The sequence below is a fragment of the Rhodovulum kholense genome (genome assembly GCF_003053725.1).
Classification (GTDB): domain Bacteria; phylum Pseudomonadota; class Alphaproteobacteria; order Rhodobacterales; family Rhodobacteraceae; genus Rhodovulum; species Rhodovulum kholense.
The window spans coordinates 1-57,158 of record NZ_QAYC01000019.1; the positions used below are offsets into that span (position 1 = coordinate 1).

49 protein-coding genes and 1 pseudogene (1 of these 50 running past the window's edge) are annotated in these 57,158 nt (G+C 67.2%); 23 read left to right on the plus strand and 27 right to left on the minus strand.

The annotated features are described in order from the left end of the window. Positions 1-258: 258 nt before the first annotated feature. Entirely contained in the window at positions 259-1,203 is a 945-nt protein-coding gene (locus C8N38_RS18005) for an acyltransferase family protein (protein WP_108028528.1), read from the plus strand. Positions 1,204-1,308: 105 nt separating this feature from the next. Here the strand turns inward: C8N38_RS18005 and C8N38_RS18010 are convergent, their stop codons facing one another. From C8N38_RS18010 to C8N38_RS18020, 3 genes are all read right to left on the minus strand, one after another. Continuing rightward, a complete protein-coding gene (locus tag C8N38_RS18010) occupies positions 1,309-1,980 on the minus strand; it encodes a VPLPA-CTERM sorting domain-containing protein (RefSeq protein ID WP_108028529.1) in 672 nt (223 codons plus the stop codon). Positions 1,981-2,275: 295 nt separating this feature from the next. Next, positions 2,276-3,790: a glycosyltransferase family 39 protein gene (locus C8N38_RS18015; RefSeq protein WP_108028530.1), complete on the minus strand. Its 1,515-nt coding sequence runs from the start codon at positions 3,788-3,790 to the stop codon at positions 2,276-2,278. A 2-nt stretch (positions 3,791-3,792) separates the two neighbouring features. Further along, the gene (locus C8N38_RS18020; protein WP_108028531.1) at positions 3,793-5,229 is read right to left on the minus strand and encodes a UbiA family prenyltransferase; all 1,437 of its coding nucleotides are present in this window, start codon (positions 5,227-5,229) and stop codon (positions 3,793-3,795) included. A 217-nt stretch (positions 5,230-5,446) separates the two neighbouring features. Between C8N38_RS18020 and rfbC the strand changes: the two genes are divergently transcribed. From rfbC to rfbA, 4 genes are read left to right on the plus strand one after another with little or no spacing between them, the layout of a single operon-like run. After that, on the plus strand, positions 5,447-6,004 hold the full coding sequence (gene rfbC / locus C8N38_RS18025) for a dTDP-4-dehydrorhamnose 3,5-epimerase (RefSeq protein WP_108028532.1): 558 nt from the start codon (positions 5,447-5,449) through the stop codon (positions 6,002-6,004). After that, the gene (rfbB, locus tag C8N38_RS18030) at positions 6,001-7,035 is read left to right on the plus strand and encodes a dTDP-glucose 4,6-dehydratase (protein WP_108028533.1); all 1,035 of its coding nucleotides are present in this window, start codon (positions 6,001-6,003) and stop codon (positions 7,033-7,035) included. The genes rfbC and rfbB overlap by 4 nt, the downstream gene beginning before the upstream one ends. Continuing rightward, the gene (rfbD, locus tag C8N38_RS18035; protein WP_108028534.1) at positions 7,032-7,889 is read left to right on the plus strand and encodes a dTDP-4-dehydrorhamnose reductase; all 858 of its coding nucleotides are present in this window, start codon (positions 7,032-7,034) and stop codon (positions 7,887-7,889) included. Before rfbB ends, rfbD begins: the two co-directional genes overlap by 4 nt. Next, positions 7,886-8,767, plus strand: a complete 882-nt coding sequence (gene rfbA, locus C8N38_RS18040) for a glucose-1-phosphate thymidylyltransferase RfbA (protein ID WP_108028535.1) — start codon at positions 7,886-7,888, stop codon at positions 8,765-8,767. The genes rfbD and rfbA overlap by 4 nt, the downstream gene beginning before the upstream one ends. Here the strand turns inward: rfbA and epsE are convergent. Then, on the minus strand, positions 8,764-9,960 hold the full coding sequence (gene epsE / locus C8N38_RS18045) for an exopolysaccharide biosynthesis GT4 family glycosyltransferase EpsE (RefSeq protein ID WP_158272381.1): 1,197 nt from the start codon (positions 9,958-9,960) through the stop codon (positions 8,764-8,766). The two genes, rfbA and epsE, sit on opposite strands and share 4 nt — an antisense overlap. Before the next feature lie 281 nt (positions 9,961-10,241). On the opposite strand from epsE, the gene C8N38_RS18050 reads away from it, so the two are divergent. The 3 genes from C8N38_RS18050 to C8N38_RS18060 all read left to right on the plus strand — a co-directional run bounded on the left by C8N38_RS18050 (position 10,242) and on the right by C8N38_RS18060 (position 12,291). Beyond that, positions 10,242-11,267 (plus strand): acyltransferase family protein, encoded by a 1,026-nt coding sequence (locus C8N38_RS18050; RefSeq protein ID WP_108028537.1) that lies wholly within the window; start codon positions 10,242-10,244, stop codon positions 11,265-11,267. A 274-nt stretch (positions 11,268-11,541) separates the two neighbouring features. After that, on the plus strand, positions 11,542-11,733 hold the full coding sequence (locus C8N38_RS18055; protein WP_108028538.1) for a hypothetical protein: 192 nt from the start codon (positions 11,542-11,544) through the stop codon (positions 11,731-11,733). An 81-nt stretch (positions 11,734-11,814) separates the two neighbouring features. Beyond that, complete coding sequence (locus C8N38_RS18060) at positions 11,815-12,291, plus strand: hypothetical protein (RefSeq protein WP_108028539.1); 477 nt, start codon at positions 11,815-11,817, stop codon at positions 12,289-12,291. Between the two features lie 6 nt (positions 12,292-12,297). Here the strand turns inward: C8N38_RS18060 and C8N38_RS18065 are convergent, their stop codons facing one another. Both C8N38_RS18065 and C8N38_RS18070 read right to left on the minus strand, forming a co-directional pair. After that, entirely contained in the window at positions 12,298-13,542 is a 1,245-nt protein-coding gene (locus tag C8N38_RS18065) for a glycosyltransferase (RefSeq protein ID WP_108028540.1), read from the minus strand. Continuing rightward, complete coding sequence (locus C8N38_RS18070; RefSeq protein WP_146176307.1) at positions 13,539-14,087, minus strand: hypothetical protein; 549 nt, start codon at positions 14,085-14,087, stop codon at positions 13,539-13,541. Before C8N38_RS18070 ends, C8N38_RS18065 begins: the two co-directional genes overlap by 4 nt. Before the next feature lie 393 nt (positions 14,088-14,480). On the opposite strand from C8N38_RS18070, the gene C8N38_RS18075 reads away from it, so the two are divergent. Continuing rightward, a complete protein-coding gene (locus C8N38_RS18075) occupies positions 14,481-15,110 on the plus strand; it encodes a sulfotransferase family 2 domain-containing protein (RefSeq protein WP_158272382.1) in 630 nt (209 codons plus the stop codon). Positions 15,111-15,142: 32 nt separating this feature from the next. On the opposite strand, the gene C8N38_RS18080 is transcribed toward C8N38_RS18075, so the two are convergent. The 3 genes from C8N38_RS18080 to C8N38_RS18090 are packed head-to-tail and all read right to left on the minus strand — an operon-like array spanning position 15,143 to position 20,917. Beyond that, positions 15,143-18,100 (minus strand): hypothetical protein, encoded by a 2,958-nt coding sequence (locus C8N38_RS18080; RefSeq protein WP_108028543.1) that lies wholly within the window; start codon positions 18,098-18,100, stop codon positions 15,143-15,145. Continuing rightward, positions 18,100-20,655, minus strand: a complete 2,556-nt coding sequence (locus tag C8N38_RS18085; RefSeq protein WP_108028544.1) for a hypothetical protein — start codon at positions 20,653-20,655, stop codon at positions 18,100-18,102. Before C8N38_RS18085 ends, C8N38_RS18080 begins: the two co-directional genes overlap by 1 nt. Position 20,656: 1 nt before the next feature. After that, positions 20,657-20,917: a spike base protein, RCAP_Rcc01079 family gene (locus tag C8N38_RS18090; RefSeq protein WP_108028545.1), complete on the minus strand. Its 261-nt coding sequence runs from the start codon at positions 20,915-20,917 to the stop codon at positions 20,657-20,659. A 214-nt stretch (positions 20,918-21,131) separates the two neighbouring features. Between C8N38_RS18090 and C8N38_RS22045 the strand changes: the two genes are divergently transcribed. Continuing rightward, the gene (locus tag C8N38_RS22045; RefSeq protein WP_108028546.1) at positions 21,132-22,223 is read left to right on the plus strand and encodes a glycosyltransferase family 4 protein; all 1,092 of its coding nucleotides are present in this window, start codon (positions 21,132-21,134) and stop codon (positions 22,221-22,223) included. An 18-nt stretch (positions 22,224-22,241) separates the two neighbouring features. Here the strand turns inward: C8N38_RS22045 and C8N38_RS18100 are convergent, their stop codons facing one another. From C8N38_RS18100 to C8N38_RS18110, 3 genes are read right to left on the minus strand one after another with little or no spacing between them, the layout of a single operon-like run. Further along, positions 22,242-23,042: a CpsD/CapB family tyrosine-protein kinase gene (locus C8N38_RS18100; protein ID WP_108028547.1), complete on the minus strand. Its 801-nt coding sequence runs from the start codon at positions 23,040-23,042 to the stop codon at positions 22,242-22,244. Between the two features lie 29 nt (positions 23,043-23,071). Beyond that, entirely contained in the window at positions 23,072-24,565 is a 1,494-nt protein-coding gene (locus C8N38_RS18105; protein WP_108028548.1) for a GumC family protein, read from the minus strand. Beyond that, the gene (locus tag C8N38_RS18110; RefSeq protein ID WP_075787811.1) at positions 24,562-25,443 is read right to left on the minus strand and encodes an ExeA family protein; all 882 of its coding nucleotides are present in this window, start codon (positions 25,441-25,443) and stop codon (positions 24,562-24,564) included. The genes C8N38_RS18105 and C8N38_RS18110 overlap by 4 nt, the downstream gene beginning before the upstream one ends. A gap of 539 nt (positions 25,444-25,982) precedes the next feature. On the opposite strand from C8N38_RS18110, the gene C8N38_RS18115 reads away from it, so the two are divergent. From C8N38_RS18115 to C8N38_RS18150, 8 genes are all read left to right on the plus strand, one after another. Beyond that, positions 25,983-26,621, plus strand: coding sequence for a sugar transferase (locus C8N38_RS18115; RefSeq protein ID WP_245895796.1), 639 nt, complete (start codon positions 25,983-25,985; stop codon positions 26,619-26,621). A 126-nt stretch (positions 26,622-26,747) separates the two neighbouring features. Further along, entirely contained in the window at positions 26,748-29,198 is a 2,451-nt protein-coding gene (locus C8N38_RS18120; protein WP_245895797.1) for a tetratricopeptide repeat protein, read from the plus strand. A 167-nt stretch (positions 29,199-29,365) separates the two neighbouring features. Then, positions 29,366-29,974 carry a polysaccharide biosynthesis/export family protein gene (locus C8N38_RS18125; protein WP_108028577.1) on the plus strand — a complete coding sequence of 203 codons (609 nt, stop codon included), beginning with the start codon at positions 29,366-29,368 and terminating at the stop codon, positions 29,972-29,974. 4 nt (positions 29,975-29,978) lie between these two features. Next, complete coding sequence (locus C8N38_RS18130) at positions 29,979-31,313, plus strand: hypothetical protein (protein WP_108028550.1); 1,335 nt, start codon at positions 29,979-29,981, stop codon at positions 31,311-31,313. After that, positions 31,301-31,936 carry a rhomboid family intramembrane serine protease gene (locus C8N38_RS18135; protein WP_108028551.1) on the plus strand — a complete coding sequence of 212 codons (636 nt, stop codon included), beginning with the start codon at positions 31,301-31,303 and terminating at the stop codon, positions 31,934-31,936. The genes C8N38_RS18130 and C8N38_RS18135 overlap by 13 nt, the downstream gene beginning before the upstream one ends. A gap of 131 nt (positions 31,937-32,067) precedes the next feature. Continuing rightward, positions 32,068-33,315 (plus strand): glycosyltransferase family 87 protein, encoded by a 1,248-nt coding sequence (locus C8N38_RS18140; protein ID WP_108028552.1) that lies wholly within the window; start codon positions 32,068-32,070, stop codon positions 33,313-33,315. Positions 33,316-33,689: 374 nt separating this feature from the next. After that, positions 33,690-33,956 carry a type II toxin-antitoxin system ParD family antitoxin gene (locus C8N38_RS18145; protein WP_108028553.1) on the plus strand — a complete coding sequence of 89 codons (267 nt, stop codon included), beginning with the start codon at positions 33,690-33,692 and terminating at the stop codon, positions 33,954-33,956. After that, positions 33,953-34,303, plus strand: coding sequence for a type II toxin-antitoxin system RelE/ParE family toxin (locus tag C8N38_RS18150; protein WP_108028554.1), 351 nt, complete (start codon positions 33,953-33,955; stop codon positions 34,301-34,303). Before C8N38_RS18145 ends, C8N38_RS18150 begins: the two co-directional genes overlap by 4 nt. 124 nt (positions 34,304-34,427) lie before the next feature. Here C8N38_RS18150 and C8N38_RS18155 read toward each other — a convergent pair. From C8N38_RS18155 to C8N38_RS18175, 5 genes and pseudogenes are all read right to left on the minus strand, one after another. Next, positions 34,428-34,553, minus strand: a pseudogene (locus C8N38_RS18155) (IS3 family transposase); the annotation flags it as partial. A gap of 171 nt (positions 34,554-34,724) precedes the next feature. Next, the gene (locus C8N38_RS18160) at positions 34,725-36,173 is read right to left on the minus strand and encodes a phosphomannomutase (RefSeq protein WP_108028555.1); all 1,449 of its coding nucleotides are present in this window, start codon (positions 36,171-36,173) and stop codon (positions 34,725-34,727) included. 42 nt (positions 36,174-36,215) lie between these two features. Next, positions 36,216-37,514, minus strand: coding sequence for a glycosyltransferase family 4 protein (locus C8N38_RS18165; protein WP_108028556.1), 1,299 nt, complete (start codon positions 37,512-37,514; stop codon positions 36,216-36,218). A 52-nt stretch (positions 37,515-37,566) separates the two neighbouring features. Further along, positions 37,567-38,529, minus strand: coding sequence for a sulfotransferase domain-containing protein (locus C8N38_RS18170; RefSeq protein WP_158272384.1), 963 nt, complete (start codon positions 38,527-38,529; stop codon positions 37,567-37,569). A 64-nt stretch (positions 38,530-38,593) separates the two neighbouring features. Beyond that, the gene (locus C8N38_RS18175; protein ID WP_108028558.1) at positions 38,594-39,529 is read right to left on the minus strand and encodes a glycosyltransferase family 2 protein; all 936 of its coding nucleotides are present in this window, start codon (positions 39,527-39,529) and stop codon (positions 38,594-38,596) included. A gap of 367 nt (positions 39,530-39,896) precedes the next feature. Here C8N38_RS18175 and C8N38_RS18180 point away from each other — a divergent pair, with 367 nt between their 5' ends. Further along, positions 39,897-40,730: a sulfotransferase domain-containing protein gene (locus tag C8N38_RS18180; protein WP_108028559.1), complete on the plus strand. Its 834-nt coding sequence runs from the start codon at positions 39,897-39,899 to the stop codon at positions 40,728-40,730. A gap of 51 nt (positions 40,731-40,781) precedes the next feature. On the opposite strand, the gene C8N38_RS18185 is transcribed toward C8N38_RS18180, so the two are convergent. After that, on the minus strand, positions 40,782-41,906 hold the full coding sequence (locus C8N38_RS18185; RefSeq protein WP_158272385.1) for a glycosyltransferase: 1,125 nt from the start codon (positions 41,904-41,906) through the stop codon (positions 40,782-40,784). 300 nt (positions 41,907-42,206) lie between these two features. On the opposite strand from C8N38_RS18185, the gene xrtE reads away from it, so the two are divergent. Then, positions 42,207-43,823 (plus strand): exosortase E/protease, VPEID-CTERM system, encoded by a 1,617-nt coding sequence (gene xrtE / locus C8N38_RS18190; protein ID WP_108028561.1) that lies wholly within the window; start codon positions 42,207-42,209, stop codon positions 43,821-43,823. Here the strand turns inward: xrtE and C8N38_RS18195 are convergent. After that, entirely contained in the window at positions 43,816-44,796 is a 981-nt protein-coding gene (locus C8N38_RS18195) for a ParB/RepB/Spo0J family partition protein (protein WP_108028562.1), read from the minus strand. The genes xrtE and C8N38_RS18195 overlap by 8 nt on opposite strands. 43 nt (positions 44,797-44,839) lie before the next feature. Beyond that, on the minus strand, positions 44,840-46,222 hold the full coding sequence (locus C8N38_RS18200) for an AAA family ATPase (protein WP_108028563.1): 1,383 nt from the start codon (positions 46,220-46,222) through the stop codon (positions 44,840-44,842). Between the two features lie 401 nt (positions 46,223-46,623). Between C8N38_RS18200 and C8N38_RS18205 the strand changes: the two genes are divergently transcribed. Continuing rightward, positions 46,624-47,664 carry a replication initiator protein A gene (locus tag C8N38_RS18205; RefSeq protein WP_425440055.1) on the plus strand — a complete coding sequence of 347 codons (1,041 nt, stop codon included), beginning with the start codon at positions 46,624-46,626 and terminating at the stop codon, positions 47,662-47,664. A gap of 16 nt (positions 47,665-47,680) precedes the next feature. Here the strand turns inward: C8N38_RS18205 and C8N38_RS18210 are convergent, their stop codons facing one another. Continuing rightward, entirely contained in the window at positions 47,681-49,096 is a 1,416-nt protein-coding gene (locus tag C8N38_RS18210) for a mannose-1-phosphate guanylyltransferase/mannose-6-phosphate isomerase (RefSeq protein WP_108028565.1), read from the minus strand. Positions 49,097-49,231: 135 nt separating this feature from the next. Then, a complete protein-coding gene (locus C8N38_RS18215; protein ID WP_245895798.1) occupies positions 49,232-50,815 on the minus strand; it encodes a hypothetical protein in 1,584 nt (527 codons plus the stop codon). A gap of 110 nt (positions 50,816-50,925) precedes the next feature. Here C8N38_RS18215 and C8N38_RS18220 point away from each other — a divergent pair, with 110 nt between their 5' ends. After that, complete coding sequence (locus C8N38_RS18220; RefSeq protein ID WP_158272386.1) at positions 50,926-52,275, plus strand: oligosaccharide flippase family protein; 1,350 nt, start codon at positions 50,926-50,928, stop codon at positions 52,273-52,275. A gap of 44 nt (positions 52,276-52,319) precedes the next feature. Here the strand turns inward: C8N38_RS18220 and C8N38_RS18225 are convergent, their stop codons facing one another. Continuing rightward, complete coding sequence (locus tag C8N38_RS18225; protein WP_146176309.1) at positions 52,320-53,144, minus strand: hypothetical protein; 825 nt, start codon at positions 53,142-53,144, stop codon at positions 52,320-52,322. Positions 53,145-53,218: 74 nt separating this feature from the next. Here C8N38_RS18225 and C8N38_RS18230 point away from each other — a divergent pair, with 74 nt between their 5' ends. After that, entirely contained in the window at positions 53,219-54,118 is a 900-nt protein-coding gene (locus C8N38_RS18230; RefSeq protein ID WP_108028567.1) for a capsular polysaccharide synthesis protein, read from the plus strand. A gap of 10 nt (positions 54,119-54,128) precedes the next feature. Here the strand turns inward: C8N38_RS18230 and C8N38_RS18235 are convergent, their stop codons facing one another. The 4 genes in view from C8N38_RS18235 to C8N38_RS21750 are tightly spaced (each overlapping or abutting the next) and all read right to left on the minus strand, a layout consistent with a single transcriptional unit that may run on beyond the window. Continuing rightward, entirely contained in the window at positions 54,129-55,112 is a 984-nt protein-coding gene (locus tag C8N38_RS18235) for a glycosyltransferase family 2 protein (protein WP_108028568.1), read from the minus strand. After that, complete coding sequence (locus C8N38_RS18240; protein ID WP_108028569.1) at positions 55,109-55,954, minus strand: sulfotransferase family protein; 846 nt, start codon at positions 55,952-55,954, stop codon at positions 55,109-55,111. The genes C8N38_RS18235 and C8N38_RS18240 overlap by 4 nt, the downstream gene beginning before the upstream one ends. Further along, complete coding sequence (locus tag C8N38_RS18245; RefSeq protein ID WP_108028570.1) at positions 55,951-56,916, minus strand: glycosyltransferase family 2 protein; 966 nt, start codon at positions 56,914-56,916, stop codon at positions 55,951-55,953. Before C8N38_RS18245 ends, C8N38_RS18240 begins: the two co-directional genes overlap by 4 nt. Further along, a protein-coding gene (locus tag C8N38_RS21750; RefSeq protein WP_158272387.1) for a hypothetical protein crosses the window boundary here: on the minus strand, positions 56,913-57,158 show its end. The gene runs 1,305 nt beyond the window's last position; 246 of the gene's 1,551 nt are visible here — the last part of the coding sequence; its start codon lies beyond the right edge, outside the window; it ends in the stop codon at positions 56,913-56,915. Before C8N38_RS21750 ends, C8N38_RS18245 begins: the two co-directional genes overlap by 4 nt.

Consider the following 57,158-nt stretch of genomic DNA (forward strand, 5'->3'; position numbering starts at 1 on the left):
CGGGCACGGCGCATTACCAGCAGATCGTTCAGGCGCTGCAGGCCGATTACGGCACCGCGCTCAGCGACCCCATCGCCGCCCACCTCTCCGACGCCGCCACCTCCATCCTCGACTGGTAACGGCACAAAGACCCCGCGGACCTCCCGCGCGGTCACTTTCCAAAGGACAACCCCACCGGCCGCAGCATAAAACTGCGGCCGGTCTTGTCGTGAAACGGCAAACCAAAGGTCTTGGAGTTTCCGGAGGAAAGCAGCGATCATGGGGTTTGGTCACCAGGAGACCCGAGGCTCCGCCAGTCCGGGCAGGGCGCGGAAAGAGGCGACCCCGTCGCCGGCCGATCACGGGCGTCTCGTCATCTATGACGGGCTCAAGCTGCTCGCGGCGCTGGGGGTCGTTCTGTTCCATGCCGGTGTTCCGGGACGAGATGTCTGGTACGCGGGAATGTTCGTTTTCGTGTTCTTTCTCGGCTATGCGCCCGGCCGGCCACAGCCATGGGCTGTGCTTCTGCGGACGCGGGCCCAGCGGTTGCTGCTGCCCTGGCTGACCTGGTGTGGGGTTTACTATATCCTCGGCCTCTATCGCGGGACGGCCTGGATCCCCGGCACGCCGCTCGAGCCGTTCTCGCTGGCCATCGGACCGGCGATCCATCTGTGGTTCCTGCCCTTCGCATTTGTCTGCGGGCTTGTCTTTGCCGTGCTGCGCCCGATCTGGCCGTCCCGTATCGGGTTCAATCTGATCGGTCTGATCCTGCTCCTTGGTGCGGGTTTTGTGCTCAACCAGCGCCTGAGCCTGCCGGCCCCGACAGGGCAATGGCTGGTTTCCCTTCCCATGGCGACCGCAGGGTTCCTGGCCTCGATCCACCGGAGGCCAGCGGAGGTGAGCGCCATTCTTCTGATCTCGATAGCGGTTGCCGGCGCCGGAGTGACGTTCGGGTTCGTCGACGGGGCCCTGCAGACGCTGGTCTCCGCGCCTTTCTGCCTGATCGCGATCCTGTGGCGGGGACGGATCCGGCCGGGCCTGGCCTGGGCCGGGGATCTGGCATTCGGGATCTACCTGATTCACCCCGCAGTATTCTTGCTGCTCTGGAAGCTGACGCCTGCCCTGGGGAAGATGCCCTACGGGTTCGGCCTTGCGGCTTTCGCGGCATCGGCGGCTGTCGTGGCTGGGCTGCGCCTCTGGCCGCCTGCCCGGCGCGTGCTGTAATCCTGCATCCTCTTCGGCAGGGTCGCCTTCGCAGAAGAGAGGCAAAAACGAAACTGGCGGCCCAGAGGGCCGCCAGACTTCAGGATCTGTATCGCAGGATCGCGATCAGGCTTTCGCGGCCTTGCGGCGACGGGCCAGACCCAGACCGCCGAGGGCGGTCCCAAGCAGCAGGACGCCGGCCGGAAGCGGAATCGGCGCGATCTCGATCTTGACGACCATGTCGTCGAAATCGCGGTCATCGGCAGCGCCGCTATCATCGAAATAGGCGTAGACCGTGTTGCCGTTGTAGATCTTGCTGAAGGCGAGCGCGGCGGTTTGCACGAAGGTGCCGTCATTCGACGCCAGAGTACCGCCGCTGGCCAGCGAGGCGAAGGAGAAGTCCAGCGCACCGGCCTCGACGTCCACCGTGTAGCCGGTGCCGAGCGTGTCCTTGTTGGTGACCTCTTTGCCAGCCCCAAGCGAGAAGGCGTAGCTGAGGGCAGAGGCCTCCTTGCCGAGGAAGGTCACGGTCAGCCGCGCCGCCGTGTTGACCAGAAGGCCCGGACCGGGATTGGCGGCATCGAAGGCCGTCAGATCTTCGGTCAGAGTGGCAGCCGTTCCGCTCGGATTGTAGCAGCTGGTATTGCCGTCTTCGCAGGTGTTGTCGTAGTTGCCGACACCGCCGTTGAAGGCGGCAGCGTAACCGGTCCCACCGGCGAAGGACAGGGTTGCCGCGTGCAGAGCGCCCGCAGACAGCGCCAAGGCGGCCGAGGCCGCAAGTGTTTTCAGGATACGCATATTCCCCCTACTCCCCTGAAGAGATATCGGTAAAGTTAAATTAAATCCCTGGGTGAAATCATCCCAGTTGTAGTCACTCTAACAACTTTCCCCTCCGAAAGGAAGCGCTTCTGCCGCAATCCGGGCCTCAGCGCCCCGTTTCGGCCGCCTTGGCGCCACAGCCTGTCCATAATTTCGCCAAAATCCGGCAGTCGTTTCACAAGACAGAACAAAACAGGCCTGTCCGTCATATTGGCCAAATACCGGGCCGTGCACGGGAGCGCGCCGATTCTCGTAAGGCGTCCGGCGGGCCGGGTCATGGGGGATCGGTCCGCTCGTAAAGCTCGGCCGTCCACCACCGTCCTTCCGCCTGCGCGACAAGCCGACCGCGCGCGGCGATCCGGGCGAGCGCCGGGGTGACCTCGTCGCCCGGAGGGGCAGGCGGGCGGATCTGGCGCACGATCAGGAAATAGGGCCGGGTCAGCGGCAGCGCATCGGCCTCGGCCCGCAGCACCCGCACCGATCGGTTGGCCGCGTCGTAGATGATCTTCTCGTCGCCCTTGTTGAAGGCGAAGACGGGCCCGTCGAAGAGGGCGGGATAGTCCCAGCGCAGCGTGTGTTCGACATTCTGCCGGCCGAGGATCAGGTCGGTTTCGGCCGGGTCGATGCGGTCGAAGAAGGCGGCCAGCCGTTCGGGCTCGGAGGGCTGGTAATGGGCCACATAGTCGACGCGCGCGGCAAGAGCCTGGGCCAGCAGCACCAGCGCCGCGACCCCGAGCCGGAGCTGCTGTCCCGGCAGCCCGGCAAGCCCCAGTCCCAGAAGGACGCTGGACAGCATCGCGGGCCAGACCATGGCGCGGGTGATGAAGACCGGCTCGACCAGCCCCAGCAACGCCAGCGCGACCGGCTGGCCGATCACCATCGCCGGAATCAGAAGCCCCGCCGCTCCGCTGCCCCGAAGCCGCCAGAGACCGAACCCAAGCAGCCCCAGCACGACCGGCAGAAGCGGGGCAGGGTAGGGATAGGCATCGCGCATCTGCGAGACCAGTCGGCCGGGGTCGGTCGGCGGGATCCAGAAATCCTTCAGCGTCGTCTCGGCATGGTGCAGCATCGGCAGCACCGCGGGCACCGAGATCAGCGCCAGCGCCAGCCCGGCCAGCACCAGTTGCCCGACAAAGCGCCAGGAGACGAGGCCCGCCATGGCCGACCCCAGCGCCCAGAGGCCAACCAGCATCGGATACAGCACCGAAATCGAATGGGCATAGAAGGCCGAGGCTGCGCCCACCGTCACCCCCGCCCAAAGCAGCACTCGACGGCGGGTCGAAAGCGCGACCGCCCCGGCGCGCTCGGCCGCAGCCAGGGCCGAAAGCGCGGCGAGCGAGCCGAAGATCGAGAAGGTGACCAGCGGGTAATTGCGGATGTCGCGGCCATAAAAGATCGCCAGCGGCGACAGCACCGAAAAGGCCAGCGCCCAGACCGCCGCCCGCCGCCCGCCAAGCCGCCGCGCGAGGACCCAGACGAAGGGCAGGCTCGCCGCATGCAGCAGCCCGCCCAGCGAGCGCAGCGCGAAACGGCTTTCGCCGAAGACCTCGGACCAGGCTTTCAGCAGCATGTAGTAATAGGGCCGGTGGGTATCGGCCCCCCAGAGCCGGCCCCAAAGCTCGGACCAGTCGGCGCGCAGGAACAGCAGCGTCACCTGCTCGTCGCCGGTGAAGCTGTTATTGCCGATCAGGGCCAGCTGGGCCGCCGCCGCGGCAAGGGTGAACAGGACGACCGTCAGGACCTCGGCGGCCCGATCCTTGGCGGGGGAGGCGGCGAACCCTGGCGCCATGCTCAGACCACGGTCGCGACCAGCGCGAGCGCGAAGATCAGCAGCCCGCAGATCTGGCTGACCCGGTCCTTCGCGGCATAGACCACCGGATCGTCATGCATGTTCCCGCGATGGGTGGTCATGATCATCCGGCTGATCCAGTACAGCAATATGAGGCAGATCCCCCAGAGCGCAGCGGGAAAGGAGTAGAGCTTGCTGACCGCGGGCGAGTTCACATAAAGCGCCATGACCAGTACCGAGACATAGCCCGAGGCCACGGCCATCTGCGACACCACCGCGAGATCGCCGACCTGATAGTCCCGCCCCGAGGCGCCAAGCGCGCCGCGGGCGGCGATGTCGACCAGTTCCGCCTGCCGCTTCACCGCTGCCAGCGCGAAGAAGAAGAAGATCGCGAAGGCCAGCAGCCAGACCGACAGCACGATCCCGGTCGCGGCGGCTCCGGCGACGATGCGCAGGGTATAAAGGCAGGCCAGCGCGCAGATATCGACGATCAGGCGGCGCTTGAGATCGAAGGAATAGACCGTGGTCAGCAGGTAATAGACCGCCATGACCCCCAGGAAGGCCGGCCCCAGCGCCGCCGCGATCAGAAAGCCCAGCCCCAGCAGCAGCGGCGCCATCGCCGTGCCATGGGAGATCGGCAGCGCACCGCTGGCCAGCGGACGGTTGCGTTTGCGCGGATGGGCGCGGTCGGCGGCAAGGTCGAGCAGGTCGTTGACGACATAGACGCTCGAGGCCACCAGGCTGAAGGCGACGAAGGCCATCAGGCTTTGCAGCAGCACGCCCGCGTGCAACTGATGGCCGGCCACCATCGGCAGGAAGACCAAGATGTTCTTCAGCCATTGATGCGGACGCAGCGCCCGCAGATAGGGGCGAAGCGGCCGCGTCGCGCCGCCCAGATGCTCGGTCTCGACCCCGAGCGCCTCGACCTGCCACCGCAGCGCCTCGGGCGCGTTGACGGTGATCGCGCGGGCGGCCTCGCGCCAGACCGCCAGATCGGCCGGGCTGTCGCCGATATAGGCGTAGCGGCCCGCCCCGAAGCGCCGGGTCAGGAAGGCGGCCTTTTCGGGACCCTTGAGATTTGTCGTGCCGTCCGAGCCATGCACCTCGTCGAACAGCCCCAGATGGGCGGCGATCCTCTCGGCCGGCCCCTGATCGGTGGCGGTGACCAGCACGGTGCGCCCGCCCGCCGCGCGCCAGGCCCGTACCCGGTCGAGCACGGCCTCGTCATAGGGCAGCGAGGCCGGATCGGGCATGGCGCGCCCGGCCAGCAGGCGCTTGACCGCAGCCCGGCCGCGGGGCAGGGCGGCCGCAACGGCCAGCCCGGCCGTCCAGTCCGCCCGGCAGGCGGCCCAGAGGCTTTCATACAGCATGTCGGAGCGGATCAGAGTTCCATCCAGATCGACCACCAGAACGGTCTGCTCCCGTAAGGTCTGCTGCATGTACCCCTTCCCCCCTCAAATACCTCAAAGACGCCAAAGACCGTGCATGCCGCACTGCGGAAAAACGTCTCTTTCCTAGCAGTACCGGCGCGTTTTGGCCAGCGGTTCGGCCTCTGACAGGACCCTGACGGACGTTCCGGCAGGCCCGGTCAAACCGGTTGCAATCCGGGCAGGGCTGGCCGATACCGGGGCAGACGTTCGAGGACGGAATTCGCCCATGCAGATCGAGCAGACGGCCCTGCCCGGTGTCCTGATCCTGACGCCCGCCCGCCACGGAGATGCGCGCGGCTTCTTTTGCGAAACCTGGAACCGGACGCGTCTGGCCGAGCACGGGATCGAGACCGATTTCGTCCAGGACAATCATTCCTTCTCGCTGACGCGGAACACCCTGCGCGGGCTGCATTTCCAGGCCCCGCCCGATGCCCAGGCCAAGCTGGTGCGCTGCGGGCGCGGCGCGCTCTTCGATGTGGCGGTCGACATCCGCAAGGGCTCGCCCAGCTACGGCCGCTGGGTCGGGGTCGAGCTCAGCTTCGAGAACGGCCGGCAGCTGCTGATCCCCGAAGGGTTCCTGCACGGCTTTGTCACCCTGACCGACGAGACCGAGATCGTCTACAAATGCTCGGACTATTACGCGCCCCAATCGGACGGGGCGGTGCGCTGGGACAGTTGCGGCATCGACTGGCCGCTGTCGGATGCGCCGGTGCTCAGCGCCAAGGACAGTGCCGCTCCGCCGCTGGCGGCGTTCGACAGCCCCTTTACCTGGACCCGATCATGAAGCTTCTCGTCACCGGCGGGGCCGGATTCATCGGCTCGGCCGTCGTGCGCCAGGCGCTGGCCGAAGGGCACGAGGTCGTCAATCTCGATGCGCTGACCTATGCCGCCTGCCTCGAGAACCTGGCCCCGGTCGCAGGCCATCCCGGCTATGCCTTCGTCAAGGCCGACATCCGCGATCAGGCCGTGTTAGAGACTGTTTTCGCCGAACATGCCCCCGATGCGGTGATGCATCTGGCGGCGGAATCCCATGTCGACCGCTCGATCGACGGCCCCGGAGCCTTCATCGAGACCAACGTTCTGGGCACCTATGCGCTGCTGCAGGCGGCGCGCGGCTACTGGGAGGGCAGGGGCCGTCCCGAGAGCTTCCGCTTTCATCACATCTCGACCGACGAGGTCTTCGGGTCGCTGGGGCCCGAGGGCAAGTTCACCGAAACCACGCCCTATGACCCGCGCAGCCCCTATTCGGCCTCGAAAGCCTCGTCCGACCATCTGGTCCGGGCCTGGCACGAGACCTACGGGCTGCCGGTTCTGCTGACCAATTGCTCGAACAATTACGGCCCCTACCACTTCCCCGAAAAGCTGATCCCGGTGGTGATCCTGAACGCGCTGGCGGGCAAGCCGATCCCGGTCTATGGCGCCGGCGAGAACGTGCGCGACTGGCTGTATGTCGAGGATCACGCGGCGGCGCTGCTGCTGGTGGTGCAGAAGGGACAGGTCGGGCGGTCCTATAATATCGGCGGCGAGAACGAGGCCCGCAACATCGACCTGGTGCGCATGATCTGCGCCCTTCTCGACGAGATGAAGCCCGCAAACAGACCCTATTCCAGCCTGATTTCCTTTGTCACCGACCGGCCCGGCCACGATCTGCGCTATGCGATCGACCCGTCCCGGATCCGCGAGGAACTGGGCTGGCGGCCCTCGGTCACGCTGGAGGAGGGGCTGCGCCGCACCGTGCGCTGGTATCTCGACAACGAGACCTGGTGGCGGCCGCTGCTGGACCGCGACGGGGTCGGACGGAGGTTGGGCGCATGAGCCTTCTGGTTTTCGGATCGACCGGGCAGGTGGCCCGCGAATTGCGCGTCCGGGCGCCCGGGGCACGGTTTCTCTCGCGCGCCGAGGCGGATCTGACCGATCCCCGGGCCTGTGCCGCGGCGATCGCCGCCAGCGGCGCCGAGGCGGTGATCAACGCCGCCGCCTATACCGCCGTCGACCGCGCGGAAGAGGAAGCGGACCTGGCCACCACGATCAACGCGGCCGCCCCCGCGGCGATGGCCTGGGCCTGTGCCAAGGCGGGCATCCCCTTCGTCCATCTGTCCTCCGACTATGTCTTCGACGGCTCGGGCGATGCGCCCCGCGAAATCGATGCCGCGACCGGCCCCCTGGGGGCCTATGGCCGCAGCAAGCTGCTGGGCGAGGAGGCCGTGCGCGAGGCGGGGCGGGCGTTCGTCATCCTGCGCACCTCCTGGGTGTTCTCGGCGCATGGATCGAATTTCGTCAAGACCATGCTGCGTCTGGGGGCCGAGCGCGCGCAGCTGAAGATCGTGGCCGATCAGGTGGGCGGGCCGACCGCGGCGGGCGATATCGCCGAGGCCTGCCTGAGGATCGCGGCGCATCTGCAGGAGACGCCCGAACATCGCGGCACCTTTCATTTCGCGGGCGCCCCGGATGTCTCCTGGGCCGATTTCGCCCGCGAGATCTTCCGGCAGGCGGGACTGTCGACAGAGGTCGAGGACATCCCCTCCAGCGCCTATCCGACACCGGCCAGACGGCCTGCCAATTCCCGGCTCGACTGCACCGGCACCGAGGTCGTCTTCGGCATTCCCCGACCCGACTGGCGCCAGAGCCTGGCCCGGGTCCTTTCCGAGCTGAAGGCAGCGAAGGCATGAGCAACCGCAAGGGCATCATTCTGGCGGGGGGCTCGGGCACCCGGCTTTACCCGATCACCATGGGCGTCTCGAAGCAGCTGCTGCCGCTTTATGACAAGCCGATGATCTATTATCCGCTCAGCGTCCTGATGCTGGCGGGCATCCGCGAGATCGCGGTGATCACCACCCCCGAGGATCAGGCCCAGTTCCAGCGGCTGATGGGCGATGGGGCGAAATGGGGATTGACGCTCACCTGGATCACCCAGCCCTCGCCCGACGGGCTGGCCCAGGCCTACCTGCTGGCCGAGGATTTTCTTGATGGCGCGCCCTCTGCGATGGTGCTGGGCGACAACATCTTCTTCGGTCATGGCCTGCCCGAGATCCTGGCCCGGGCCGATGCCCGCCCCGAGGGCGGCACGGTTTTCGGCTATCAGGTGGCCGACCCCGAACGCTATGGCGTGGTCAGCTTCGACGCCAGCGGCACGAAGGCCGTCGAGATCGTGGAAAAGCCCGAGCATCCGGCCTCGGACTATGCGGTGACGGGGCTTTACTTCCTTGACGGCAGTGCGCCCCAGCGTGCCCGCCGGATCGCGCCCTCGGCCCGGGGCGAGCTGGAAATCACCTCGCTTCTGGAAACCTATCTCGCCGAAGGCAACCTCACGGTCGAGAAGATGGGCCGGGGCTATGCCTGGCTCGACACCGGCACCCATGCGAGCCTGCTCGATGCGGGCAATTTCGTACGCACCCTGCAGGACCGGCAGGGGCTGCAGATCAGCGCGCCCGAAGAGATTGCCTATCGTCAGGGCTGGATCGACCGCGCGGCGCTGCTGGCCCATGCCGCCTTCTTCGGCAAGACCCGCTACGGCGCCTTCCTCGCCCGGCTGGCCGAAGAGGGCTAGCGCGCCGCCCTCAACGCCTCCAGCAACGCCCTTGCCTGGGCGCGATAGTCGAACCGGGCCAGGGCCGTCTTCCGGGCCGCCGCCCCGATCCGGGCGCGCAGGTCCGGGTCGGCGGCGAGGCGGCCAAGGGCCGCGGCAATTGCGGTTTCGTCGCGTTGTGGCACCAGAAACCCGTCGACCCCGTCCTCGATCATGTCGGGCGTGCCGCCGATCGCCGAGACCACGGTGGGCAGGCCGGCCGCCATCGCCTCCATCACCGTGACCGGCGCGGCCTCGCCCGCCCCGAACGAGGTCAGCGCCAGCACATCGGCCGAATGCAGAAGCCCGATCACCTCGGCTTCGGAAAGCGGGCCAAGGAACCGGGCCTCGTCCTGCAGCCCGAGGCGCGCGACATGGGCCTCGAGCGCCGCGCGCTCGGGCCCGTCCCCGGCCATGCGATAGCGGATCGCCACGCCCTCGGTCTTGAGCCGGGCCATCGCATTCAGCAGATGGACATGGCCCTTGGTATGGTTGAGCCGGGCCACCGTCACCACCTCGAGGGGGGCGCCTTCCGGGCGCGGGGCGGGCTTTGCGGCCGGGCGGAAGCGGTCGGCATCGACCCCCATCCAGATCACCGGGGCCGGAGTGCCGGGGCTGACCGCCGCGATCTGCGCGGCCAGCGGCCGGGTCACTGCCGCGACGAAACGGGCGCGGGCCATCTTGGCGGCGTGATCGGTGCCATAGACCGGCAGGTCGCCATGCAGGGTCAGGCTGTAGGACAGATCGTCGAGAATGGCGGCCAGGGCGCCCAGATGCGCGGCGGTGGCGCAGGAATGGATATGGACATGGTCTAGCCGCTCGCGCCGACAGATCCGACCAAGCGCCGAGGCCGATCCGAGCAGCCCCAGAAGCGGCAACCGCCGGTGCCAGGGCGTTTCCGACAGGCCGAGCACATAGGCCAGCGCGCGCAGCGTCCGGACCGGCCGTCTTGCCAGCCGCACCACCGCCCCGAGCGGGGGCGGAAACAGATAGACGGTGCGCGCGGCCGCGGCGGCCGCGAAATCATGCGGGCAGGCACCGGGTACCGGGCGCCGGGTCGAGACCGTTTGCACCCGCAGCCCGGCCTCTTCGAGGGCCTGGATCTCGCGCCAGAAGAAGGCATGGGTCTGGCCCGGAAATTCGGGCACCAGATAGGCGATTGCCGTCGGGGTCATCCTGCGCACCTGCATTGCACCGGATCCGTCTTAGCCGCCCCCGCCCTGAAAGGCGAGCCGGTGGCTTGGGCAGGGCCTGTTTGGCCGCTGCGTTTTCGGGCAAAGACCGCGGGTCCGGCCGGGCTTTTGACCCGCTCCGGCTTTGCGCTGGACAAGAGGACGGCCTTTGCCGAATAACATGCCTCTTGGCGAACCGCGGCCCCGATCCGGCGGAAATCGGAAGATGCCCCGTGACTGCGACAGTGACTGCGAATTCGACGTCAAGGACGACTGCCGCCGGAATGCCGATCGAATCCCTGCGTGTCGTGGCTGTGCTGCTTCTGGTGGCCTATCACGTGATCGGAGCCGGACCCGAAGCCGGGCTCAATGTCGAATATCCTCATCCGCTGCGGCTTTTCGCAGAATTCCTGGTCGATGCGAGGATGCCGCTTTTCGCTTTCGTGGCGGGCTTCGTCTATGCCTTCCGGCCGCCGACGCTGGCCGATTACGGCGGGTTTCTCACCGGCAAGGTCCGGCGGCTGATCATCCCGGGCTGGATCGCGGCGCTGCTGTTCTCGCTGGCGGGGATGGCAGTCGACAATGTCTACAGCCTGACCACCCAGGGCCCGATCCGGGTGATGTTCTACCATTACGCCCATTACTGGTTCCTGCAGTCGATCATGGTGATCTTCGTGGTCTTCGGTCTGGTCGATGCCCTGCTGCGCCACCGCCATACCGCGCTGCTGTTTCTCGGCGCCGTGGCGATGACGCTTGAGGGGATCAGTCTGCGCACCAGTTTCCTGTCGATCGGCGGAGCCTTCTATCTGCTGCCCTATTTCCTGTTCGGAACGCTCTGTCACCGCCACGCCGATCAGTTGCTGCAATACCGGGTCTGGCTGGCGGCGCTGGCCCTGGCCGCGGTTCTTGCGGCGGGCTGGTGGAACATCGATCTCTATCTCGAAACCGGGCGGCTTTCAGGCTATCGCGGCGATCTGCAAAGCCTCGGCTTCGGGCTCGGCATCGCGCTGGCGATGCTGCTGATGATGCCCCGGGTCGCCTGGCTCGACGCGCTCAGGCCGTTTTCCTTCACGATCTATCTTTATCACGTGCTGGCCACCTCGGCGACGCGCCGGGCGCTGCAGGCGCTTGACGTCACCGATGTCTGGGTGCTGTTCGCCTGCGGCCTGACCACCGGGCTGCTGGTGCCGGTGCTGCTGCATCTCGCGATCGACCGCATCCCGCCGCTGCGCCAGCCGGTCCTGGGAATTCGGCGCCGCCGCCGGCCGAAGCCGACGGCGGCCCGGACCGGGATCGAACCGCAGGCCTGACCGGATCCGGGCCGCGGTCCGATATTCACAAAGTCATTTTCATATGATTTCGAGCCGGAAATCTGGCACGATCCCCAACACGAATTTTAAAAGACCTTTTTTCAAGGAGGAATGAAGTGCCGTCATGGCCACCACACGCGTTCAATGGCTCGATGCCGCCAAGGGTATCGCGATCATGCTTGTCGTCTGTCACCATACCCTGTTGTATCTCGGGTTTCTCGATATCCGCTTCCTGCCCTATTAGGAGGCCAACGGCGTCATCGCACTGATCCGGATGCCGCTGTTCTTCTTCTGCGCCGGGATCACCGCCTCTTTCGCCGTGCATCGCGCGCCGCGAACCTTCTGGCACAAGCGGTTGCTGCCGATGGTCTGGGTCCTGGCGATCGTCACCGCGCTTGCCCCGCTGCTGATCCGGCTGAACGGTTTCGCCGTGATCGCCGTCTTTCCGGGATTGGCCGTGCTTTGACATGGCGGCCTGCTGCGCCACGAGAGAACGCTGATTTACCCCAAGGACATCCAGGCGATCCTGAACAACGCGCCGTTCTACATGGCGGGGCGTTATTTCGCGCCGCGGGTCATCGCGCTGCTCGCCCACCCGCGCCGGTTGCGGCTGGTTCTGGCCGGGGCGGTCTTTGCCGGGCTGGTTCTGGCCGCCGCGCTGATGCCCGCGACTGGTGAAATCCTCGGCAAAGCGGCGCGCTTTGTCGGCGTGGCCCTGGCCGCCGAGATCGCACGGATGGGCGCGCCCAGCCGGATCTTTTCAGCTATCGGGGCCCGGTCGCTCGAGATCTTCCTCGGCCATCAGTTCTTCATTGCGGGTGCTGGGGTGATGATCGTCGCGCTTGGCGGACCCGGCGTCGCCACCGGGATCGTGCTGACCCCCGCCATCTCGCTTGTCGCGGTTGCCGGATCGGTCGCGCTGAGGGAGGTGCTCGGTGCTGCGCGGATGGATTTCATCTATGCGCCGCCGCCGCCGCTCGCCCACCATCCGTCCCGGGGCGCGGTCGGGGCGGCGCAGGGGTAGGGAGTCTCAGCGGCCGTCTTCGGCCGCAGGCCCATCCCGGAAAAGCGCTGCCAGCCGAAGCGCTTCAGCCCGGATGTCGAACCCGGCGCGCACCCGGTCCCGGCCGGCCGCGCCCATGCGCGCCGCGCCGTCCGGATCGGCCAGGACCGCCCCGATCGCCGCGGTCAGGGCGGCCGCGCTGCCCGGGTCGACGACACGGCCCGAGACCCCGTCCTCGACCAGTTCGGGGATCCCGGCGATCCGGGTCGCGATCACCGGAAGGCCCGCGGCCATCGCCTCCATCAGCACCACCGGCACCCCCTCGGCAAAGCTCGGCAGCACGAAAAGATCGGCCCGGGCCAGCGCCCCGGCCACCTCATCCTGCGACCGGTATCCGGCGAAGACAACGCGATCCCCCAGCCCGAGCCGCGCCGCCTCGGCCTCGATCCGGGCGCGTTCCGGCCCGTCGCCGATGAGGGTCAGCCGCGCTTCGGGATGCGCCGCGCCGAGCCGTGCCATCGCCTCGAGCAGAAGCGGTACGCCCTTCACCGCGGCAAGCCGCCCCACGAACAGCAATTCGCGTGCCGTGGCGGGGCCGGTCGCGGGCGCCGGATCGCGGCGATAGCGTTCGGGCTCGACCCCGCAATGCACGATGACCAGTTTCGGCCAGTCGGCGGGCCGGGCATGGATCATCCCCTGGCTGCGGCAGAAATGGCTGATGCAGGCGACAAAGCGGGCGCGGCGGATCTTTTCATCGAGCCGCCAGCCCACGGGGTCGAGGAAATCGGCCGGGCCGTGCAGGGTAAAGCTGAAGGGCAGCCCGGCCAGTTCGGCGGCCAGCATGGCGACGGTGGCGCTGGCCTGGGCGAAATGGTTGTGCAGATGGGTCGCGCCCGCGCGCCGCAGATGGCCCTCGAGGATCAGCGCCTCGGCCAGGTAGAAAAGCTGGTACAGCGCGCCCCGCGGCCCCGGCCGCCGGGCCTGCCAGGCCAGCCGCAGCACTCTGGAAAACACCCCGGGCCGCCGCAGCGCCGTCAGCAGGGCGCGGGCCAGCGATCCCGGCCGCCGGGCGGCGTCGAGCACGTAGAAGGTACTGGCGGCGGCCGCCTTCTCGGCCGGTCCGCGATGATGTTCGGGGCCGGTGCGGCGGATCGAGGCGGTGATCACCTCAAGCCCGTGGCCGCGCAGCGCCTCGATCTCGCGCAGGATGAACGTATGGGAAACGGCGGGATATTCGCCCGTCAGATAGGCGATGCGGACAGTGTCGGTCATTTCAGCGTGAAGATCGTCGTGTTGATGCGCGGCGCCCGGGCCCCAAGGAGCCGGGTCGTCGCCTTCATGAGATAGATCCTCTGCGTCGCGTCTCTGGGCGGCGGGGGCACGAAGCGGGGGGCGGGGTCCGTTCCCGTCCGCTCCGCGATCTGCCGCAAGAGCGCCTGCATGGCCTCGCGGTCGAACAGCGTGCGGTGATCGATGGCCACACGATCCCGGCCGGGCCAGAACGCCCTGAACCGGTCCAGGCCATCGCCGAAGCGGGACAGGATCTGGTCCGGTGTCGCCCCGTGCCAGCGGGCCAGGGATCGCACGATCTCGGTCTGGTCGCGCTCGATGGTGATGACGAGGGCACCCTCGAAAAGCGTCCTCAGCCGGTCTTCGGCAAACGGCCCGCCAGGCATGGTGAAGGGGTAATGCGTCTTGACGACATAGCCTGCCTGCGGGTCGACCGGCATCTGGCCGCGCCGCAGGTGCTGATCGAGATCGATATAAAGCGGACGGTTCCGGTAGGCGGGCAGGTTGTTCAGCAGAAGGTCGATCATGACATGCGTGCCGGACCGCATCGGGGTCGCCACCACGATGCACCGCCGTCCATGATGCCCGATCTCGCCCGGAGGCGAGACGACCCTCCCGTTGGAGAACGGCAAGATCCGGCGTCCAAGGAAATTGGCGAATGTGTGGAAAGACGGCAAAGACATGTCGGGAACCCGCACCAGAGACATTGCCCCGTTATGCATGACTTCAGCCTGTAACTCATCCACATTGTCCCGGTGCCGTAAACCTTTCGTGGGCCGCAGATTCCCACCCCAAAACGCGCCGATTGTGCCATACTGACGGCGGGAATGCTGGGAAGCGCGATGTACATAAGTAACGTCCGGACGAGGCTGCGGGATTCCGTCATAGAGCGCGTGCCGCCATCGATCATGCGGCACGTCATGCCGGCGATGCCGTCGGCATCGCCCTTCATTCCGGCGATCCTCGAGGCCCGGCTGATCTTCGTGCATGTGCCCAAGGTGGCCGGGACCAGCGTGAAGACCGAATTCTACGGCAAGCCGGGGGGAGGTCATCGCCGGATCATCGAATTCGCGGCCCATGATCCGGAGCGCACCGACGCCTTCTTCAAGTTCTCCTTCGTGCGCAACCCCTGGGACCGGCTCCTGTCGGCCCATGCCTATCTGACCGATGGCAGCAAGGCGACCGGCCGTGACCGCCGCTTTGCCAACGAGGTGCTGGCCCTGCATCCCGGCTTCGAGAATTTCGTTCTGGCGCTCGAAGATCCGGGCTTCCGGCGCCGGGTGATGGCCTACGACCATTTCCGGACCCAGGCCTACTGGCTTTGCATGCCCGGCGCCCGCGATCACGCGATGGATTTCCTCGGCCGGTTCGAACGCTTCGACGAGGACATGGAAGCCCTGCGCCACCGGCTCGACCGCGCATCCCGCCCGGCGGGCCGCACGCGTCCGTCGAAACACCCGCCCTATCGCGACGCCTATTCGGTACGGATGCGCGACATCGCGGGCGATATCTATGCCCGCGATGTCACCTTGTTCGGTTATGCCTTCTGAAGCCCGCTCCGGCGCGAACGCCTGTCCGGGACTCAGCCCAGCATGATCCGGCCGCTGCCGGCGGTGACGGTCAGGTTTACGCCCTTGGCCGAGACCACGACCGTGGCATCGAGACCCGGACCGATCTTGCCGCTCACGCCGCCGAAGCGTCCGGTCACGTTGTCGGCCGAGACCAGCGTGTAGCTACCCGGCGTCACCCCGGTCAGATCAAGCGCGAGCGCCGCGCCCCCCAGAGCCACCGTCGAGACGACATCGGGCACCGTGGTGCCGTTCACACCAGACCGGAATTCGCGGATCGTAGCCAACTGGCCGTTCTCGGCCACGAAGCTCAGCACTGCCCCGCTTTCGAAGCTCAGCCGGGCCTGCGCCCCGCCGGTCCCGTCGAACCCGACGCGCGGGCCGCCGCCGACGATCTCCATTTTCCGGCCGGACCTGACCGTCATCGCGGCGGCGCCATAAGCACAGAGGAACTCGGCCTTGCCGTGCGGATCGGTCGAGCCGTCCACATGGATATCTGCCGATCCCGAGAAGGTGCCGGTATTGGCGAACCGACCCCCCTTGACCGTCACCGCCAGCGGCGCCGCGCCCTGATAGCCCTTGATCCAGATCTGGCCGCTTTCGTCGGTAGTAAGCGCCCCGCCTCCGCTGCAGACCGGCGCAGCCGAGACGTTCAACCGTCCGTTCACCGCCTGCAGATGCCCGCCCACGCCGAGATCGAGATCGGCCACGGTCAGGGTGTGGTCCTGGAAGAACACCTTGTGCCCGTTGAGCTTCACGGTATCGCCCGCGAAGCTGCCCGGGATCAGGTCGCCGCCCCAGTTGTTGGGATTGTCCCAGCGGCAGCCGTCCTCGGCCAGATCCGGCACGAAGGAACAGGCCGCGGCTTTCGTCCGCCAGGTCGGCGCGATTCCCACAGGGGCCTGCATGAAGGCGATGAAACTGCGCACCAGTGCCTTGATCTCGGGGCCCTGATGCTCGCGGAGCCACCAGTAGATGTCCATGATGTCGGTCGTGGTGTCGGGGGCGTTGCCCCGCTGCGCATCGTACCAGCGGAAGATCGTGGCATCGTTGACATTGCTCAGGTCGATGCCGTCGGGATTGTAGGTTTGCGATCCCCAATGGGCTAGCGTCTGCCGCTCCCGCCCTCTGAAGTTCTCGAAGATCCCACCCGGGCCAAATTCTTCCTCGCGATAGATCAGCCCGTCCTTGCGAGTATGGATATCTCCGTTCCAATCGCTGACCAGTCGGCCCTCGCCGACCGGATCGTTCGGGTTGAGATCGTGCAGCACGAGGAACCGGTCGAAAGCCACTAACGGCGCGCCGACCTTGACACCCTCGCTGAGCGCATTCCCCGCATTGGGTCCATCGAGATAGCCCGCATGGGTCACCACCACATCCTGCCCGAGCGACCGGTGGCCATCCGCGTAATCCGGGTAGACCGGATCCGCGTAGTTGTCGAAAAGACCCTGTCCGAACGAAAACACCTGATTGCCCCAGGCGAAGGCGCAGTTGCGCATCACCGCGCCGCCTCGCAACTGGACCAGCGACCCGCCCGACCCGAAGACGAAGTTGTCGCGCATCAGGATATGACGGGTAAAACTGTCGAAATAGATCGGGTGCGTCAGCAAGTTGGGACCGGGGGTTGCAAAGCCGTTCAGGCCCCATCTGGAGTCCGACCCGATCTGTTCGTAGCCATAGGCGTCATCCTTGCTCGGGACGCCGTCGGGTCCGAAGGTGTTGAGGTATTCCGGGCCGGCACCGCCCCAGGCGACGAAATTCCCCTGGATCATGATCCCGTTCGAGCCCCCGCCAGGCTTGATGCAGGACGGACGGTAGTTGCCTTTCCAGAAGGACGGATTTGCCGGGTCCAACCCGGACGTATCGAAAGCCTGGGGAAGGATGCTGTTCCGGACCGTGAAACGGGCTGGGTATGTCCCATCATTTCCATAGAAGTAGACGCTGCCGAGGATGGCGCAGTCCTCGATGATGACATTGGACCCGGCAGCACTTTCAACGCCGGCCCCCATCGGGAATTCGAGACCGCGCATGACGAGCCCGTGCATCTTGATCGAGCCGTTGAATTTCGCGAGCCCCAAGATCGGACGGGGTCCTGTTCCCCAGGCAAGGACGGCATGCGGATGCAGCAATCCGCGGCCTCCGACCATCGCGCTGCCCTTGTTGCTGCTATAGTCGTAACCGCGCTCGTAGTGGATATGCACGGTCTCGAAGCCGTGGGCGCTGGCAAGCTGGGCGACGATGTCCTTGGCGTCATCCGGCATGAGAGGCTTGGCCTGCGACCCGAAATAGGTCGTCGGATTGTGGCTCACGGCATGACCGAGGACGTCACCGCCGCCCGGTGTCAGCTGCGCGGCGATGTAATCGTCCACGCGGTTTGCCATGAGCCAGGAGCCGACCTCGGCAACCACGGCCGCCTTGTCATAAGCGCTGGCCGAGAGGCTGACATAGATGTCGGCATGGGTCTCGCCGGGCTCCAGAACGGTCTCGTCGTTGCTGTCGACCGCCAGCTTGATCCCGCGCCCGCAGGACCAGCCGCACAGCGTCTTGTGCCGGATCGGCGTGACCGTCACCGCCATGGTCACCGGCGCCTTGCCGCTCTCGCTGACAAGCAGGTCGAAGCCGAAGGGCGTTCCGGTCCGGGCCGCCACTACTTCCCCGATCGCTGTCTCTTGGTCGACGAGATTGATCAGGATATCGGTCCCCGACAGCGAGACATGGCCAAGACCGGGTTGGCTGGCGATCTCGACACCGGAAATCTGCCCCAGGGTCGAAAGCGGAATCCGCGAGACCACCCCTGCCTCGGCTTCGAGCGCAAGCACCGACGGCAAGCCGCCACTTCCGCCTTCATGCCCGCCCGGCACCGCCCAGTCGGTCCGGGACACCTCGACCAGCGAGGTCGAGGTGCCGGATCGGCGCAGCGCGAACCCGACGGTCGACCCAGAGGTCGGTCCCTTAATGTCGAACTTTGCCATCAGGAAATACTCCATTTCGCAGAAACATGGGCCTGCGCCGGGGCTTGGGTAGAGATGTCGGCATCGAGGAAGGCCTCGCAGAACGCCCCGGCGAGCCGTTGTCCGCCGAACCGGAAGAGGTATGTCGTCGTCGCGTCGACCGCCGCCACATAGGGTAGGCTGGCCACCTGCATACCGTCCACAAAACACTGGGCCGTGCCTGTATTGCCCAGATCCGCCACGATCTGGAAGACGTGGAGGCCCGCGTAGGGCCCCGACGCCAGGTCCGCCGACGTCCCGCCAAGGCTCAGACGCCCGTTGAATTGCGTGGCGTTATAGGCGCTGAGGAAGAACCCGGTCGATCCGCCCGTGCAGTTGATCAGGGAATCGTTGAAGTGGTCGACGGCGCCGATGCCGGCCACCATCGTCAGGACCCAGTTTCCCGAGGCCGGGAACAGCGCACCGTTCCGGATGAAATGATCGACGGCCCCGTCCATGACGACGGTGTTGAGCCCGTTCACATCGCGGGCCGCAACGCCGGTTGTCCCGGTCCCGGTCAGATGCGCGGTGCCGATCTTGTCGGCGATCTGGCTGACCGCGCCCCCGGCATGGGTGATGGTCGCCTCGTCCGAGGCATCCCACCAGGCCACCGCACTGGCCGAGCTTTGCGGACTGTAGCCGGAACTCACGGGGCTCGAAATCCGCGCCGTGCTTACCGGTGCCGACAGCCCGCCCGAACCGGTCTGCTGTACCAGATAGACCGTTGCCGAAATCGGCTCGGCCAGTCCCGAGATCGTCAGCGTCTGCGCCCCCGCCGCCAAGACCGGCTTCGAGCCGCGATAGGGGGCCGCAAGCACGGTACCGTCCGCGCCGGTCCCGGCCGCGATCTGCGCGGCCGAAGGTGCAGCCCCGCCGGTGACCACATGGAAGATCGTGCCCTCGCCCCGGTCGGTCGACAGGGTGACGGTGATCTGCCCCGCCGCGCTGCGCGTCCCCGACACAGCGCTCAGAACGGCTGCCGCCTCGCCGATCCTGACAGCGGGCGAGACGGCCGTGACAGGTGCCGCCGCCCCGGACTGGGTGCCAGTCTCGATGTATTGCAGGTCGGTCCCGGCATCGGCCGCAGCCACCGTATGAGTGGACCCGCTTTCGCCGGCAAGGACGGTCCCGTTCCGCCGCCATCCCGGGCTGACCGACAAGGCACCCAGCGCCTGCTGATAGATCCACAGGAACGGCGTTGCGCTCAGCACCGCGCCGACCGCGGGCGTGCCCGACAGCGCCGGCTGCACAAGGCAGACCGGACCGGTTTCGAGCGCGGCCAGATCGAGGTTGAAACTGCCCGCATAGACCATGGGCTGGGACAGCACGAACTCGACCGTCGACCGGGCCCCGTCGGCATAGCTGACACCGAAGGTGCCGTCGCCATTATCCTGAGCCTGGAAGTTCAGCGCCACCACAACCGGGCTGGCCGCGCTGTCGCGGGTGACCGGGCTGCCGCCGCTCGGGGTTTCGATCTGGCGCACCTTGATCCGCTGGCCGATATCGGCCGCCTTCAGCTCGTAGCTGGACCCGGTCGCCCCGGAAATCGCCACACTGCCGCGATACCATTGCCAGGTCCGGACCGAGGGTCCGCCCGAAACCGATCCCGGCGTCGCTGTCAGGGTATTGCCTTCGACCGCGGCGGCGGTGCCCAGCACCGGCGCGCTGTCGATCGACAGCACCGGCGCCGGCGCAGTGCGGGTCTTGATGTCCGACCAGGCGCCGATCCCCAGCGCATTGACCGCCCGGATCTGGATATCGCCATAGCTCGACAGCGCGAAATCGGTCACGCCGCCCCGGCTCTGGTCGGGACCGCCGTCGATGCGGTAGCGGATATTGGTGATCGGGACATTGCCGTCATCGGGCAGGGCGGCGATCCGCACACCGGTCGCGTCGACGCTCCAGTCGGCGGCGGCAAAGGCCTGGGGCACATTGCCGAGCCGGGCCGTGACCGGCGCCGACAGCACCACCCCGCCCGAGCTTTCGGCCCGGACCTGCAGGCGCAGTTCGCCCTCCCGGCCCCAGGCGGTCTCGCCCGGGCTGTTCCAGGACAGACCGTCGATTTCTGCCCGACGATCCTCGCCGTCCAGCGCGAAACCGGCCACGGTCAGGGTCGCCGGGGCCACATCGACCGTGCCCAGAGCAAAGCCCACCGTTGCGCCGACCTGGTAAAGCGGACCGTCGAAGGCGGGGGGAGTGACGAAGACCGGCGCCGCGGCCCGGATCGGCACCGACAGGCTGTAGGTGCGGCCCGCCGCCCGGGCGGTCACGTAAAGCCGGCCGGGCGCCTCGAAGAGGCCGGTATCGGCGCTGCCGAACTCCTGTGGCGAGGCGGCGGTGCCGAACTCCGCACCGCCCGCCGTCGCCCCCCAGGACAGGCTTTGAATCGGAAACCCGTCCGAGAAAGCGGCGGTGATCCCGCTTGCGCTTCCCGGCCGGGCCGCACCGTCGATTAGGCCCGTCAGCGTCAGCGACCGGTTGACCGATCGCTGGCTGCTGTCCTGGCCCGAGCCGATGCTGATGCTGAGCCCCATCATCTCAGTAAAGCGCCACGATTCCGGTGGCGCTGGTGCCGGTCGCCCAGACCCGGCGCACCCGCAGCGGCAGCGCGATGCCCGAGGACACGAACACCGTTCCGGTATCGCCATCGACCGTGGTCACCCGCACGGTGCCCGAGGTGGCGACGTTCAGCGCCCGGCTCGCGAAGGGCAGCTCGGCGGAATCGTCGGGCGTCACCTCGGTCAGGCGCGAGGGCGGGCTGTCGAGGCCCTGGGTATGGGTCTTGAAGAGGTCGGCCATGTCGGTCTCCTTTTCGGCATCCCCGGTCCGCCGGACAGGATGTCCCATGGGCATCGGCCGGGCAGGGGCCGGAGGCGTGTTGCGCGAGAGGGGGAGGATGTTCCGATACGGTTAAAGGCCTCGGTGCGGGCCGTTCGGAGGGGGTGGTTCCAAGACGGCACGAAGTCGCGCCCGCTTCCTTTTGCGCCCCCGCTTTGCTAACGATGACCGCAGGATGACCGCAGCCGGTGCGTGCCGTTTCGTGAAGATCACATTCGTAATAGCGGTCGCATCTCTGGCCGGCGGAAATCGTGTGGTGGCGACCTATGCCCGCCTTCTCAAGGAGCGCGGCCATGAAGTCACGGTGGTCTCGCGCCCCTGGCCGCGCCGGACCCTGCTGAACCGGCTGCGCGCGGCGCTGCGCGGCAAGCCGCTGCAACCGCATCCCTCCTCGCCGCTGTTCGAGGCGCTCGGCGACAGCCACCGGGTCCTCGACCGCCGCCGACCTGTCACCGCCGCGGACGTGCCCGACGCCGATGTGGTCGTCGCGACATGGTGGGAAACTGCCGAATGGGTCGCCGAGTTTCCTGCATTGAAGGGCCGAAAGTTCTACCTGCTTCAGGATGTCGAACTGTTCGACCACCTGCCGGTCGACCGGGTCCGGGCGACCTACGCGCTGCCGCTGCACAAGCTGGCCGTTTCGGGCTATATCCGCGACCGGGTGTGCGAGGAACAGCCCGAAGCCGAAATCGGCCTGCTGCCGAATGCAGTCGATCACACGCTGTTCACGGCGCCGCCGCGGGACCGGGGCCGGCCCTTCACGGTGGGTTTTCTCCACAGTTCCGCACCGCGCAAGCGGGTCGAACTTGCCTTTGCCACGGTCGAGGCAGCCCGGGCGCGGCTGCCCGATCTGCAGGTGCTTGCCTTCGGCTCCAAGGCGGACCCGTCCGAAATTCCGCCCGGGATCGTTTATCGCCGCGCGCCCCCCGAACGCGAGATCCCCGGCATCTATGCCGCCTGCGATCTCTGGCTTTTCACCAGCGCCCATGAAGGCTTCGGCCTGCCCCTGCTCGAGGCGATGGCCTGCCGGACCCCGGTTCTGGCGACCCGGGCCGGCGCCGCGCCCGATCTGATCGACGGCCGGAACGGCCGGCTTCTGCCCTCCGATCCGGAGGCGTTTTCAGCTGAAATAGAGACGATTTCGCGGATGGATCCCGCCGAATGGCGCGCCATGTCGGATGCTGCCCATGCCACCGCGGCCGCCTATTCCTGGGAGGCTGCGACCGACCGGCTGCTCGGGTATTTCACGGAAGCAGAGCGGCTTTAGCGGCGGGACGGCAGATCCTCAGCCATTGCCATCCGACTGGCGGTAGGCGTTCAGCACCACACCCAGCACATTGGTGTGCTCGGCAATCTCGCGCTCGCAGGCATCGAACTGCCCATGGCGCGTGGTCTCGGCCCGGATCACGATCAGCGCGCAGTCGACATTCTTCAGAAAGGCCCGGGTGTCGTCATTGACCAGCACCGAGGGCAGATCGAAGATCATCACGTCGGGCTTGTAGACGGCCTCGATCTCGTCCAGCCGCTCGGCGGTCTCCTCGGCCAGCAAGAGCCGGGTCGGGTCGAGTTCGGCGCGGTTCGAGATCGAGATGGCGACGTTCTCGCCATGCCGCAGGCCCTGCTCGGTGAAGGGCACCCGGCCGCTCAGCATCTCGCCGATCGTGTGCTGCGGCATGATGTTCAGGAACTCGTGGACCGACGGGTCGCGCAGATCGAGGTCGAACAGCATCGATCGCAGGTCGCGCTGCCGCCCCAGCGCCAGCGTCAGGTTGCACGCAACCGTGGTCTTGCCCGAATTCGGCATCGGAGAGGTGATCGCCAGCCGCTTCCAGCCGTTTTGGCGCATCTGCAGCAGCGCCTTGGTACGCAGGATGTCGAAGGGCGTGGCCTCGGCCCCGGCCTCGCGGGTCACGATCAGGTGCTGGCTCAGCGCGGCCTCGTCCAGATCGGCCGGGGCCAGCGCCTGCCAGGCGCCATCGGCATCGGTCGCTGGCGTGATCCGAAGCTGCTGCCGGGTCGGCACGGTCGAGGATCGCACGGCGCGGGTCTGGCGGGCTTTCTCGAGAGCGGCCTGTAGCTTTTCCATAGGTCTCTTCTTCTTGCCTGGACCCGTCCCTATCCGGGCATGACGCCGTCGGAGGGAACCTGCCGCCCCGCCGACGACGCGGCCCGCGCCCGGCGCTGCCGGCGGGTCGTACGGTCCTTGGGCGGCTTCATGTAGGGGATCGTGGTGATCGGGGTGATGTTGAAGCGATTGCTCAGCTCGGCCGGCGACCGGATCGTCCGGTTCAGCAGCTCGAGCAGCACGAAATAGGCCCCGGCCAGGCCGAGCCCCGCCCCGCCGCCAAGCGCCATCACCTTGGTGCGGCCCGGTCCGCTCGGCAGTTGCGGGACGCTGGCATTCTCGATCACCGAGATCCGCTGGCCTTTCGAGGTCGACTCGATCCGCTCACTCATCCGGGCCTGGTTGAGATTGCTCACGGCCGCATTGTAGCGGGTCTGGATGATCTCGTAGTCGCGTTCGAGCGCCGCCAGCTGGATGCCGTTCGCAGCACTCTGGGAAATCGCCTTCTGCAGCTGGTCGAGCTCGGAATTGGTGCCGTCGATCTCTTCCTGCAGGGTCTTCAGCCGGCTGTCGATCTCGGAGAGGGTGGCATCGAGCATCGCCTGTTCCGGCGAAACATCGCCCGCCCCGGCCGTCCCGGTGCCGTCTTCCTGCTGGGCGGTCACGACCTTTTCCAGACGGTCCACGATCGCCTGCAGGCTGATCACCCGCGGGCTGGTTTCGGAATAGATCGCCTTGGCATTGTCAAGCTCGGCCCGGGCGGCGATCAGGCGCTCTTCCTCGGGACTGCGGCGCGTCTGGACCGCGCCCTGCTGCACCCGCCCCGTCGCCTCGAAGATCCGCACCACATCGGCGCGCTGCGCCTGGCCCGCCTTCAGATCGCGCATCAGCCCCGCCAGCCGTTCCTGAAGCAGGTTCTGGCGGCCCATCCGGTATGTCTGGTCGTCGGGCAGCGCTTCGGCATTCTGCGACTTGAAGCTGGCGATCGCCGCGCTCTGGCGATCGAGCTCCTGGCCCAGCCGGTCGACCTCCTGCTCGAAGAACTGCAGCGTGTTCTCGGCGCGGGACTGGCGGAACTCGGCATTCGTCTGCAGCACCAGCGTGACGTATTCGTTGACCACGTTCGCGGCGACCTGCGGATATTCCGACGAGAACGAGATCGTCATCAGTGTTGCCTGGTTGCGCCCGGCCGACCGGCGGATCCTGGTCGCGCTGCGCATCGCCGCAACCACCTCGTCGGGCTCCATCTGGCGGATATTCGGGTACACCTTGAAGCGATTGGCGATGTCGATCATGTTGGCGCGGGTCATCAGCCGCTGCTCGATGATGTCGAGCTGTTCCACCGCATCGGTCTGCACCATCGAGCTGACCATGCTGTCGGGGATCTGCGGCGCCTCGACCAGAAGCCGGGCCGAGGTCGAATAGGTCTCGGGCATACGCAGCGCGGCAACGATGCCGGCCGCAGCACCCAGCACGATGAAGACCAGCATGACCGGCAGGCGGCGCAGGAAGAGCCTCCAGTAAAGCTGCAGGTCGATATTCATTCCGCCGCCTTTCCGAACGGTCCGATCGCGCCCGACAGCAGCAGCGGGTCGCGGAACGGCTTGAGGATCAGGCCGTCGCGGATCAGCTCGCGGATCGTCGCCTCGTCGACCAGGGGCTCGTTCGCGCTCGAGGCATAGACAAGGGCAAGATCGCAGAGCTTGTTGACCATCCGCGGAATGCCTTCGGCTTCTTCATGGATGTGCCGGATCGCCGAGGGCGTGAATTCCTCGCCGCTGCCGCCGACATGCTGCAGCCGGTGCATGATATAGGCGCGCGTGGTCGCCAGATCCATCGGCTCGAGATGATAGACCGCGCTCACCCGCTGGGCGAACTGGCGCAGCGAGGGGTGCCGGATCAGGTCGCGCAGCTCGGGCTGGCCGACCAGCACGATCTGCAACAGCTCGTCCTTGCCGGAATTGATATTGGTGAGCATCCGCAGCTCCTCGAGCGTCTCCGCCCCCAGGTTCTGCGCCTCGTCGACGATCAGGATCACATGCCGCCCGGCGGCATATTCCTCCAGCACGAAGTTCTGGAAGATCTGGAACAGCGAGACATAGTCGGCGCCCTCGGGCGCAGTCACGTCAAGTGCGTTCAGCACCCAGCGCAGCAGGTCGCCGCGCCCGCCCTGGGCGTTCGAGATCAGCCCGATGGTCACGTCATCCTCGATCTGGCGCAGCAGCGCCTGGATCAGCGTGGTCTTGCCGGTGCCGACCTCGCCGGTGACCACGGTCAGCGGCGCCCGGGTGACCATCCCGAATTCCAGCACCGCGAAGGCCCGGGTATGGGCTTTCGACCAGAACAGGAAATCCGGGTCGGGCGACAGCGCGAACGGCCGCTCGTGAAAGCCGAAATGGGCGTTATAGAGTGAGGTGTTCATACCCTGCTCGTGCATGTGACTGGCCCGGACGCATGCGCCTGTCCGGACGCAGGTGACGTCCCGCCTACGCGGTAGAGCGCGGCCATGACGGCATCAAGGCATTCTTACGATTAGCGATAATACAGATCTCCTTAACCAGATCCTACCCGGTGACACGCCGATTCGCGGGTTTGCCCCACAAACTCCATATTCGGTTTCCCTTCCACCTACAGTACAAGATGCCGCGCCCCACTGTCGCTGAATTCATGCTGCAGCGCCGCAACCGGAGCGAGAATTGCGGCGATCAGACGGGCATCGGGGCAGGATTCTGGCAGAAAAAGGGCGCGGAGTGCGGTCAACACTTTGATTAAATTTTGTCTAGATGGTAACACATTCCCCAGGGGGTCAGCGATCATCTGATCCGGGACGGCTCGGCGTTTTGAGCGCCGGTGTCTATGGGGTGAATTTTTTCTTGAAGGATCGGCTCTGGCCGATAGCTCGCTATGACATTGTATTTGACCGACTTAAATGCAGACGCACCGGCACGGCCGGTGCTGGGCGTGGTCCCTGGACGAAGCACTGCGCGGGGCTGGGGGGTCTACCGCAACATCTTCAAGCGCATCGTCGACCTCGCCCTGGTGCTGCTCAGCGCGCCGTTCAGCGTTCCGCTGATCGCCTTTCTCGCGCTCCTGGTGGCGCTCGACGGCCACAAGCCGTTCTACACGCAGCTCCGCGTCGGCCGGAACGGCCGCTATTTCCGGATCTGGAAGCTGCGGACCATGGTGCCCGATGCGGACCGCATCCTCGAAGCCTACCTGGCCCGCAATCCCGCCGCACGGCGGGAATGGGACGCCACCCAGAAGCTGAAGCACGACCCCCGGATCACCCGGGTCGGCAAGGTGCTGCGCAAGCTCTCGCTCGACGAACTGCCGCAGCTCTTCAACGTCTTCAACGGCACCATGTCGCTGGTCGGACCGCGGCCGATGATGGTCGCCCAGCAGCTGTTCTATCCGGGTCAGGCCTATTACCGGCTGCGCCCCGGCATCACCGGCCTGTGGCAGGTCTCGGACCGCAACGACTGCGATTTCGTGGGCCGGGTCGGGTATGACGATCTTTACGATCAGGAACTGTCGCTGCGGACCGATCTCGGCGTTCTGGTCCGGACCGTTTCGGTCGTGGTGCGCGCCACAGGGTATTGAGTCCCGAGGACGCCCCGGCCTTCCCCGGTAGATCGTCCGACCGTTCCCGAGTAGAAAACCCGGGCAGGCCCCCAAGGCCTGCCTTCTCGCGTCTATACCGGAAGCCCTGATCAGAGGACCTGTCCCGTGCCAGCCCCGATCCGCCTTGTCGCCACAGCCGCCTTGCTGAGTGCCACCCTGATGCTCTCGGCCTGTCAATCCTCCGAAGAGAAGGCCGAGGCGCATTACCAGAATGCCCTGAGCCTGTTGCAGGACGGCGATGTCGACCGCGCCATCGTCGAGCTGCGCAACGTGTTCGACGAGAACGGCCGCCACAAGGAGGCGCGTCACAAGCTGGCCGAACTGCTGCTGCAGAAGGGCAACCGGCAGCAGGCCTACAGCCAGTACCTGCGCCTGGTCGAACAGTATCCCGACGATCTCGAGGCCCGGATCGCGCTGTCCGAGATCGCCTTTTCCAGCGGCCGCTGGGACGAGGTCGACCGGCACGGCAAGGCCGCCGAAGAGCTGGCGCCCGACGATCCGCGGGTGAAGGCGATCGGCCTTGCCCGGGCCTATCGCTCGGCCTCCGTCGGCGACGATGCCGCAGCGCGGCGCGACATCGCGCGCCAGGCCGATGCGCTGCTGACCGACCAGCCGGACAACATGCTGCTGCATGTGATGATGCTCGACAATGCGGTGCGCGACCAGGACAGCACCCGCGCTCTGGCAGAAACCGACTGGCTGATCGCCCATAACCCGACCGACATCCGCACCTATCAGCAGCGGTTGCAGATCCTGGTTTCCCTCGGCGACATGAAAGGCGCCGAGGCGCTGTTGCGCGAGATGGTCGAGAAATTCCCCAAGGACAAGGAAAACAAGGCCGCGCTGGTCCGGTTCTACCTGGCCCGCAAGGATCTGGACGGGGCCGAGGCCTTTCTGCGCGACTTGGCCGCCGCCTCGGACCCCAAGGATGCGGGTCCGACGGTCGACCTGATCAGGTTCCTGGCCGAACTGCGCGGCCCCGAGGCCGCCCAGGCCGCGGTCGCCCAGGCGATCGCCGAACGGCCCGACCCGGTCCCGTTCCAGGTGATCGGCGCCGGGCTCGATTTCGAGGCCGGCCGCCACGACCAGGCGATCTCCACGCTCGAGACGATCCTGACAGAAGCCAAGCCCTCCGAGGAAACCCGCAACATCAAGGTCGCGCTGGCCCGGATGCTGCTGGCCACCGGCAACGAGGTCGGGGCGCGCAAGCGGGTCGAGGAGGTGCTGGCCGAGGATCCCGCCCAGCCCGAGGCGCTGAAGATGCAGGCCACCTGGCAGATCCTGGCCGACCAGACCGATGAGGCCATCGCCGGGCTGCGCACCGCGCTCGACCATGCCCCGAACGACTCGCAGGCGATGACGCTGATGGCCGAGGCCTATATCCGGTCTGGCCGCCCCGAACTGGCGAACGACTATCTCTCGCTCGCGGTCGACGCCTCGGGCAAGGCTCCGGCCGAAACGCTCCGCTATGCCCGGGTGCTGATCGGCGACGACCGTCTGCAACCCGCCGAGGACATCCTGCTGGCCGCGCTCCGGCTGGCGCCCGACAACCGCGATCTTCTGACCACGCTGGGCCGTCTCTACCTGCAGATGGAGGATTTCGGCCGGGCCCAGCATGTGGCCGATACGCTCCGGCGGCTTGGCGACGAGGCCGCGGTCAGTGCCGCCAACCAGATCGAGGCCGAGCGTCTGAACCGCCAGAGCGGCACCGACGAGGCGATTTCCTATCTCGAACAGCTTGCGGGCACGGCCGATGCCAGCCTGTCTTCGAAAGTTGCGCTGATCCGCGCCCGCCTCGCGACCGGCGATGTCGATGCGGCGCTGACGCTGGCGCAGGAACTGCGCAAGGACAACCCGGGGGACGACACCATCGCGGTGGTGCTGGCCACCACCTACGGGGCGAAGGGCGAGCTCGATCAGGCCGCCGGGATCTATCAGGATCTGCTGAAGGCCGATCCGAACCGGCCCGGGATCTGGCTTGACCTGTCGAACCTGCAGATGCGCCAGGGCGACCGCGCCGCAGCCGCCGAGTCGATCGGCAAGGGGCTCGAGCAGGCCCCCGAAGACCCGCGTCTGCTCTGGGCGAAGGCCTCGATGCTGGAACAGGACGGCGATGTCGACGGGGCCATCGGGATCTACGAGACGCTCTATCAGCGCAATTCCTCCTCGCTGGTGGTGGCCAACAACCTCGCCAGTCTGCTCGCGACCTATCGCGACGATGCCGAAAGCCTCGACCGGGCCTGGACCGTCGCCCGCCGGTTCCGCGACACCCAGATCCCGGCGATGCAGGACACCTATGGCTGGATCGCCCAGCGGCGCGGCGAAAGCACCGAGGCGCTGCCCTATCTCGAGGCCGCGGCCAAAGGGCTGCCCGAGGACCCGCTGATCCGCTATCACCTGGGGCAGGCCTATATGGCCCTGTCGCGGCCGGCCGATGCGCTGGAACAGTTCCGCAAGGCGATCGAGATCGCCGGACCCGCCGACCAGCGGCCGCAGATCGAGGACGCCCGCCAGCAGATCGAGGCGCTCAGCGCCGCGGCCCCGGCCGAAAACTGATCTCCGGACCGTCCGGGCGCGGGGCAACCCGGCCCGGACGGTCCCCCGGACTGTGTCACCGGCACGTCATTCGTCGGACATCTCGGCGCGGAGCGGCAATCTTCACTTTTCCCTGAGCCGCTTTGCCGACAAGAATGGCCGCAAAACAGGCAGGAAAGCGGAAGATCATGCTGTATTTGAAACGGATCCTTTCCGGCATCGTGCTGATTCTGGCGGCGACGGCGGCACTGGCACAGCAGGAATACCGGGTCCGGCCCGGCGACACTCTGGCCATCGAGGTTCTGGAAGATGCCACCCTCAACCGGACGGCCACCGTCCTGCCGGACGGCCGGTTCAGCTTCCCCTTCGCCGGCACCATTCCGGCGGCGGGCCGCACCGTGGGCGAAATCCAGAGCGCGGTCACCCAGGCCATCGCCTCGAATTTCGCGGTCTCTCCCAATGTCTTCGTCTCGGTCCAGCCCGGCCCGGTCTCGCCCTATGCGGGCCCGGCCACGGAAGGCATCGACGTCTTCTTCCTGGGCGAGGTGAACACGCCCGGTCTGGTCCAGGTGGCCAGCGGCACCACCTTCCTGCAGGCCCTGGCCCAAAGCGGCGGGCTGACCCGGTTCGCCGCAACCAAGCGCATCCAGCTGCGCCGGACCGACCCGCAGACCAATGTGCAGAAGGTCTATCAGATCGATTACAAGTCCCTCAGCCGGGGCGCTGTTCTGGCCAAGGACATCCGGCTTCTGGACGGGGACGTGATCCTGGTTCCGGAGCGGCGCCTGTTCGAGTGATCCGGTGACGCGGCGCAGGACATACCGGCTGACGGGCGGGCTCGCGGCAACGGGCCTCGTCGTCCTCTGCGCCGCCCCCGCCGCCCCGCAGGACGCGGGCGGGCTCGAGGCCAGGCTGCGCTTTTCCCAGCGGCTGACCCAGGAAGACGGCACGCTCAGCACCACCACTGGGCTGGGCGTCACGCTGTCCAGCCGGACCCGCACCGAAAGCTTCCTGTTCAGCGTAGACAGCGGCCTCGAACAGGATTTCGACGGCAGTTCCATGGTCCAGAAGGACCCCCGCGTGATCCTGTCCTATGGCCGGGAAAGCGCCTCGAGCGCGCTCAGCACCGATTTCAGCTACAGCAGGACCGATGTCGACTCCGTCTCTGAAGACGACGACCTTGCCGACGGCGTCCTGCAGCTGGATGAGGGGCTGCTTCAGCGCTATTCCGGCAAGCTCTTCCTCGAGCTCGGCCGCGACGCCCCGTTCGGCGCCACCGTCGATCTGGGCTATTCCGCCAAGGCCTATTCGGAAACCTCCAATTCGAACCTGCTCGACGAGGAAAAGGTCAATGCAACGCTCGCGCTGCGGTTCGACCTCGATCCGCGGATCTCGGCCGGCCTGCGCAGCTCGATCAGCGAGACCGACCGCGACGACCCGGGCCAGGATACCAGTTCGGCCTCGATCGGCGGAACGCTCGATTTCGGCGTCACCAAGACGCTCAGCACCAATGCCTATCTCGGCTACAGCCGGGTGACCAAATCCACACCCGGGCTGCCGGACGACACCCAGAAAGGGCTGGCCTACACCCTGTCCTTCACCGAGCAGCGCCCGAATGGCGATCTGTCGGGCAGCCTCAGCTCGGATATCGACGAGGCCGGCCGGCGCACCATCGCCCGGATCGACCGAAGCCTCGAGCTGCCAGGCGGCGCATTGCGGGCCGGGGTCGGGGTCAGCACGTCCGAAGACGACAGCCTGCGCCCGCTTCTCAGCTTTGCCTATAACCATGGACTTCCGCGCGGCACCTTCGCGGTGAAATTCGATCAGGCCTTTTCGACCGATTCCGACGGCGAAGAGGCGCTGAACTCGAATTTCGGCGTCAACTACCGGCAGGAACTGACGCCGCTTTCCAGCCTGCAGGCCGGGCTGATCCTGCGCGATACCGATTTCGTCTCCGATGATGACACCGACAAGCGCAAGCTCCAGCTCGATCTGGTCTATCGCCATTCGCTCGCCCAGGACTGGAATGTGGTCGGCGGTTACAGCCACAGCATCTCCGACCGCTCGAGCGACGACCGCGAGTACTCCAGCAAGGTCTTCATCGGCCTGGAGAAAGCCACGCAATGGCGCTTCTGAAGCGCGGTCGGCCAGTCCTGATCGGACTGATCGCCCTCTGTGCCGCCATAGAACTGGTGCTGTCGCTGTCCGACGCTGGGCTGCTGCCGCCCCGGCTGCGGGCGCTGGCCTATGATTACGGCGGGTTCTGGCCGGGGCTTCTGGGCAACTGGAAACCGAACTATCCGGCCCAGCCCTATGCGATGTTCGTCACCTACAGCGTCCTGCATGGCGGCCTGGCGCATCTGGCAGTGAACATGGTCACGCTCTGGTCGCTGGGGGGCGCGGTGCTGGACCGGGTCGGGGCCTGGCGCTTCGCGCTGCTTTACGGCGCCTCGATCCTCGGAGGCGCGGCGGGCTTCGCACTGCTCGCCCCGGACCTGCGGCCGATGGTGGGGGCTTCGGGGGCGCTCTTCGGGCTGGCGGGCGGGCTGATCGCCTGGGCCTCTCTCGACCGCGTCACCTATCGCGAGACGCTCTGGCCGGTGATCCGGGCCGTGCTGCTGCTGCTGGGACTGAACGCGGTGCTGTGGTGGGCGATGCATGGCATGCTCGCCTGGCAGACCCATCTGGGCGGCTTTCTGGCCGGCGCGCTTTGCGCCCTGGCGCTCGACCGCCGCGCGCTCGGTCCCGAAGAGCCCTGAGGCGGGAAAGACGGTCGCGGACATTCACCCGTCCGATACAGGCTTCAAATCCTGGCTCAAAAGAAATGACAAAGTAGCCGACCAGCTGCTACACTTTCGAAATTAAATCAGCTCAGCATCTGGCCCCGCCCATGCGACGGAAGCGCCTGAATTTTTTTGTCGTGATCATTTCAGTGCTCCTGCTGGGGTTGCAGGTGGCCATGGTCGGATATCGATCGGACTTTTATCAGTATGACTTTCGCGCCTTTTACATTGCGGCAAATCTCTTCTCGGCCGGAGGGAAACCCTATTCGTTTGACGATCTTGTCAGGGTTTCGAAGGGACTTGGATTGTCCGACAACAACCATCCTTTCCTCTATCACCCGCTGACGCTTTTCATCTTCGAACCCCTGTCCCATCTCTCATATCGCGCGGCCTATTTGCTCTGGTTGTTCCTGCAGGTTTCCTCGCTTGCGGTCATAGCCTGGGTCTGCATCCGGTTCTTCAGGATACCGGCCCGCTGGCTGCTTCCCATGATGGCGATCGGGCTCAACGGAGCCATCGCCGCAAGCCTGCGCGCAGGGCAGTTGACCTTGATGACGCTCGCCATGATCCTGTTGGCGAGCGTGATGATCATGCGCAGCCGCGCCACTGCAGCGACCGTTTTGATCGTGCTTTGTGCGATTCCCAAGCTTTGGGTGGCGCCTGCCCTTGGACTTCTCCTGAACCGCGTCTCCTCAAGGCGGATAGGTCTCGTTGCCTCAGGCGTCCTGGCGATCCTCGCGACACTGGGCCTGTCCTATTATCTGGCACCTGACGACTTCCGGAAATTTCTGGCCGCAGCGGACAGATTGTCCGGAGGGTCTGAACCCGCAGGCGCATCCAACGGGTCGTCGCGAAACATGCTTGCAAGCCTGGCAGGAACCGCCGGTTTCGGCGCAGCGCGGTTCGAGCTCATCTGGATCCTCTGGCTCGTTTCCGTGTGCGGAATATCCCTGCTCGCATGGACAAAGCTCGTGAAAGACGACGCGACCCCGTATCCGGAGTTCTTTTCGCTTCTTGTCCTGTCGATCTGCCTGCTCATGCCCCGGATGGCGACGTACCAGTGGACACTTGCGATTCCGGCCCTTGCCCACATTCTGGCGACACGCCCCTATCCTGTGGCAATTCCGCTTGCGGCCATTTCGGGAATGCCAACGCTTTATATCGGCCGGTACCTTCTCGATCGGTCTATTGAAGCACGGGCGGACACTTTCCTCGAGATCGCCTTTTACTTCGCAAATTTCTGGTCCGTCCTGGGCACCTGGCTGATCCTGTGCGTTTCAGTGCTGCTGTTCAGCTCCAAGAGGCGCCGTCGCGAAAAGTATCGCATGCACCCGGTCGACCTCCCATCCGGGTAGTCTTCATGCGCGGGCCGACATATGCCCCCGCACCTTGCCGCTGACCACCATGCGAACGAAGGCGAACATCTTCCACAGAAGACGGCCCACAATAACACCCGCTCTCGGCCGAGAACACGGGCTGCCAACGTGCCAATCGGATGCACTGCCCGAACGCTCTTCATCCGCATAAAAATCACATAAGATACCTTACCGGTTATTTTTGCTGCTCCCAATCAGCACTCTTTCTCTCTGCATTGCTTCACTGTCTTTGGTTGTACCAAAGGTTTGTGGCTCTGACGAAAACGGCCGTTTGAAGACCGAAGGATCGCCGCTCACTTGTTCGGGCTCCGCGATTGGCATATATTGCCATGACATCGAAGGGAGAAAGGACCATGGCAACCCGGAATGTCGTTCTGACCGACGAGCAGGACTCTTTCATTGCAGCGCTGGTCGCGGCCGGCCGCTATCAGAACGCAAGCGAGGCCCTGCGCGCCGGGTTGCGGCTCCTTGAAACCGAGGAGGCCGCGTTTCGCGAGTTGAAAGACAGGCTTGAGGCCGGTGTCGATCAGGCGCGTTCGGGTGTTCTGGCGCAGGGAAGCGGCGCCGAAGCCGTGAAGCGCGCCTTTGCCGAGGCACGTCGCCGACGGAATGACGCGTGAAGCCTTGGCGCCTGACCGAGCAGGCAGAACGAAGCCTGATCGACATCGCGTTATGGACGATCGATAGATTCGGTCCGGCCCTGGCCGCGATCTACGAGCAGGAACTCCTCGAAAGATGCGCCGCCGTGGCCTGCGGTCATGCCGTCACACAGGACTGCTCGATCCTGATCGATGCGTCGGATGCTCTCGGGCTGCGGTTCACCCGCGCGGGCGAACACTTTGCTGTCTTTCTGGATCGGCCCGACGAGATCATCTTCATCGACTTCGTCCATGCGCGCACCAACCTCCCCGCACGGATCGCGGCGCTTCGCTCCCGAGAGGAATTTGGAAAGCGGCCGCGGTCGTGATGGCGCGCAACGACCCTTGAGCCCTCACGGGCGGATTCTCAACCGCTGCAGGGCGGTCAGACCGGATGGCTGCCGTGGGAGCGAATGCAGGCGCGCCATGACCTGCCCCCTTTGGGTCCCTCATTCATAACGAGAGTCTGCGGTTTTGAGATTGGTCGTCTGAGCGGTCGCTCTGGGCAAGCGCGCCGGGCGCGGAGCCCTCAAATCGCTCAAGCGTCCGGCGCGCTTCGAGCGGCGTCTTGTTTCCCAGAAGCGCTAGTCGCGGGACTCTTTGAAGACGATATGGCGGCGTATTTTCCCGATCTGGACGCATCGTGACGAGGTCGAAGATGAAGTGGTCTGGGTCACGTCCGTCAAGCTGGTATAAATTTCCGGTCGAGAACTGGCCTTCTGGCCACTCGCACGGCCGAGCGCGACAGCCTCATTCCGGCGCGCTGCGCTCAGCCAGGGATGGCCCGGCCGCCAGTGCCGCCGCCACCCGTCCAAGCCCCAGGGCCAGCACCGCCGCCGCCCGCTCGGGGCTGTCGGCCTCGGCATAGACGCGGAATTCTGGGGCGTTGCCCGAGGGGCGCAGATGCAGGATCTCGCCGCTTTCGAAGCTTACGCGCAGCCCGTCGGTGCGGTCGCAGCTAGCTTCGCGCCCGAACGGTGCGAAGAAGGCGGCCCGGGCCTCGGCCGAGCCGTCGAGCCGGGACAGCAGCGCCGCCGACGCCTCGGGGGCCACCTCCTGCAGCCGGTCGGCCGCGGTGTGCCGCGCGGGCAGCGCCGCCACCAGCCCCGCAACCCCGTTTGCAGCCCGGGCCGCCGCCAAGACAGCCACCAGCGGCAGCATCGAATCCCGCGTCATCAGGGGGGCAAGCGGCCCGGCCGGGCCGCGGGCGGCAAAGCCCAGAAGAAAGCCGCCATTGGCCTCGAAGCCCACCACCCGGGCGGCCGGATCGGCGGCAAGGATCTCTTCCATCGCCGCGATCACGAAGGGCGAGCCGATCCGGGTCAGCCGCACCGTTTCGAATTCAGGCAGGCGCGTCACCAGGCTGTTCGACGAAACCGGCGTACAGACCGCCTCTGCCCCCAGCGCCCGGGCGGTGATCGCGCCCAGGATGTCGCCCGGCACGACCCGGCCCGCGGCATCGGTCAGCATCGGGCGGTCGGCATCGCCATCGGTCGAGACCAGCGCATCGAGCCCCTGCCCCGCGCACCACTCCGCCAGCATCGCCCGGGTTCCGGCATCGACGGCCTCGGTATCGACCGGCACGAAGCTGTCCGAGGGGGCCAGCGCCACCGGCTCGGCCCCGAGCGCACGCAGGATCTCGACCATGGTCTCGCGCGCGACCGAGGAATGCTGATAGATCCCGACCCGGAGCCCGGCCAGCGCGGCGGCGCCAAAGGCCTGAACATAGCGCGCGACATAGGCCGCCCCCGCCTCCGGCGCGGCGATCCGGCGCCCCTGCCCTGTCGCGGACGCGGAACCGGGCCGGGCCAGCGCCTGCCCGATGGCCGCCTCGTCCGCCTTGGATATCTCGCCCGAGGGCAGGTAGAATTTCAGCCCGTTGCGGTCGGCCGGGATATGGCTGCCGGTGACCATGATCGCGGCGGCTCCCGGCCCTTCCTCACCCTGCCCCATCGCCGCCAGCGCCAGCGCCGGGGTCGGCAGCGCGCCGCAGTCGACCGCCTCGCGCCCGGCAGCACGGATCGCGGCGATCACGTCCTCGGCGATCCGGGGCGAGGAGGCACGCAGATCGCGCCCGACAAGGACCCGGGGCCCCGCAGGACAGGCCGCCAGGAAGGCCCGGACATAGGCGCCCACCAGATCGGGGGTCAGCTCGCTGACGAGCCCCCGCAAGCCGCTGGTTCCGAATTTCGGTGCCATTCTCGTCCTTCCTTCCCAACCCCGCCAAGACGGTGCCGCGGATCATCCGTAGGGGTGCAGCCCCTCAAGCCCCCGGCCCGCGCGCAAGGCGGCATAGATCTCGGCCGTATGCCCGGCCTTGGCGGCCCAGGTGTAATGCGCCACGGCATAAGCCTCGGCCCGGCGCGCCATTTCGGCATGGGCCTCGGGAGCCTCGAGGCAAGCTTCCATCGCGGCGCGATAGTCCCGCACCAGCCCCTCCAGAGGCTGCAGCGCGATGCGCGCGCCCCGCCCCCCGGCGGCAAGATGGCCGGGCGCCCCGTAATCGGTGACCAGACAGACCATGCCCGAGGCCATGGCCTCGATCACGACGCCCGCCCCCAGCTCGCGGATCGAGGGGAAGACGAAGACATCGGATTGCCGCATCGCCTCGGCCACCTCGGCCTGGCTCCGGCGGCCCTCGAAGATCACCCGGTCCCCGGCGCCGGCCTCGGCCACCATCGCCTCGAGCCGCGGCCGCTCGGGCCCGTCGCCCACCACATGCAGCACATGCGGCTTCAGCCTCTCGGAGCCGATGAAGGCCCGCACCGCCACCTCGGGCACCTTGTAGGGCACGAGCCGTCCGGCAAAGAGAAAGTGCCGTTGCCCATCGCCCGCCAGCACAGGCCGCCGCCCCCGGCTGTGGAACATCTCGGGATCGAACCCGATCTCGGGGAAGTTCACGATCCGGTCCGAAAGCCGCTGCGGCAGATCGGCGATCGTATGCGGGAAGGCCGCGAGGATCGCCGCCGACCCGGAAAAGGTCGAGCGCGCGAAGGGCAGGAAACGGTAGAGATCGCGCAGCCCCCGCAGCCGCTCGCGCTCGCGCTTCTGCTCGCCGCGAAAGGCCGCGGGCCAGTCGAGATTGCCGTTCAGCGGGCCAAGCACGAAGGGCTGGCGGATCCGGCCCGCGATATAGGAGGGCTGGGTCGGCGACATCGGCGTGATCCGATGCACGATGTCGAAGCTGCCGGCGTCAAGCTCGGCCCGGAACCGGCGCAGGGCCTGCCATTCGAAGGCGATATAGGGCGGATAGGCCATGATCTGGTTGGTCGACCAGGCGACCTCGCTGCCGCCTCTGAGCAGCCGGGCCAGCCGGTACATCCGCGCCGCGATCCACTCATTGTCGATATAGACCACGGGACAGCCCATATCCCCGGCCGCCTCGATATTCTCGCGGTTGCGGATATGGGTCGCCAGCGTCACATCGGCGACCCGGGCAAGCGCCCGGGCATATTTGTAGCCGACGACCGGCAGCGACGGCCATTCGGGATTGCAGCTTTCGGCCAGGACCAGAACGCGCGGCCTGTCTGTTGTCGTCACGATTGCTGTCTCCGGATGAAAGGCCCAAAGGGTGCCGCAAGGCGGGATCCGCTCAGCATAGCCGCCCCGCCTGCCAGGAGGCCAGCGACAGCCCGGTCAGGTCCTCCAGCCGCGGGATCTGGGGATGGAAGCGTTCGGCCAGCATCTGGCGCGTCGCGGGCTCCATCGGCGGCGGCTCATGCGCCCTGCCCGCCCCGGCCGGCAGCACCCGCTGGCGCAGGGCCGCCCGCAGCGGATCGGGCAGAAGCCGCCGCAGCGCCCAGAGCGGCCCGACCCGGCCGCGCAGCCGCTGCGCCCCGGCCGCCGCCCCCAGCGCATCGAAATGCGCGCTTGAGACGTTCCGCGCCGCGGCCCCGCCGCCGAAGGCCGCCTCGGGCAGCGGATCGAGCCCGAGAAACCCGGTGATCCGGCGCAGCGTGGCGCGCGGGTCGTCGCGGAAGGCCTCGAAGGTCAGGAACAGGAAGCGATCGCGCGGAAACTGCGCCAGATAGGTCTCGATCTGCAGCAGGTAATCGCTGCCCGCGAGGCAAAGCTCGGGCGTGTCGGGGAAATGCGCGTTGAAAGGCGCCAGCGCCTTTTCGCGGGGGGCCGCGAGGGCATGGCGCTCGGGCAGGATGAAGTCTTCGAAGCGGCGATGCACGGCATAGTCGCGGGTGCCGTTCTGGTAGTTCTTCACCAGCTGGACATAGAAGGAATAGGCCCGCGCCACCGGCTCGCGCAGGACATAGATGAACTGGGCCCCCGGCGCATGGCGGGCGATCCGGGCGGCGGTGTCGGGGAAAAGCGGCGCATGCGAATAAAGGGTCGAGGCCTCGCCCACGCGCTGGCCCGGCCGCGCCCCGGAAAACAGTGCCGAATACGTCTCTATTCCGGCCGAATAAAGGTCGTCGCGCGCGAAGAACTCGGGCTCTTTCGGGGTCGGCATGAAGACGTCGGGATGCTGTTCGAGCAGCGCGAAGATGCTGGTCGTCCCGGCCTTGGCCGCGCCGATGATGAAGAAATCGGGAAGCGTCATGTCTGGTCTCCTCGCCCGGCAGGGGCGGCCGGGTGAAACGGCGAACGCCGAACCTGCGCCATGGCTAGACCGCCCGATGGGGGTCGAAGATTGCGGCGCGTTCGGCCTCGATCCCGGCCACGGCCCGGGCCCGCCCGACCCGAAGCGCCCGGCGCTGATAGGCCCGGATGAAGGCCACGAGCCCCGCATCCGGGTGGCGCGGCGTGCGGCGCAGCCAGGCGCCGAGATAGCCCTGCATCATCGCCAGCCCGCCCAGCACATAAGGCGGCTCGAGCCCGCGAAAGACGCAGGTCGCCGCGAAATACAGCGGGTCCGAGCCCATGTAATACTGACCGAAGCCGTGCCGCCGGCGCCCGGTATAGATCGAGCTCTGGGACGACCCCATCGGCCGCAGATGTTCGAAATTCAGGTCGGGATGGTCCCAGCTGACCGCAATCCAGCCCAGCTGGCGCGCCTTGTGGCAGTCGATCGCATCCCACATCACCGCGCGCACGAAGCCGCCGATCTGACGGAAACAGGCGCTGCGGTAGAACTTGGTCATGCCCACCGACATCTCGTCGCCGCGCCGCTCGGACACCAGCGTGCCGCCGCGCCGGATATAGGGCTTGCCCGAACAGGTGCCGATCCGGGGCTCGGCTTCCATCCGCTCGATCAGGGTCTCGAAATAGCGCGGCGGCAGATCGAGATCGAGATCGAGCTTGCACAGATAGGGAAAGGCGCCCGGCTCGACCCGGTCGAGCCCGGCATAGAAGGCCTCGATCACCCCCGGCCCCACCGCCCGCTGGCCGCGGTCGGGCTTGGCCACGATCTCGATCCAGGGGCAGGCGGCGGCATATTCGGCCAGGATCTTCGGCGTCTCGTCGGTCGAGCCGTCATCGACGATCACCCATTTCGCCGGGCGCAGGCTTTGGGCCAGCACGCTGTCGAGCGTCCGGCGCATATGCGCCGCCTCGTCCCGGCAGGGTGAAATCAGGACATAGGCGCGGGACGGATCGGACATCGGACCATGGGACAATCGAAAAAACTGCGGCCTGTATAAGCCGAACCGCCCGAAATCGCAAAACGCAGACGCCCTGCATTGCCCGCTTTTTTCATGACCCCCGCAGTTGTGCCAAAAGCCCCCCTCGGCTATCTCTCGACCGAGAGCCGGACCGAAATCGACTGTCTTGCGGGCTTCTGCCGACCGGCGCCGACAGGGCCCGTGTTGTGCTGTACAGGTCCGGCATGAGCCTGCGTTACCGCCCCGAAATCGACGGCCTGCGAACCGTCGCGTCGCATCCTATCCTTCGACAAGAGACAGATCCCCTTGCCCGATGCATCCCGGTGCAATCTGGTGCCCCCTGCCCTTCCGATGAAAGGACATTGCCTTGCGACCCGACTTCCTCCTGATCGGTGCCATGAAATGCGGCACGTCCACAGTGTCTGCCTATCTCGAGGATCATCCCGAGGTCTTCATGCTGCCCGGCCGGGAGCCGAACTTCTTCAGCCATGACGAAATCCATGACCGCGGCACGGACTGGTACGAAGGACTTTTCGACGGGGCGGCGGGCGCGCGCCGGATCGGCGAAGGGTCGAACGATTATGCCTCGGGGCTGATCTATCCCGACACCGCCTCCCGGATCGCCGCCTATGCCCCCGAGATGCGGCTGATCTACATGGTGCGCGACCCGGTGGCCCGGCTTGCCTCGGCCTGGGTGCAGAACCGGGTGGACCAGGGCGACCAGGTGCCGCCGACGCTCGAACGGGCGGTACGCGAGATGCCCGACCGGTATCTCGGGCAGAGCCTCTACTGGCACAACCTTCAGCTTTACCGGGCGCATTTCCCCGACAACCGGATCTTCATCGGCTTCATGGAGGATCTTAAGGCCGACCGCTTCGGCTTCTTCGCGCGGCTTTGCGATTTCCTGGAGGTCGAGCCGCTGAACGAAATCCCGCGCGGCCATGTCAATCCGAGCCGGGGCAAGGCGGTGCCGGGGCAGCTTTATTCCGCGCTGAACGCGCTGCCGGGCATCGGCCGGCTGAAGGCGCTGGCGCCAAAAGGTCTGCGCCGCACGGTCAAGACCCGGCTGCTGAGCCGCCGGATCGGCGAGGCGCCCGAGATCTCTGCCGCGCTGCGCCGCGAGCTGGCCGAGCGGCTGGGTCCGGACAGCCGGGCGTTCCTGGCCCATTGCGGCCGACCGGCCGACTTCTGGGGGCTCTAGTCAGCCCTCGGGGCCGCGGCCCCCCTCCTGGCGGGGCCCACGCCCCGCCGGTCAGTCCCGGACATAGCGCTTGCGGAACACGATGTAGCGGTTGCCGAGGAAGTTGAAGATCATCCCCGCCGCGACCCCGATCATCGCCGAGACCTGCAGCCCGTAGGCCCCGGTCAGGATCTTGTGGCTGAGCCACAGCGCCACCGCGTAATTCACCGCAAGCCCCACCATCGAGGCACCGACGAAGCCCACGAACTGCCGGCCCGCATGGCGCCCGCGCGCATAGCTGAAAGTGAACCGGCGGTTCAGCAGGAAATTGGTCACGAGGCTCACCCCGATCCCGCCCGCCAGACAGATCCAGGGCGCGAGCCCGGCCAGCTGCAATCCCGACAGCACCGCCAGGTTCACGACGACGCCGCTGGCACCGACCACCAGGAACTGCAGCAGGTACATCGCATTGGCGAAGCGGAAGAGGTAAAGCCGCCGCAGGTGCTGGATGTATTTCAGCTGCTCCTTCAGGGTCAGCTTGCTTTCCCCGAAGCGGCGGTCGGAGAAGTCGATCGGCACTTCGCCGACATTTTCCATGCCGCATTTGACGATCAGCTCCAGCGCGATCTTGTAGCCGACCGGGTTCAGCCCCCGCGCGGCATCGAAATCGGCCTTGCGCAGCGCGAAAAAGCCCGACATCGGGTCGCGCACCTTGGTCAGCGGCCGCGCAAGCCACGTGGCAATGGCACTGTTCAGCCAGCGGAAGAGCCCCCAGTCGTCATCGGTCGAGCCCCCCGGCACATAGCGCGACCCGATCGCGAATTGCTGGCCCGAGGCGAGCCCGAGGATCATCTGCGGGATCGCGTCGACCGGATGGCTCAGATCGCAATCCATGCAGACCAGCACCGGATGGCGGGCGGCCCGGAACCCGTCGAGCACCGCCGGGCTGAGCCCGCGGTCGCGGGTGCGCACGATGATCCGCGCCCAGTCGAACCCGCTGGCCGCCACCGCCTCGACGCTGCCGTCGCGGCTGTCGTCGTCCATGAACAGGACTTCCAGCGTCAGGTCGTAGTCCCGCCGCAGCCGGTCCAGCTCGGCCAGCAGATGCGGAATATTCTCGGCTTCGCGATAGGTCGGGACAATCACGCTGATCCCGGTATTGATCCTGATCTGGGCCAGATCCTCGCCCGCACGCATTGACACCCCCCGATTACCCCCGACAGCGCACCGTCCCGCAGGCTCTCTCCTGCGGCCCCCTCGGCCACGGCCCCGAGTTTGAACCGCCCTGCCCTTTTGCGTCAATCGGCCTGCCACCGGCCCGGATTTTCGCATGCGAAAATCCGGCGGACTGTGTCAAAGCGGCGCCGCCCCCCCTTTTCGCAGGCCCTCCGCCACCCTGGCGGGCAGCATTCGCTTGAGATCGCGCCCCATCTCGATAGCAATTGACCGGGGCGCGGCTGCGGCCACGCCATCGGGGGATAGGTCGGGGGGGGACCGATGACACAGACGGACATGCAGGCCCAGAGCCTGCCGCGCGGTCTCTGGGCCGTGCTCGGGCTGCTGGCGCTGGAGATGCTGGCGCTCAGCGTCAGCTACAAGCATGCGATCGACTTCACCTGTCTGGCCAACTGGCCGCACCGGGTCTGCAGCGGCGCCAGCGGCCTGATGGTCAGCGCCTTCACGACACTCGGCGCGCTGGCGATCCTGGCGATGCTGGCCCGGCGCGCCTTTGCCGACCTCCTGGCCGAGGCCCGCCCCGCCCTTCTGCCCCTGGCGCTGAACCTCTCGGGGCTGGCGGCGATGAGCGTCCCAATCCTCTTTCTGCGCGAAGGTTCGGGCACCGGCTCGCTGGCGCCGACGCTGGCCTTCTGGGCGCTTGGCATCGGGCTCGGCGGGCTCGGCACGGCCCGGATGCTGGCCCCGCCCGAACGCTGGCGGCACTTCCTGCGCGCCACCGGCTGGACGCTGGCCGCAGTGGTCGTGGCCGGGCTCGCGGCGCCAGGTCTGGCGATCCGGCTGCGCCCGCTCTGGCGGTTCGACACCGTCACCGACACGACCTTCGCGCTGGTCTCGCGCGGGATGGACTGGCTCGGCTACGAGGTCGATGCCGACCCGGCCGCCAAGATCATCGGCCGGGGCAATTTCCATATCGACATCGCCCCGGTCTGTTCCGGCATCGAGGGGATGGCCCTGGTCACGTTGTTCGTGCTGCTCTATCTCGCGCTCTTCCGCCACGAGCTGCGTTTTCCCAGAGCGCTGATCCTGCTGCCGGTGGGGGTTCTGGTCAGCGCCGCGCTCAACGTGGTGCGGATCGTGGCGCTGCTGGCCATCGGGCTGTCGGGGCATCCCGACCTGGCCGTGGGCGGGTTTCACAGCCATGCCGGATGGCTGATGTTCACCTGCATCGCGCTGGGGCTGATCGCGCTGGCCCAGGGCCTGCCCGCGCTGCGCCACGACCCCGAACCGGTTGCCCCTGCCCGGCCCGCGCTGGACCGGCCCTCCCTGCCGCCACTGCACCGCGACCCGGCCGCGGCCCGGATCTTGCCCTTCGCCGTCTTCATGCTGACCGCTCTGGTCGCCTCGACCGTGTCGCAGGCTCCCGGCATGCTCTACCCGATCCGCGCGCTGGTCCTCGGCGCCACCGTGGCGCTCTTCTGGCCGATCTATGCACGGCTCGACTGGCGCGCCGATCCGATGGCGATCGGGGCCGGGCTCGCGATCGGGGCCGTCTGGGTGCTGATCCCGGTCGCACCCGCCGAAACCCCGCCCTATGGCACGCTGACCGGCACGGCGCTGATGCTGTGGTATCTGCTGCGCGGGGTCGGCACGGTGCTGCTGGTGCCACTGGTCGAGGAACTCTTCTTCCGCGACTATCTCGAGGGCAAGCTCCGGATCGGGCAGGGCCGGGCCTGGAGCGTCTTCGCGGCCCTGGTCTCGGCCGGGGCCTTCGCCGCGCTTCATGACCGCTGGGCCGAGGCGCTGGCGGTGGGGCTCGTGCTGTCCTGGATCTGCCGCAGGCGTGGCCGCGTCGGCGATGCGATCCTCGCCCATGCCGTGGCCAATGCCACGGTCTATGCCGCCGCACTGGCCAGCGGCCGGCTCGAGATCATCTGAGCCGGCCGCGCGCGGCCAGGAAGGCCTCCAGCGCCTCGGCCAGCTCGGGCCCGACGCCCTCGCCCGAAAGCACAAGCCGCCCCTTGCGCGCCTCGAGCCTGATCCCCGGTACAACCTCGCGGCCGCGCGGGGCCAGGGCGGCAGGCGCCTTGCGCAAGGCCCGCTCGATCAGGCGGCGTTCGGCCTCGGCATCGGCAGGCGGGGTTTTCTGCAGCGTCGCGCTCAGCCGGGCGGCAAGATCCGGATCGGCCTTCAGCCCGGCCACGATCGCCAGCCCCAGCTTTTCGGGAATCGCGGTCGGAAAGCGCAGCGCCGACCCCAGCGCCCGGTGCAGCGCCACGAAAGACAGGATCTTCGACCGCCGGGCAGGGGGGGCATTGCCGAAGAGGCCTTTCACTGCCGCCGCCGCATCGGCAAACAGCCCCATCCGCACCGCCTCGGCAACCAGACGGCCGCGTTCGTAGAAGGACAGATCGGTCCGGATCTCGTTTTCCTCGACCATCGCCAGATAGGCTTCGGCCGCGCCCTCGGGGCTGCGCAGAAGGCACAGAACCTGCCCGAACCGCGGCTCGCCGGTCTCGGCGGCCAGATCGCTCAGTGCCGCCAGCCGCCGCGCCCCGGAAATCAGCCCGTACCGGCCCTGGCCCAGATCGGTCACCTCGATCGGGGTCTGCTGGCCGCGCGCGGCCAGGCTCGCCTTCAGCGCGGCCATGTCCTCGGCATCGTGATGCATCCGGTCGCGCAACAGATGCCCGGCCTCTATCGCCTCAAGCGGCAGCGACAGCACCATCCGCCCCTCGCGCCGGGCGGCCGAAACCTCGTCGGCCAGCTGCTCGAGCGCGGCCTGGCTGGCCGAGGCCGCGGCGATCTCGGCCACCGGCGGACGCGATAGGACGGGCATCGGCCCCGGCAGACCGGCAGAGGGGTCTTCGGCCGGGCCGGTGAGCGGAGACAGGCGTTTGCGTCGGGCCATGCGGGGTCTTCCTTCGACGAAAGGGCAGGTCAGGGGCGGGCGGTCATTCCGCCGCGGCGGCCCGGGCGGTCTCTTCGCGGCGCCAGATCCCATACAGCAGCGTCTTGAACGCGGCATAGGTCGCATCGAAGGTGGCGCGCCCGCGGGCATAGGTCTCGCGGTTGAAATCGCGGTAATCGGCCTCGTAGATGCCGTTCACCTGTTCTCCGGCCTGGCCGATCAGCGCGGTGAAATCCTGCCGGTGGGGCGACAGGACCTGGCCCATATAGGCCTGGATCAGCCCGGCCATCTCGGCCTGCTGCCCGGCATCGTAACGGGTCATGACCGCCCGGACCGCATCCCATTCGAAATGCAGCTCTTCGCGCCCCAAGGCCCGGGCGGCGACATTCTCGCCCTCCTCGATCGAGGCGAAGGTCGCATGCAGCATGTCGAAGAAGCGCCCCGTGGAATCGAATTCGAGGAAGGAGGCGCCGAAAGGCACCAGCAGGATATCGGCCGCGGCCAGCCCGTTGATCGTCAGATAGCCAAGCGCGGGCGGGGTATCGAGAAACACCAGATCATAGGCATCGAGTACGCCGTCCTCGGCCAGCACATCGGTCAGCGCATCCCAGAGCCGCCAGCCCCGCGACTGCATCCGCCAGACCGGGATCTGGAACTCGGACCAGTAGAGGTTCAGCTGCGCGCCGATCAGGTCGATATTGGGCCAGTGGGTCTTGCGGATCAGATCGGGCGCCTTCAGCTTCAGCGCCTCGGTCAGGGTATCGTCGAAGGGCAGGGGAGGCTCGCCCCGGTCGAGCCTGCGCTGGTTGTCGGCGCGCAGCGTGGTCGCGTAATGCCGTGCCAGCAGCGGAAAGACGGTCTGCCATTCATCCTCGATCTGCCCGCCGAAGATCGAGGTCATCGAGCCCTGGCTGTCGAGATCGATCACCAGCACCCGGTAGCCATCAAGGGCTGCCGACATCGCCAGATGCGCACAGGTCGAGGTCTTGCCCACCCCGCCCTTGAAATTCGCGACCGCCACGATCTTGGCCGGCAGGTCCTTCGGCCGGTAGGGCAGGTAGTTCTTGGCCTTCGAGCCTTCGGCCCCGAAATGCGCCCGCAGCCGGAGCACCTCGTCGAGGGTGAACCATTTCGCGCCGCCCTCGCTTTCGCTCTGGCCCTGGGGCAGGTCGGGGTTCTGGCGCAGCACCCGGCGGAAATGGGCGGGCGCCACCGGGATCAGATAGCGGGTGATTTCCCAGGTCGAAAACAGCCTGAGCCGGCGCGCCCCGGTCTCGTCGAGCCCGCGCGAGGCCAGATCCTGGCGGCCCCTTCGACAGGCCTCGGCCACGGCGGCGAAACCGGGCGTGTCGGCGGGCGGGCCCAGAAGCTCTGCCGCCCGGTCCGGAGAGATGTTCAGATAAGGGGGGATGTCGTCCCTGCTCATGGCTGCCCTGCCCGATATGCCGCTTTTTCTTCAATGTACGGCAAAAGACGGCACATGTAACCCGAAATCGCACATGGGCACTTCAAGGCCCTTTTTTCATAGCCGGAATCGGGTGCTTCCAGGGGATCAGACGGGTGGGGCAGGGGCCCAGCGATTTTTTTTGGTTAGATAATCCGTTAGTAAACGTTACAGGATCTGCCCTTTGGCGCAACCTTCCAGAATTGCTGACAATTTTGGCCCTTCCGGGAGCCTGCCCGACTCTGAACCCCCGAAAGACCGACTCTGAACCCACGTCCGGGCGATTCCGAAGCCACGATCTGCGGCTGGACGGGGCGGTTTGTGGATAAGTAGTCTGGGCGTCAATGAAACGACGAATCCCGGCAACAGGGATCGGAAGGGCGATGCGGGCAGTTCAACAGGGACCGGGCGGGCAGACCGGCGGCGGCATGGCTGCGGCCGCGATCGGCGATTTCTTCGTCTGCGATTTTCTGGGGCCGAGCCCCAAGCATGATATCGCGGCGATGGAGCATCCGCTGTTTTCGCTGTCGACCCGGCCCGACCGGCGGATCCTCGATTACGAACATAACGGGGTTCGGGTGACGATCACGCCTTCGGTCCGGGGCCGGGCCACGATCTTCGACGCCGATATCCTGATCTTCTGCATCAGCCAGCTGATGGCGGCGCTGAATGCCGGAAGGCCGACCTCGCGGCATCTGACGCTGACCGCCCATGACCTGCTGCTGGCCACCAACCGCGAGACCAGCGGCGACGGCTACAAGCGGCTTCGCGAAGCCTTCGAGCGGCTGGTCGGGACCCGCATCACCACCAACATCGCCACCGGCGATGTCGAGACGACGACCGGCTTCGGGCTGATCGACAGCTGGGAGATCGTGCGCCGGACCCGGGCCGGGCGGATGGTCTCGGTCTCGGTCACGCTCAGCGAATGGCTTTATCGCGCGGTGCTGGCGAAATCGGTGCTGACGCTCAGCCGCGATTATTTCCAGCTGCGCAAGCCGCTCGAGCGGCGGATCTACGAGCTGGCGCGCAAGCATTGCGGGCGTCAGCCCGAATGGCGGATCTCGATCCCGGTGCTGTGGAAGAAGACCGGATCGGCCAGCCCGGTGCGGGTGTTCCGCGCGATGGTGCGCGAGATCCTGCGCGAGGACCGGCTGCCCGAATACCGCCTGGCCGAGGAGCCGGGCGACATTCTTTGCGTGCGGCGCCGCGACGAGGTGATCGAGCGGGGGACGGGGCCGGATGGCCCGCCCCCGGTGCTGTCGCCCGAGGCGCTCGAGACGGCGCGGGCGCGGATGCCCGGCGCCGATGTCTATGCGCTCGAGGCGCAATGGCGCGGGGTCTGGGCCGCCAGCGGCCGGCCCCGCATCCGCCAGCCCGACCGCGCCTTCCTGGCCTGGATCGAAAAGCGCCGGACCGAGGATTGAGCCGCGTGGGGCCGGCTCAGGTCCGGTCGTAGATGTCCTGATAGCGGACGATGTCATCCTCGCCCAGATAGGCCCCGGTCTGCACCTCGATCAGATACATCGGCAGCTTGCCCGGATTGGCCATCCGGTGGACGGTGCCAAGCGGGATGTAGACCGACTGGTTTTCGGTCACCAGCCGGACCTCTTCGCCGATGGTGACCTCGGCCGTGCCCGAGACCACGATCCAGTGTTCCGAACGGTGATGGTGGCTTTGCAGGCTCAGCACGCCGCCCGGCTTGACCATGATCCGCTTCACCTGGAAGCGGGTGCCAAGGCAGAGGGTCTCGTACCAGCCCCAGGGCCGGTGGAACCGGGGATACTGGTCGGCCTGGGCGATCCCGTCGGCGCGCAGCGTCTCGACCACGGTCTTGACCTCCTGGGCGCGGGACTTGTCGGCCACCAGCACCGCATCGCGCATCGCCACCGCGACCACGCCCTCGAGCCCGAGCCCGACAAGCTGCATGCTCTCATCCTCGGACCGCAGATAGCTGTCGCGGCAATCGATCGCCGTCACCGCCCCGTCGGTCACCACCCCGGCTGCATCCGGTCCTGCCGCCGCCCAAAGCGCATCCCAGGAGCCGAGATCGGACCACCCGCCCTCGAGCGGCACCGCCATCACCCGGTCGGCCTTTTCCATCACCGCATAATCGAAGGAGATTGCCCGCGCCCCGGCATAGGCCGCCTCGGCCAGCCGGAAGAAGCCCAGATCGGTCTGCCCCTCGGCGATGGCCGCGCGGCAGGGCGCCAGCAACTCGGGGGCGTGGGTTTCGAAGGCCGCGATGGCGTCGGCGGCGCGAAAGAGGAAGATCCCCGCATTCCAGAGATAGGTGCCCGCCGCCAGCATCGCCCGGGCGGTGGCAAGGTCGGGCTTCTCGCGAAAGCTGGTCAGCGGCACCGGCGCGGTGCCCGCGGGCGGCGCGGTCAGCTCGAGATAGCCATAGCCGGTCTCGGGCCGGTCGGGGGTGATGCCGAAGGTCACCAGCGCGCCCGCGCAGGCGGCCGGGCGCCCGGCCTCGACTGCGGCCAGGAAGGCGGGCAGGTCGGCGATGACGTGATCGGAGGGCGCGACCAGCATCAGCGCCTCGGGATCGTCCCGCTCCAGCAGAAGGGCGGCCGCCAGGATCGCCGGGGCGGTGTCGCGCCCCAGAGGCTCGACCACCACCCGCGCGTCGCTCAGCCCGATCTCGGCGGCCTGTTCGGTCGCCATGAAGCGGAACTCGTTGCCGGTCATCACCAGGGGCGCTGCGAAGCCACCGCCCGAGAACCGCCGCAAGGTGCGCTGATAAAGGCTTTCGCGCCCGATCAGCGGGGCGAACTGCTTGGGATAGGCCTTGCGCGAGGACGGCCAGAGCCGGGTCCCCGACCCGCCGCACAGGATGACTGGATGGATCACGTCTGGCTCCCCGCTTGCCGCTGACTGGGGGCAGCAAACACGCGGACGCGCCCCGGGGCAAGGCCCCGCGCGCGCAGCCGGGCGCGGACGCAGCGGGACCCTCCCGGGCGCGAGGGGCCCGGCCGCCTCGGGGCCTCAGCCCGGTTCGTGCAGCACGCGCCGGCGCATCACCGCAAGCGACGGGGACTTCGTGTGCTCGATCAGCTCGAAGGTTTCGGCAAAGCCTCCATCCTCGCGCGCGGCCCAGCCGCCGACCCCGTACCAGTCGGCGATGTAGTCGATCCGGCTGTTCACGACATAGGCCAGCACGTTGCCCTCACGCCGCCGCGCCTCCAGCGCCTCGGGGTTCACCTTGCCGTCGAGATTGATCGTGCGGTCGTGCCAGTAGCCGAGCGTGCCGGTCTGCACGGCGGCGACCCAGGCGCTGTCGGGCACGTTCCGTTCGACCCAGTCGACCACCTGCATGTGACCCTGTTCCTGCGCACCGGGCAGCAGCAGCCGACCCAGCAGCAGCACGCACAGCCCTATCGCGGCCGATCCGGTCCAGATCGCGGGGCGCAGCCCCCGCGTGCGGAAAAGCCAGCGCGACAGGTCGGCCAGCACCCAGAGCGAGGCGATGATGCAAAGCGGCGCCAGCGGAGCCAGATAACGGCTCATGAAATGGGGCGCGCCGAACCAGAGCCCGTAATAGCCGCTGACCATCGCCCCGAACAGAAGATAGGCCAGCACCATCAGCCGGACCGGCCGGCTGGCCCGGGTGAAGACGCCGATCAGGAACCATGCCAGCACGCCAAGGCTGACGGCGGTGGCGATCGCGATCACCGGCAGCGTCTTTTCCAGCGGGTTGGGAACCGGCAGCATCGGCATGAAATATTCGAAGATCTTGACCGGCAGCACGCCCAGATTCTGGCCGAACTCGGCCGCCATCGACTGCGCCGTGCCGCTGACCGGCATGATCGAGCCGAAGCGGATCTGGTTGTTCAGCAGCCAGGGCGCGGCGACGAGGATCGAGATCAGGCCCGAGGGCACGATCCGGGCCGCCACCGTCCGGATCGGGTCGCGGCGCAGCAAAAGCCCGTCGATGGCCCAGACCAGATAGACCGCGACCAGCAGGAAGACCGCGTCGATCCGGGCCAGGAAGGCGATGCCGCCCATCAGCCCGAAACCCAGATGCCAGGCCCAGCCAAGCGGCGCCTCGCGCCGCAAGAGCCGCAGGAACATCAGCAGCACGGCCAGTACCATGGCGCTGTAAAGCCCGGTCTCGAGCCCGTTCATCGTGTGCAGCAAGAGAAGTGGCGAGAGATACCACAAAAGCGCCGCGATCCAGGGCAGGGCCGGGGCCTGGCCCTCGGGGTCGAGGATCCGCGCTGCCAGCGCCCGGACCAGAAAGAACCCGGCCACCGACCAGGCGGTCATGATCAGATGGATGCCGATCAGGCTCGTCACCTTGTCGCCGCCGGTTTCCAGATAGGGCAGGGTGAAGAGGAAGGTGGCCAGGGGCTGCACCCCGTTGGTCGGGATGGTGCCGTCCGAGACCGACATCCCGAGCCCGATCGCCATGTTGCGGGCGATGGTCAGCATCAGGTAGCCGTCCTCGGTCATGAAGAATTCCGACAGGGCTGGCTGGCCCGTGACGAGGGGAAAGAGCCGGTAGAGGGTTCCGGCGGCGAAAAGCAGGCCGACAAGGCCGGCAAGCCGGTAAAATGCAATTCGTGACATTGAAACTCGCGTGTTGCCGTGGCGCCGAAGAGATGAGGGCACTTTATCTTGCGACCCCCCGCTTGATAAGGAGAAGCCGTCAAAGCCTCGCCGATATCAGGAACAGCCCGGTGGTCCAGAACCCGCAGCCCGAAACGGGGCTCAAGAAGCGCGCCATGCGGGGGACCGTGTTCTCGCTGGCGGAATTCGGCGCCTCGAACCTGCTTCGCCTCGTCTCGAACCTGATCCTGACCCGGCTGCTCTTTCCCGAGGCCTTCGGGATGATGGCCATCGTGCAGGTCTTCATGAGCGGGCTGCAGATGTTCTCGGACGTGGGCATCCGCACCTCGATCACTCTCAGCAAAAGCGGCGACGACCCGGATTACCTCAACACCGCCTGGACGGTGCAGATCCTGCGGGGCGCGATCCTGTGGCTGGTCGCCTTCGCCATTTCGGGGCCGGTCGCCCGCTTCTACGACGAACCGCTGCTGGCGCAGCTGCTGCCGGTCGTGGCGCTGAACGCGCTGTTTGCAGGCTTCATGTCGACCAATATCGCCACCGCCAACCGGCATCTGCGCCTCGGCCGCCAGACGGCCCTGAATATCGGCTCGCAGGTGCTGGCGCTGGCGCTGAATATCGCGCTGGCCTTCTGGCTCCGTTCGGTCTGGGCTCTGATCTGGGGCGGGCTGGCCAGCACCGTCTTCATGGTGGTGGCCTCGCACACCCTGATGCCCGGGATCCGCAACCGGCTGCGCTGGCACCGCTCTTCGTTCGGCGAGCTGATCCGGTTCGGGAAATGGATCTTTCTCAGCACCATCGCGGGCTTTGCCATGAATCAGGCCGACCGGGCGATTCTGGGCAAGTTCATCACCCTCGACCAGCTTGGCGTCTACACCATCGCCTTCTTCTTCGGAAATCTGCCGATCCTGATGGCGCGGGCGACGCTGGGCAAGATCCTCGGCCCGCTTTACCGGATGCGCCATCCTTCGAAGAGCGAGGCGAACCGGCGCAACGTTCTCAAGGCCCGGCGGCTGGCGGTGGGCGGGCTGGTGGCGATGACTGTGCCGCTGGCCTATGGCGGCGGCCTGCTGATCGAGCTGCTCTACGACCCCCGCTATGTGCTGGCCGGTCCGATGGTGGTGCTGTTCGCCTTCGCCTTGCCGCTGCAGCTGGTTTCGCTGGCCTATGGCGGCATCCTGCTCGCCGTCGGGGATTCGCGGCGCCAGTTCTACCTGACGGCCATGACCGCGACGCTTCAGGTGGCATTGATGCTGGTCGGGGTGATGACGGTCGGTGTCGTGGGCGTGATTCTGGCACCGGCCTTGGCCGCGATGCTGATCTATCCGCTGCGGTCCCGGTATCTCAATCTCTACAATGCCGACGATCCGCTAAGCGACATGATGATGCTGGCCGTGAGCCTTGCCCTGAACGGCTATGCCTGCTGGCTGCACAAGGACGGCCTGCTGCAGCTTCTGTCCTGAACCGCGCCCCGCGGGTCGGATGATGCAGCCGGGCTGCGGCGGCTCTAGGATGGGGCGCGGGCGCGGCGCTGCAGCCGCAGGACCCCGCGCCGCATCCTGCCGTGAAGAAAATCCGGAAGCGCCAGGCCGTTCAGCCTGCGCATGATGCGCAGATGGCGGGCATCGAGCGACTGATTGATGCCGCTTGCCCGCTTGAGATCCTGCTGAACCGCTAGGGGAATGCCGACATGGTCCAGCAGCGCGCCGCCGCTGCCGAACGGATGAGAACGGTCATCCTCCAGCCGGAAGACCTTCACCCGCTCCGGTCCGATTGTCGCCGCGATCCGCGCCGCAACGGCATCGAGATCGGCACCGCCACCGATCTCGGCCAGGAACTCTTCGAAGCTGCCGGCATAGCGGTCCTGCTTGACCGACTGATTGTGGACGCTCCTGAGCCAGGAGGATTCGTCGCGCGTATAAAGCAGGATCTCGACCGGATGGGGGGCGAAGGCCTCCACCATCATCTGCGAAACCTCATGCGCCCTGGGAAACAGCCGGGTCTCGCCGTCCTGACCGATATGAGGACCGAAGAAGGCTTCGTCGGTTATCAGCACAGGGCGGTCGGACCCGGCGACCCTTTGCGCCAGCCGGTCGAGTTCGGCGCGAACGGCCGATGCCTCGCCCCGCCCGGAATTGTAGGCCAGACAGGCCATGCGCAGATCGTAAGTGTCCAGTTCGATACGGTTTATGATCGTCAGATAACAGGAAAGACGCTCTGCATTGTCCCGAAGAACCCGCTGCAGATACGTCGATGCCGTTTTGTGAAAGCCGCAGTGAATATGGGTTTTCATAGGTCTTATCTTACTATCGCAAGGTCCCCTGCCTATCATTTTCTCGTTCGGCTTGGAGCGCTCTGGGCGATCCGCTAGCCTTCGGCCAGCTGCGTTCGCCGAAGGGGGTTTCCGTGTCGTTTGCCAGTGCTCTCCGTCGCCGTGCCCGTCAGGGTTTCGGGACCGCCCTCTGGGCGCTTCGGGACCTGCCCGGAGCCCCCGCCTTCGAGGTTTTCGCCCGGCGGCTCGACCGGGTGAACCGCGCCCATGTGGCCGAGATCCGCAGCCGGGGCGGCGACCCGATGACGCCCAGGGCACCCGGCACCATTCCGAAGATCGTCTGGATCTACTGGGCCCAGGGGCTAGATGAGGCGCCGCCGGTGGTGCAGCGTTGCATTGCCAGCTGGCGCGCCGCCAATCCGGGCTGGGATCTGCGGGTGCTTGATCGCGACGCCGCGGCCGCCCTCGTGGATCTTTCGGACCTGCCCGCGGCGCTGCCCAGGCGGCACGAGGCCGATTTCCTGCGGCTCAGGCTGCTCGAACGCTTCGGGGGGGTCTGGGCGGATGCCACCGTCTTCTGTCACCGGCCGCTGGAGGCCTGGCTGCCGCTGCTGGCCGGATCCGGCTTCTTCGTGTTCCGCGATCCCGGTCCGGACCGCTGGCTGTCGACCTGGTTCATCGCCGCGGCGCCGGGACATCCGCTGATCACCGCCTGGGCGCAGCAATACGGTGACTATCTGATCGCCCGGCGGCGCCCGCCCGGGCCCTATTTCATGGTGATGTACGCCTTCCAGTTCGCGGTCTCCCGGTCTCCGGAGTTGATGCGGGAATGGCGCTGCTGTTCGGGGCTTTGGGCGGTGCCGAGCTTTCGTCTGATGGCGGCCCTCGAGGGACAGGCCGGGGCCGAGGAGGCCGCGACCGAAAGTTTGCGGCGCGGCCTGCCCGTCAGCAAGCTGAACTGGAAAAAGCCGTTCGATCCGGTTCGTTTCGACGCGATCCTCGGGGCGGCAGATGTCAAGCGGGACGCCGTCTGACCGGAGCCCGTCACTTGTATTCGATCAGCCTGGTGCTGCGGCCGGTCAGCCGGTTGAGATGGAACTGCACCACGCCAAGCGCCTCGGGCAGCTTGGCAAGCGTCAGGAACAACGCGCGCCGCCAGCCGATGCCGCGCAGGCCCAGCCGCAGCACCTGCAGCGGCCAGACCAGCAGCAGCGCCAGACCCCAGGGGCCAAGCACCAGAGCCGCAAGCGCCGCCGCCAGCGGCACGCCCAGCCCCCAGATCAGCGCCCGGCGCCTCTGCGCGACATTGTGGCGTTCGGGGCGCGCGCCATGCAGATGAGCGCCCTCGGCATAGGCATGGCCCGCGCGGCGGGCGCGGGTCCACCACTGGCCGAACCGGGTCATCGCGGCGTCATGCCAGGTCATTTCGGCGTCGAGCCGCCAGATCTCCCAACCCGCCTGGCGCAGCCGCACGCACAGCTCGGGCTCTTCGCCCGCGATCAGGGCGGGGTTGTAGAACCCGACCGCCACCAGCGCCTCGAGCCGCATCATCGCATCGCCGCCGCAGGCCCGCGCCCGGCCGACCGGCGTGTCCCATTCGGCATCGATCAGCCCGTTCCAGAGCGTGGCCTCGGGAAACCGCTCGCGCCGGCGGCCGCAGGCCACGGCGGCGGCGGGGGTCGCGTCGAGAAAGGCCCGCGCGGTCTCGATCCAGCCCTCGCGCAGCTCGCAATCGCCGTCGACCAGCTGGACATGACGGGGCAGGGGGCCGGTTCCGGTCAGCCGGGCCAGACCGGCATTGCGCGCCCGGGCGGCGGTGAAGGGCTGGCTGCGGTCAAGCTCGACCACCTCGGCGCCGCGCTGGCGGGCGGCCTCGAGGCTGCCATCGGTCGAGCCGGAATCGACATAGACGATCCGCGCCACCCGCCCGGCCAGCGAGTCGAGACAGCGGATCAGCCGTGCGCCCTCGTTGCGGCCGATGACGACCGCGGCCAGGTCTGTCGGGGCGGTCTGGTCCGGCGGGGTCATGGCGCGAGGAACGGATAGCAGAGCCCGAGCGCCGGATCGTCGGGGAAGACCCGGGCCAGTGCGTCGCGGTCGGCGGCGAAGATGGGGATCAGCCGGGCGCGGGCGGCCTCGGACAGTTCGGGGCGGCGGGTGATGCTGCGCGCGCGCCGCACCCGTTCGCGCAGCGCCTTCGGCACCAGCGCATGGCGCAGGGCCCTGGCCAGCGGGTTGTCGACCAGCACGCGCTGGAAGGGCAACTTGCGGAACCGTTCGGCCGAGACGTTGCGCGCGCCCAGACCGGTCTGCCAGACGGGGGGCGTTTCCAGCCCGATAAAGGCACTGATCCGGCCCAATTCGCCCTCCGGATCGGCCTTCAGCCCCTCGAGGCTGGTCAACAGGATCCGGTCGGGTCCGAAGGTGTCGGCGAAGGGCGCGATCTGCATGCCATAGCGCCCGTACTCGGTCAGGGTCGGGTGCCGGTCCAGCGCGGTTTCCAGATCGCTGCGGATCTCGCCGGTGGTCCATTCATGGATGTAATGCGAGACCGCCCGGTCCAGCGGGTTGCGGATCATGTAGATCAGCTTCGGCGCCGGGCCCGCCGCGGCCAGTCGGCGCACGGTGTCGGGATAGGTCGGCAGCTTGGTGTAATGGGTGCTGGCCTCGCCCTTCAGGGCCCCCGGCGGCGCGGCGGCGAAAAGCCCGGCATACCAGTCCGGGCCGCGGGCATGGATCTCGTCGTCCGAGAAGAAGTTCGGCTCTTTCGGATCGGTCAGGAACAGCCCCGGCTGGGCCGCAAGCTGCGCCGCCAGCGTGGTGGTGCCGCTTTTCATGGCGCCGATGATGATGAAATCGGGATGGGTCATGTCTCGTGCGGGGCCAGTCGGGGGCCGAGCGGGTCGGCGGCGTTGATCCAGAGGTCGCGGGCCTCGCCCTCGAGCGGAGGCTGCCCCCCGGGGCGGCGGGCGAGGCGGCGCAGCAGCGCAAGCCCGCGTCCGGCATGCCACATCAGGTTCGCGGCCCAGAGACCTGCCAGCCCATGCGCCTGATACAGGAAGCGCGTGCGCGAGGCGTAGTAATAGGGCGGCAACCGCTTGCGGGCATTCCGGAGCGTCTTGACCGGCCCGGACCCGCCGCGGAAATGCACCGCGACCGCCTCGGGCACCCGGGCGATGCGCCAGCCCGCACGGCGCGCACGCAGGCAGTATTCGGCGTCCTCGTAATAGAGGAAATAGCCCTCGTCCATCGGCCCGAGCGCGGCCGTCATCTCGCCTCTCAGCAGGATGCAGGCGAAGCTTGCCCATTCGATTTGGGCCGGAACAGGCTCTGTTCCGAGCGAGACCTCGAAGCGGCGCAGCGCCCGGGTGACAAGCCCGGTATTGGCGCCGCGGATCAGTTCGCTCAGCGGCGAATGGAACCGGAAACAGCTGTCCTGGGTCTCGCCGCTGTCGCGCAGGATGCGCGGCGCGAAGAGCCCGGCTTCCGGTTGGGCTTCGGCGGCGGCCAGGATGGTGCGGCAAAACCCCGGCCGCAGCACCGCGTCGGAATTGAGCAGCAGGTAGAACCGGGCGGGCTTCGCCGCCATGCCCTGATTGTGCCCGCCCGAAAAGCCGGTATTCGCGGCCGAGCGGACCAGCGTCACCGGCACGCCGGGATGGGCGTCGAGCCAGTCCTGAAGCACGGTTTCGGATCCGTCGCCCGAGGCGTTGTCGACGATCACGACATGGCCGTCGATCCCGTCGAGATCCTCCAGCACCGACGCGAGGCAGGTCAGGGTCATGTCCGCGGTGCGGTAATTGATGATCGAGACGACAAGGCGGTGGGTCATCCGCGGCGGCTCCGGCTGTGCAGGGTGGTCTGTCGGGTATAGGGCGTGGTGCGCATCGCGGGCTGCGGCGGGCTGTCGCCGGGGATGTCGCTGTCTTCGCCGGACGATGTGCGGCCCCGTCCCCGGGGTTTCTGCCCCTTGGCCGGAGGATCTGCGACGGTTTCCGCGGTGGCCCGAGCCAAAGCCGCGGCCGGTTCCAGCCGTCCGGCCAGGGCTCCGGCGATCAGCCAGGTGATCGGGGT

Coding starts and splice junctions, on each gene's coding strand:
- C8N38_RS18175 (WP_108028558.1), bottom strand. CDS start 39,529: ATGTCCGATCCGTCCCGCGCCTATGTCCTGATTTCACCCTGCCGGGAC.
- C8N38_RS18195 (WP_108028562.1), bottom strand. CDS start 44,796: ATGGCCCGACGCAAACGCCTGTCTCCGCTCACCGGCCCGGCCGAAGAC.
- C8N38_RS18240 (WP_108028569.1), bottom strand. CDS start 55,954: ATGACCCATCCCGATTTCATCATCATCGGCGCCATGAAAAGCGGCACC.
- C8N38_RS18245 (WP_108028570.1), bottom strand. CDS start 56,916: ATGACCCACCGCCTTGTCGTCTCGATCATCAATTACCGCACCGCGGAC.
- C8N38_RS18070 (WP_146176307.1), bottom strand. CDS start 14,087: ATGATCGACCTTCTGCTGAACAACCTGCCCGCCTACCGGAACCGTCCG.
- epsE (WP_158272381.1), bottom strand. CDS start 9,960: ATGACCCCGACGGCAATCGCCTATCTGGTGCCCGAATTTCCGGGCCAG.
- C8N38_RS18160 (WP_108028555.1), bottom strand. CDS start 36,173: ATGGCACCGAAATTCGGAACCAGCGGCTTGCGGGGGCTCGTCAGCGAG.
- C8N38_RS18090 (WP_108028545.1), bottom strand. CDS start 20,917: ATGGCCGACCTCTTCAAGACCCATACCCAGGGCCTCGACAGCCCGCCC.
- C8N38_RS18080 (WP_108028543.1), bottom strand. CDS start 18,100: ATGGCAAAGTTCGACATTAAGGGACCGACCTCTGGGTCGACCGTCGGG.
- C8N38_RS18005 (WP_108028528.1), top strand. CDS start 259: ATGGGGTTTGGTCACCAGGAGACCCGAGGCTCCGCCAGTCCGGGCAGG.
- C8N38_RS18075 (WP_158272382.1), top strand. CDS start 14,481: ATGCCGGCGATGCCGTCGGCATCGCCCTTCATTCCGGCGATCCTCGAG.
- C8N38_RS22045 (WP_108028546.1), top strand. CDS start 21,132: ATGACCGCAGCCGGTGCGTGCCGTTTCGTGAAGATCACATTCGTAATA.
- C8N38_RS18055 (WP_108028538.1), top strand. CDS start 11,542: ATGCCGCTGTTCTTCTTCTGCGCCGGGATCACCGCCTCTTTCGCCGTG.
- C8N38_RS18135 (WP_108028551.1), top strand. CDS start 31,301: ATGGCGCTTCTGAAGCGCGGTCGGCCAGTCCTGATCGGACTGATCGCC.
- C8N38_RS18140 (WP_108028552.1), top strand. CDS start 32,068: ATGCGACGGAAGCGCCTGAATTTTTTTGTCGTGATCATTTCAGTGCTC.
- rfbD (WP_108028534.1), top strand. CDS start 7,032: ATGAGCCTTCTGGTTTTCGGATCGACCGGGCAGGTGGCCCGCGAATTG.
- C8N38_RS18010 (WP_108028529.1), bottom strand. CDS start 1,980: ATGCGTATCCTGAAAACACTTGCGGCCTCGGCCGCCTTGGCGCTGTCT.
- C8N38_RS18105 (WP_108028548.1), bottom strand. CDS start 24,565: ATGAATATCGACCTGCAGCTTTACTGGAGGCTCTTCCTGCGCCGCCTG.
- C8N38_RS18020 (WP_108028531.1), bottom strand. CDS start 5,229: ATGCAGCAGACCTTACGGGAGCAGACCGTTCTGGTGGTCGATCTGGAT.
- C8N38_RS18200 (WP_108028563.1), bottom strand. CDS start 46,222: ATGAGCAGGGACGACATCCCCCCTTATCTGAACATCTCTCCGGACCGG.
- C8N38_RS18225 (WP_146176309.1), bottom strand. CDS start 53,144: ATGATAGGCAGGGGACCTTGCGATAGTAAGATAAGACCTATGAAAACC.
- C8N38_RS18065 (WP_108028540.1), bottom strand. CDS start 13,542: ATGACCGACACTGTCCGCATCGCCTATCTGACGGGCGAATATCCCGCC.
- C8N38_RS18015 (WP_108028530.1), bottom strand. CDS start 3,790: ATGGCGCCAGGGTTCGCCGCCTCCCCCGCCAAGGATCGGGCCGCCGAG.
- xrtE (WP_108028561.1), top strand. CDS start 42,207: ATGACACAGACGGACATGCAGGCCCAGAGCCTGCCGCGCGGTCTCTGG.
- C8N38_RS18060 (WP_108028539.1), top strand. CDS start 11,815: ATGGCGGGGCGTTATTTCGCGCCGCGGGTCATCGCGCTGCTCGCCCAC.
- rfbB (WP_108028533.1), top strand. CDS start 6,001: ATGAAGCTTCTCGTCACCGGCGGGGCCGGATTCATCGGCTCGGCCGTC.
- C8N38_RS18170 (WP_158272384.1), bottom strand. CDS start 38,529: ATGACGCTTCCCGATTTCTTCATCATCGGCGCGGCCAAGGCCGGGACG.
- C8N38_RS18085 (WP_108028544.1), bottom strand. CDS start 20,655: ATGATGGGGCTCAGCATCAGCATCGGCTCGGGCCAGGACAGCAGCCAG.
- C8N38_RS18050 (WP_108028537.1), top strand. CDS start 10,242: ATGCCGATCGAATCCCTGCGTGTCGTGGCTGTGCTGCTTCTGGTGGCC.
- C8N38_RS18235 (WP_108028568.1), bottom strand. CDS start 55,112: ATGACCCCGCCGGACCAGACCGCCCCGACAGACCTGGCCGCGGTCGTC.
- C8N38_RS18100 (WP_108028547.1), bottom strand. CDS start 23,042: ATGGAAAAGCTACAGGCCGCTCTCGAGAAAGCCCGCCAGACCCGCGCC.
- C8N38_RS18205 (WP_425440055.1), top strand. CDS start 46,624: ATGCGGGCAGTTCAACAGGGACCGGGCGGGCAGACCGGCGGCGGCATG.
- rfbA (WP_108028535.1), top strand. CDS start 7,886: ATGAGCAACCGCAAGGGCATCATTCTGGCGGGGGGCTCGGGCACCCGG.
- C8N38_RS18145 (WP_108028553.1), top strand. CDS start 33,690: ATGGCAACCCGGAATGTCGTTCTGACCGACGAGCAGGACTCTTTCATT.
- C8N38_RS18125 (WP_108028577.1), top strand. CDS start 29,366: ATGCTGTATTTGAAACGGATCCTTTCCGGCATCGTGCTGATTCTGGCG.
- C8N38_RS18110 (WP_075787811.1), bottom strand. CDS start 25,443: ATGAACACCTCACTCTATAACGCCCATTTCGGCTTTCACGAGCGGCCG.
- rfbC (WP_108028532.1), top strand. CDS start 5,447: ATGCAGATCGAGCAGACGGCCCTGCCCGGTGTCCTGATCCTGACGCCC.
- C8N38_RS18215 (WP_245895798.1), bottom strand. CDS start 50,815: ATGTCACGAATTGCATTTTACCGGCTTGCCGGCCTTGTCGGCCTGCTT.
- C8N38_RS18185 (WP_158272385.1), bottom strand. CDS start 41,906: ATGCGTGCGGGCGAGGATCTGGCCCAGATCAGGATCAATACCGGGATC.